The 55,367-nt window shown below is 59.4% G+C and carries 61 protein-coding genes and 3 tRNA genes (2 of these 64 only partly in view); 42 read left to right on the top strand and 22 right to left on the bottom strand.

Annotation, left to right across the window (positions count from 1 at the left end):
- Positions 1-228 carry the start of a hemin-degrading factor gene (locus tag V8G57_RS16730; RefSeq protein ID WP_342830321.1) on the bottom strand. The gene continues 879 nt to the left of window position 1, outside the view, so only the first 228 of its 1,107 coding nucleotides appear in the window; it begins with the start codon at positions 226-228; its stop codon lies beyond the left edge, outside the window.
- A 39-nt stretch (positions 229-267) separates the two neighbouring features.
- Positions 268-2,517 carry a TonB-dependent hemoglobin/transferrin/lactoferrin family receptor gene (locus tag V8G57_RS16725; protein ID WP_425458293.1) on the bottom strand — a complete coding sequence of 750 codons (2,250 nt, stop codon included), beginning with the start codon at positions 2,515-2,517 and terminating at the stop codon, positions 268-270.
- 364 nt (positions 2,518-2,881) lie between these two features.
- Here V8G57_RS16725 and V8G57_RS16720 point away from each other — a divergent pair, with 364 nt between their 5' ends.
- Positions 2,882-3,145, top strand: a complete 264-nt coding sequence (locus tag V8G57_RS16720) for a hypothetical protein (RefSeq protein WP_092392869.1) — start codon at positions 2,882-2,884, stop codon at positions 3,143-3,145.
- 99 nt (positions 3,146-3,244) lie between these two features.
- Here V8G57_RS16720 and V8G57_RS16715 read toward each other — a convergent pair whose 3' ends face one another.
- The gene (locus tag V8G57_RS16715) at positions 3,245-3,640 is read right to left on the bottom strand and encodes a VOC family protein (RefSeq protein ID WP_342830320.1); all 396 of its coding nucleotides are present in this window, start codon (positions 3,638-3,640) and stop codon (positions 3,245-3,247) included.
- Positions 3,641-3,666: 26 nt separating this feature from the next.
- Here V8G57_RS16715 and V8G57_RS16710 point away from each other — a divergent pair, with 26 nt between their 5' ends.
- On the top strand, positions 3,667-4,086 hold the full coding sequence (locus V8G57_RS16710; RefSeq protein ID WP_342830318.1) for a DUF1810 domain-containing protein: 420 nt from the start codon (positions 3,667-3,669) through the stop codon (positions 4,084-4,086).
- Here the strand turns inward: V8G57_RS16710 and V8G57_RS16705 are convergent.
- The 6 genes from V8G57_RS16705 to V8G57_RS16680 all read right to left on the bottom strand — a co-directional run bounded on the left by V8G57_RS16705 (position 4,062) and on the right by V8G57_RS16680 (position 11,488).
- Positions 4,062-4,643, bottom strand: a complete 582-nt coding sequence (locus V8G57_RS16705) for a nucleotidyltransferase family protein (protein WP_342830317.1) — start codon at positions 4,641-4,643, stop codon at positions 4,062-4,064. The two genes, V8G57_RS16710 and V8G57_RS16705, sit on opposite strands and share 25 nt — an antisense overlap.
- Positions 4,640-5,107, bottom strand: a complete 468-nt coding sequence (locus V8G57_RS16700) for a GNAT family N-acetyltransferase (protein ID WP_342830316.1) — start codon at positions 5,105-5,107, stop codon at positions 4,640-4,642. The genes V8G57_RS16705 and V8G57_RS16700 overlap by 4 nt, the downstream gene beginning before the upstream one ends.
- Positions 5,108-5,118: 11 nt before the next feature.
- Positions 5,119-6,426, bottom strand: a complete 1,308-nt coding sequence (moeA, locus tag V8G57_RS16695; RefSeq protein ID WP_342830314.1) for a molybdopterin molybdotransferase MoeA — start codon at positions 6,424-6,426, stop codon at positions 5,119-5,121.
- Positions 6,427-6,436: 10 nt separating this feature from the next.
- Positions 6,437-7,045, bottom strand: coding sequence for a molybdenum cofactor guanylyltransferase MobA (mobA, locus tag V8G57_RS16690; RefSeq protein WP_092392878.1), 609 nt, complete (start codon positions 7,043-7,045; stop codon positions 6,437-6,439).
- 12 nt (positions 7,046-7,057) lie between these two features.
- Complete coding sequence (gene moaA, locus V8G57_RS16685; protein WP_342830313.1) at positions 7,058-8,170, bottom strand: GTP 3',8-cyclase MoaA; 1,113 nt, start codon at positions 8,168-8,170, stop codon at positions 7,058-7,060.
- A gap of 228 nt (positions 8,171-8,398) precedes the next feature.
- Positions 8,399-11,488, bottom strand: a complete 3,090-nt coding sequence (locus tag V8G57_RS16680; protein WP_342830312.1) for an Rne/Rng family ribonuclease — start codon at positions 11,486-11,488, stop codon at positions 8,399-8,401.
- Positions 11,489-12,201: 713 nt separating this feature from the next.
- Here V8G57_RS16680 and rluC point away from each other — a divergent pair.
- The 4 genes from rluC to V8G57_RS16660 all read left to right on the top strand — a co-directional run bounded on the left by rluC (position 12,202) and on the right by V8G57_RS16660 (position 15,493).
- Positions 12,202-13,305, top strand: coding sequence for a 23S rRNA pseudouridine(955/2504/2580) synthase RluC (rluC, locus tag V8G57_RS16675; RefSeq protein ID WP_342830311.1), 1,104 nt, complete (start codon positions 12,202-12,204; stop codon positions 13,303-13,305).
- A 96-nt stretch (positions 13,306-13,401) separates the two neighbouring features.
- A complete protein-coding gene (locus V8G57_RS16670; RefSeq protein WP_092392884.1) occupies positions 13,402-14,061 on the top strand; it encodes an HAD-IIIA family hydrolase in 660 nt (219 codons plus the stop codon).
- Between the two features lie 25 nt (positions 14,062-14,086).
- A complete protein-coding gene (locus V8G57_RS16665) occupies positions 14,087-14,458 on the top strand; it encodes a Rieske (2Fe-2S) protein (RefSeq protein WP_342830310.1) in 372 nt (123 codons plus the stop codon).
- 51 nt (positions 14,459-14,509) lie between these two features.
- Complete coding sequence (locus V8G57_RS16660; RefSeq protein ID WP_342830309.1) at positions 14,510-15,493, top strand: S49 family peptidase; 984 nt, start codon at positions 14,510-14,512, stop codon at positions 15,491-15,493.
- A gap of 373 nt (positions 15,494-15,866) precedes the next feature.
- Here V8G57_RS16660 and V8G57_RS16655 read toward each other — a convergent pair whose 3' ends face one another.
- Complete coding sequence (locus tag V8G57_RS16655) at positions 15,867-16,622, bottom strand: SAM-dependent methyltransferase (protein WP_342830307.1); 756 nt, start codon at positions 16,620-16,622, stop codon at positions 15,867-15,869.
- Positions 16,623-16,640: 18 nt separating this feature from the next.
- Positions 16,641-17,276, bottom strand: coding sequence for a Maf-like protein (locus V8G57_RS16650; RefSeq protein WP_092392892.1), 636 nt, complete (start codon positions 17,274-17,276; stop codon positions 16,641-16,643).
- 137 nt (positions 17,277-17,413) lie between these two features.
- Here V8G57_RS16650 and V8G57_RS16645 point away from each other — a divergent pair, with 137 nt between their 5' ends.
- From V8G57_RS16645 to V8G57_RS16510, 28 genes are all read left to right on the top strand, one after another.
- On the top strand, positions 17,414-17,914 hold the full coding sequence (locus tag V8G57_RS16645; RefSeq protein WP_342830305.1) for a YceD family protein: 501 nt from the start codon (positions 17,414-17,416) through the stop codon (positions 17,912-17,914).
- Positions 17,915-18,106: 192 nt separating this feature from the next.
- On the top strand, positions 18,107-18,289 hold the full coding sequence (gene rpmF / locus V8G57_RS16640) for a 50S ribosomal protein L32 (RefSeq protein ID WP_014006864.1): 183 nt from the start codon (positions 18,107-18,109) through the stop codon (positions 18,287-18,289).
- Positions 18,290-18,450: 161 nt separating this feature from the next.
- Entirely contained in the window at positions 18,451-19,554 is a 1,104-nt protein-coding gene (gene plsX, locus V8G57_RS16635) for a phosphate acyltransferase PlsX (protein ID WP_342830303.1), read from the top strand.
- Complete coding sequence (locus V8G57_RS16630; protein ID WP_092392899.1) at positions 19,551-20,537, top strand: beta-ketoacyl-ACP synthase III; 987 nt, start codon at positions 19,551-19,553, stop codon at positions 20,535-20,537. The genes plsX and V8G57_RS16630 overlap by 4 nt, the downstream gene beginning before the upstream one ends.
- An 89-nt stretch (positions 20,538-20,626) precedes the next feature.
- Positions 20,627-21,559, top strand: coding sequence for an ACP S-malonyltransferase (fabD, locus tag V8G57_RS16625; RefSeq protein ID WP_342830302.1), 933 nt, complete (start codon positions 20,627-20,629; stop codon positions 21,557-21,559).
- Positions 21,556-22,326: a 3-oxoacyl-ACP reductase FabG gene (fabG, locus tag V8G57_RS16620; RefSeq protein WP_342830301.1), complete on the top strand. Its 771-nt coding sequence runs from the start codon at positions 21,556-21,558 to the stop codon at positions 22,324-22,326. The genes fabD and fabG overlap by 4 nt, the downstream gene beginning before the upstream one ends.
- Positions 22,327-22,494: 168 nt before the next feature.
- Positions 22,495-22,734, top strand: coding sequence for an acyl carrier protein (acpP, locus tag V8G57_RS16615; protein ID WP_342830300.1), 240 nt, complete (start codon positions 22,495-22,497; stop codon positions 22,732-22,734).
- 30 nt (positions 22,735-22,764) lie between these two features.
- Entirely contained in the window at positions 22,765-24,006 is a 1,242-nt protein-coding gene (gene fabF, locus V8G57_RS16610; RefSeq protein WP_342830299.1) for a beta-ketoacyl-ACP synthase II, read from the top strand.
- Positions 24,007-24,071: 65 nt separating this feature from the next.
- Positions 24,072-24,566 carry a protein YgfX gene (locus V8G57_RS16605; RefSeq protein WP_342830297.1) on the top strand — a complete coding sequence of 165 codons (495 nt, stop codon included), beginning with the start codon at positions 24,072-24,074 and terminating at the stop codon, positions 24,564-24,566.
- Between the two features lie 81 nt (positions 24,567-24,647).
- Positions 24,648-25,250, top strand: a complete 603-nt coding sequence (gene rpoE / locus V8G57_RS16600) for an RNA polymerase sigma factor RpoE (RefSeq protein WP_014006857.1) — start codon at positions 24,648-24,650, stop codon at positions 25,248-25,250.
- 54 nt (positions 25,251-25,304) lie between these two features.
- Entirely contained in the window at positions 25,305-25,919 is a 615-nt protein-coding gene (locus tag V8G57_RS16595) for a sigma-E factor negative regulatory protein (protein ID WP_342830295.1), read from the top strand.
- Between the two features lies 1 nt (position 25,920).
- The gene (locus V8G57_RS16590) at positions 25,921-26,937 is read left to right on the top strand and encodes a MucB/RseB C-terminal domain-containing protein (protein ID WP_342830366.1); all 1,017 of its coding nucleotides are present in this window, start codon (positions 25,921-25,923) and stop codon (positions 26,935-26,937) included.
- A gap of 18 nt (positions 26,938-26,955) precedes the next feature.
- On the top strand, positions 26,956-28,443 hold the full coding sequence (locus V8G57_RS16585) for a DegQ family serine endoprotease (protein ID WP_342830294.1): 1,488 nt from the start codon (positions 26,956-26,958) through the stop codon (positions 28,441-28,443).
- A 101-nt stretch (positions 28,444-28,544) separates the two neighbouring features.
- The gene (locus V8G57_RS16580; RefSeq protein ID WP_342830293.1) at positions 28,545-28,823 is read left to right on the top strand and encodes a glutaredoxin family protein; all 279 of its coding nucleotides are present in this window, start codon (positions 28,545-28,547) and stop codon (positions 28,821-28,823) included.
- Between the two features lie 361 nt (positions 28,824-29,184).
- Positions 29,185-30,978, top strand: coding sequence for a translation elongation factor 4 (lepA, locus tag V8G57_RS16575; protein ID WP_092392923.1), 1,794 nt, complete (start codon positions 29,185-29,187; stop codon positions 30,976-30,978).
- Entirely contained in the window at positions 30,975-31,892 is a 918-nt protein-coding gene (gene lepB, locus V8G57_RS16570) for a signal peptidase I (RefSeq protein ID WP_342830292.1), read from the top strand. Before lepA ends, lepB begins: the two co-directional genes overlap by 4 nt.
- Positions 31,893-31,919: 27 nt before the next feature.
- A complete protein-coding gene (locus V8G57_RS16565; protein ID WP_092392929.1) occupies positions 31,920-32,288 on the top strand; it encodes a DUF4845 domain-containing protein in 369 nt (122 codons plus the stop codon).
- Between the two features lie 63 nt (positions 32,289-32,351).
- A complete protein-coding gene (gene rnc / locus V8G57_RS16560) occupies positions 32,352-33,344 on the top strand; it encodes a ribonuclease III (RefSeq protein WP_342830290.1) in 993 nt (330 codons plus the stop codon).
- A complete protein-coding gene (gene era / locus V8G57_RS16555) occupies positions 33,341-34,270 on the top strand; it encodes a GTPase Era (protein WP_092392935.1) in 930 nt (309 codons plus the stop codon). The genes rnc and era overlap by 4 nt, the downstream gene beginning before the upstream one ends.
- 24 nt (positions 34,271-34,294) lie before the next feature.
- Positions 34,295-35,146, top strand: coding sequence for a DNA repair protein RecO (recO, locus tag V8G57_RS16550; protein ID WP_342830289.1), 852 nt, complete (start codon positions 34,295-34,297; stop codon positions 35,144-35,146).
- A gap of 51 nt (positions 35,147-35,197) precedes the next feature.
- Positions 35,198-35,956 (top strand): pyridoxine 5'-phosphate synthase, encoded by a 759-nt coding sequence (pdxJ, locus tag V8G57_RS16545; protein WP_092392941.1) that lies wholly within the window; start codon positions 35,198-35,200, stop codon positions 35,954-35,956.
- 11 nt (positions 35,957-35,967) lie between these two features.
- Positions 35,968-36,375, top strand: a complete 408-nt coding sequence (gene acpS, locus V8G57_RS16540; protein ID WP_092392944.1) for a holo-ACP synthase — start codon at positions 35,968-35,970, stop codon at positions 36,373-36,375.
- Complete coding sequence (nagZ, locus tag V8G57_RS16535) at positions 36,372-37,424, top strand: beta-N-acetylhexosaminidase (RefSeq protein ID WP_342830288.1); 1,053 nt, start codon at positions 36,372-36,374, stop codon at positions 37,422-37,424. The genes acpS and nagZ overlap by 4 nt, the downstream gene beginning before the upstream one ends.
- Positions 37,425-37,440: 16 nt before the next feature.
- Complete coding sequence (gene uvrC / locus V8G57_RS16530) at positions 37,441-39,309, top strand: excinuclease ABC subunit UvrC (RefSeq protein WP_092392950.1); 1,869 nt, start codon at positions 37,441-37,443, stop codon at positions 39,307-39,309.
- A 127-nt stretch (positions 39,310-39,436) separates the two neighbouring features.
- On the top strand, positions 39,437-40,030 hold the full coding sequence (gene pgsA / locus V8G57_RS16525) for a CDP-diacylglycerol--glycerol-3-phosphate 3-phosphatidyltransferase (protein ID WP_061540860.1): 594 nt from the start codon (positions 39,437-39,439) through the stop codon (positions 40,028-40,030).
- 114 nt (positions 40,031-40,144) lie between these two features.
- Positions 40,145-40,220: transfer RNA gene (locus V8G57_RS16520), tRNA-Gly, on the top strand.
- Positions 40,221-40,339: 119 nt separating this feature from the next.
- Positions 40,340-40,413, top strand: a tRNA-Cys gene (locus V8G57_RS16515).
- 10 nt (positions 40,414-40,423) lie between these two features.
- A tRNA-Gly gene (locus V8G57_RS16510) sits at positions 40,424-40,499 on the top strand.
- A 301-nt stretch (positions 40,500-40,800) separates the two neighbouring features.
- Here the strand turns inward: V8G57_RS16510 and V8G57_RS16505 are convergent.
- Positions 40,801-41,637, bottom strand: a complete 837-nt coding sequence (locus V8G57_RS16505; protein WP_342830287.1) for an IclR family transcriptional regulator — start codon at positions 41,635-41,637, stop codon at positions 40,801-40,803.
- Between the two features lie 185 nt (positions 41,638-41,822).
- Between V8G57_RS16505 and V8G57_RS16500 the strand changes: the two genes are divergently transcribed.
- From V8G57_RS16500 to V8G57_RS16470, 7 genes are all read left to right on the top strand, one after another.
- Complete coding sequence (locus tag V8G57_RS16500) at positions 41,823-42,899, top strand: ABC transporter ATP-binding protein (RefSeq protein ID WP_342830286.1); 1,077 nt, start codon at positions 41,823-41,825, stop codon at positions 42,897-42,899.
- Positions 42,892-43,758, top strand: coding sequence for an ABC transporter permease (locus tag V8G57_RS16495; RefSeq protein WP_342830285.1), 867 nt, complete (start codon positions 42,892-42,894; stop codon positions 43,756-43,758). Before V8G57_RS16500 ends, V8G57_RS16495 begins: the two co-directional genes overlap by 8 nt.
- Before the next feature lie 17 nt (positions 43,759-43,775).
- Positions 43,776-44,573, top strand: a complete 798-nt coding sequence (locus V8G57_RS16490) for an ABC transporter permease (protein WP_092392960.1) — start codon at positions 43,776-43,778, stop codon at positions 44,571-44,573.
- 28 nt (positions 44,574-44,601) lie between these two features.
- Positions 44,602-44,898 (top strand): (2Fe-2S)-binding protein, encoded by a 297-nt coding sequence (locus V8G57_RS16485; RefSeq protein ID WP_092392963.1) that lies wholly within the window; start codon positions 44,602-44,604, stop codon positions 44,896-44,898.
- Positions 44,891-46,276 (top strand): FAD/NAD(P)-dependent oxidoreductase, encoded by a 1,386-nt coding sequence (locus V8G57_RS16480; protein WP_342830283.1) that lies wholly within the window; start codon positions 44,891-44,893, stop codon positions 46,274-46,276. The genes V8G57_RS16485 and V8G57_RS16480 overlap by 8 nt, the downstream gene beginning before the upstream one ends.
- Positions 46,273-47,394 (top strand): NAD(P)/FAD-dependent oxidoreductase, encoded by a 1,122-nt coding sequence (locus V8G57_RS16475; protein ID WP_342830282.1) that lies wholly within the window; start codon positions 46,273-46,275, stop codon positions 47,392-47,394. The genes V8G57_RS16480 and V8G57_RS16475 overlap by 4 nt, the downstream gene beginning before the upstream one ends.
- Before the next feature lie 77 nt (positions 47,395-47,471).
- Entirely contained in the window at positions 47,472-48,518 is a 1,047-nt protein-coding gene (locus tag V8G57_RS16470) for an ABC transporter substrate-binding protein (RefSeq protein WP_342830281.1), read from the top strand.
- Between the two features lie 12 nt (positions 48,519-48,530).
- Here the strand turns inward: V8G57_RS16470 and V8G57_RS16465 are convergent, their stop codons facing one another.
- A complete protein-coding gene (locus V8G57_RS16465; RefSeq protein ID WP_092392975.1) occupies positions 48,531-48,974 on the bottom strand; it encodes an Lrp/AsnC family transcriptional regulator in 444 nt (147 codons plus the stop codon).
- A gap of 133 nt (positions 48,975-49,107) precedes the next feature.
- Between V8G57_RS16465 and V8G57_RS16460 the strand changes: the two genes are divergently transcribed.
- On the top strand, positions 49,108-49,995 hold the full coding sequence (locus V8G57_RS16460; protein ID WP_342830280.1) for a DMT family transporter: 888 nt from the start codon (positions 49,108-49,110) through the stop codon (positions 49,993-49,995).
- Positions 49,996-50,050: 55 nt separating this feature from the next.
- Here the strand turns inward: V8G57_RS16460 and V8G57_RS16455 are convergent, their stop codons facing one another.
- The 9 genes from V8G57_RS16455 to ureC form a co-directional block, all read right to left on the bottom strand.
- The gene (locus V8G57_RS16455; RefSeq protein ID WP_342830279.1) at positions 50,051-50,743 is read right to left on the bottom strand and encodes an alpha/beta fold hydrolase; all 693 of its coding nucleotides are present in this window, start codon (positions 50,741-50,743) and stop codon (positions 50,051-50,053) included.
- Between the two features lie 150 nt (positions 50,744-50,893).
- Positions 50,894-51,097, bottom strand: a complete 204-nt coding sequence (locus V8G57_RS16450; RefSeq protein WP_342830278.1) for a type 2 periplasmic-binding domain-containing protein — start codon at positions 51,095-51,097, stop codon at positions 50,894-50,896.
- The gene (locus tag V8G57_RS16445; RefSeq protein ID WP_342830277.1) at positions 51,084-51,239 is read right to left on the bottom strand and encodes a hypothetical protein; all 156 of its coding nucleotides are present in this window, start codon (positions 51,237-51,239) and stop codon (positions 51,084-51,086) included. The genes V8G57_RS16450 and V8G57_RS16445 overlap by 14 nt, the downstream gene beginning before the upstream one ends.
- Before the next feature lie 120 nt (positions 51,240-51,359).
- Complete coding sequence (locus V8G57_RS16440; RefSeq protein WP_342830276.1) at positions 51,360-52,232, bottom strand: pirin family protein; 873 nt, start codon at positions 52,230-52,232, stop codon at positions 51,360-51,362.
- A 182-nt stretch (positions 52,233-52,414) separates the two neighbouring features.
- A complete protein-coding gene (locus V8G57_RS16435) occupies positions 52,415-53,017 on the bottom strand; it encodes a HupE/UreJ family protein (protein ID WP_342830275.1) in 603 nt (200 codons plus the stop codon).
- Between the two features lie 51 nt (positions 53,018-53,068).
- Positions 53,069-53,698, bottom strand: a complete 630-nt coding sequence (gene ureG, locus V8G57_RS16430; protein ID WP_092392993.1) for an urease accessory protein UreG — start codon at positions 53,696-53,698, stop codon at positions 53,069-53,071.
- Between the two features lie 35 nt (positions 53,699-53,733).
- Positions 53,734-54,414: an urease accessory protein UreF gene (locus V8G57_RS16425; RefSeq protein WP_342830274.1), complete on the bottom strand. Its 681-nt coding sequence runs from the start codon at positions 54,412-54,414 to the stop codon at positions 53,734-53,736.
- Positions 54,415-54,430: 16 nt separating this feature from the next.
- Positions 54,431-54,949 (bottom strand): urease accessory protein UreE, encoded by a 519-nt coding sequence (gene ureE / locus V8G57_RS16420; RefSeq protein WP_342830273.1) that lies wholly within the window; start codon positions 54,947-54,949, stop codon positions 54,431-54,433.
- A 21-nt stretch (positions 54,950-54,970) separates the two neighbouring features.
- Positions 54,971-55,367, bottom strand: the 3' end of a protein-coding gene (ureC, locus tag V8G57_RS16415; protein WP_342830272.1) for an urease subunit alpha. The gene runs 1,307 nt beyond the window's last position; only the last 397 of its 1,704 coding nucleotides appear in the window; its start codon lies beyond the right edge, outside the window; the stop codon is at positions 54,971-54,973.

Below are 55,367 nucleotides of genomic sequence, written 5' to 3'. Positions count from 1 at the left end.
CGGCCCCAGCAGCGGCACTTCTTCAAGCAGCTCGATAAACTGAGGCCGCAGCCGGATGGCTTCGGCGCCGACGCAGGCGGCGATGGCTTCGCCTTCGGAGACGCCGATCGCTGCGGCTGCATCGCGATTACGCAGTTTTTTTTCGCGTTTGGCGTTCAAGAAATCCGTGCGCAATTGCTGCGGGTCGTGTTGCGGGTCATATTGCTGATGATGGCTGGTGGCAGACATGGTTTTCTCCTGGTCCGGGAAATGGAATGGATGGCGCAATCAATACTGGAATTTGAGGCCGACGTTGAAGTTGCGGCCTGGCGCGGTATAAGCGTCGGCGACGGTCGTGTTGCCCGCCAGTCCGCGCACGTCCGACCAGTTCCAGTACTGGCGGTTGAACAGGTTGTGGATGCCGGCGAACAGCGCGACGTTCTTGCTGATGTTGTAGCCGCTGCGCAGGTCGACCACGAACGCGGCAGGCGGCGCAAAATCGCTTTGCTTGCTCATGTCGCTGCGGCGTTTGGCGCTTTGATAGATGAAATCGGTCTGGCCATACCAGAGTTCGCTGGGTTCGTAGCGCAAGCCGAATACCGCCATGAAAGGATTGACGGTGTCTAGCGGTGTGCTGCTGCCGTCGGCGCCTTCGGTATGGCCTTTGGTATACGCCATGCCGGCCTTGATCCCCAGGCCGTTGGCCAGCTGCCAGTCGATCCTTGCTTCGGCGCCGCTGATGCGGGCGCGGGCGCGGTTGACGTACTGGTAGATGAAAGGATCGACGAACGGCCGGCCGCTGCCCTTCACGATTTCCTGTGAGATGAAGTTGCTGTAGCGGCCGGTGAACGCGGCCACGCTATAGCGCAGGGTGTCGTCGCCGCCGCCGAGCTTGCCGCGCAGGCCGATTTCAAAGGTGTTGCTGGTCTCTGGTTTCAGGTCCGGGTTGCCGATGGTGGCGTAACCGTAGATCGGGTTGCCGAAGCTGTTGTTGACCTGGTCCGGCGTCGGCGTGCGGAAGCCGCGTGCGTACTGGATGTAGGGCAGCAGCGCCGGGCTGATCTCGTACATCAGCGCCAGCCGCGGCGAGACCGCATTGCCGCTCGACTTGGTGGCTTGGCCGGTGTAGGACGGATCGTTCTCGTCCGGGGTCAGGCGATAGCCGTCGAAACGCAGCCCGGGCATGATGCTGAGCGGACTGGTTTGCGACAGGCGGATTTCATCCTGGATGAAGGCGCCGAACAGTGAGTAATCGGTATTCGGGAATGCCTTGTTGGGAAACGGCGATTCGCCGACGCCGGGAATGGTGCCGTCGCGCAGTCCGCTGATGCGCGCCGTGCTGAGGTCGAAGCCGTAGATCAGCTTGTGCTGCAGGCCGCCCGTGGCGAAGCCGCTTTCCGCCTGGACCGAACCGCCGTAGGTGTTTTCCCGGTAAGTATTGTCGCGGGTGCGGTCGACTGCCGGGAATCGGTCTTCATAGGAGAACTGGTGGTTCTTCGCATCCTGGTAGTAGATCTGCGCGTGGGCGTTCTGGAAGTAAGGATTGCCGCCATCCTTGAAATCGTAGGCCAGACTGTAGCGATTGCGCTCCAGCTTGTCGTTGGCGCGCAGCGCCAGGGTGCTGGCGGTGACCGCCGACAGCACGATGGAGTCGGTTTTCTGTTCCTGGTGATTGATGGCTGCAGTGAAAGTGTCCTGGGCGCTGGCCTTGAACACCAGTTTTCCGAGCAGAGCGTTGCCGTTGCCGTTTTGCGGATTGGCAGTGTCGCGGTTGGGGCCGCTGATGTCGCGCCTGCCTTTGGTGTCGACCTCATGGCCGGTACGTTTGTTGGCGATCAGCAAACCTTCGAAGCGTTCGCCGCCGAAAGCAGCGACGGCGGTGGTTGAGGTGCTGCCGTCGATGGAATCGTAAACCGGCTTGATCGAGAAATAGGTCTGCTTGTTGAAAATCTTCAGGAAATCGGAAGGATCCTTGGTGATGAAGTTGACCGCGCCGGTCAGGCCGTCGCTGCCGTACATCGCCGATGCCGGGCCGCGCAGGATTTCCACCCGTTTATACATGTCCATCTGCATGTAGTCGCCGCGCCCCGCCTCCAGCGGGCCGAAAGAAAACGAGCTGGGCAGGCGTATGCCGTCTTCCATCAGCAGGATGCGGTTGCCTTCCAGGCCCCGGATATTGATGCCTTCGTTGCCGCCGCGGCCGCCGGCGGTAGCCGCCGACGACGGCCGGTAAGGGCCGCGCCTGACGGTGACGCCGGGTTCATAGCGCAGCAGGTCCTTGACGTCCCTTGGCTGCTGTTCTTCGATAGTGTCGGCGTTGATCACCGAGATGCTGCTAGGCGTGCGCGCCACGGCGGTTTCGCTGCGGGTGGCGGTGACCGATATTTCATCGAGCGTGTGACCGGTGGCATAGCTGCCGGCCAGCAGTTGCGGCGCGCTCTGCGCAAAAACCGGCAGCGAAGTTGCGATCGTGGCGAACACGGCAAAATTGGCGGCCGCAGGCAATCCCGGCAGGCGGGTTGGGTATAAAGTGGGCAAAGCGTCGTACTCCAAAACAATCAAACTTGTTGAGTGGCTGGCGACGCTGGTGATGCGGCTGGCTGAAAAAGAGAGGTGGGGATGGGCAAGCTATAAAGCTTGTATAGATCTAATTATAAATGAGAATTATTATTATTTGTGAGATTCACTAAACAGCAGCAGATTTTTATCGCCGGGGACCAGCATAGTTACATCTGGTAGCAACTATGCATGATTGGAAATAGTGGAGCAATAAGCGCTGGCCTATACTGTGGGCATAGCAGATGCTGGAGGGATGGAATATCTCCACATTTGTCCGCAATAAATAGAAAAACCGGAGTTCACCGCAGTTTACTGAACAGAACCGAAAGAAAAGGAGTTCACCATGCGTACGCTCATAATTTTGGCCGCAGTCGCCATGCTGGCCGGTTGCGCCACGGATGCCGAACGCGCCGCCCAGGCGCAGCGCGATGTCGACCAGATGATGCGCGTTTATGGTCCGGCTTGCGAACGGCTTGGATATAAAGGCAATACCAACGAATGGCGCAGTTGTGTGCTGCGGCTCGACACAAAAGACAATACCGAACGTTATCCGACGACTACAACCTGTTTTGGCCACCCCGGTTTATTCCAGTGCAATACGTTCTGACGGCAGCAGTTTGATGTAAGTCAAGGCAGTGTTTTCAGCAGGCCATCAATCCCCCGATTGATGGCCTGCTTTGACGTGGCGGCCGCGCAATCCCGGCCCTTAAGCCACGGCATCGTGGCAGCACACGCAGAGCTTGTTGCCGTCGGCGTCGCGGAAGTAGGCGCCGTAATAGTCGGGATGGTATTCCAGGCGTAATCCGGGAGCGCCTTCGCACGATCCGCCGTTTTCCAGGGCCGCGGCATAAGCGCCGTCGACCGCGGCCCGGGTCGGCGCCAGCAGGGCGGTCATCTGGCCGTTGCCGGCAGAGGCAATGTTGCCGTCGTACGGCGCGCCTATGATGAACAGAGGCCGGGCCTTGCCGCTAGCCATCCAGGCCGCCCACGGCTTGCCGGCATCGCAGAATTTGAGCTGCAGATCCAGTTTTTCCATGACAGCAGAATAGAAACCGTATGCGTGCTGAAAATCGGTGACGCCGATAAAAACGTGAGAGATCATGGGCTTTCCTTTTGGTAGAAAATGACGTGGACGATCAATACAACCTGCAGCGTTTCGTGGCGGCCCAGCAGCCGGTCTTCGATATCGTACGCGAAGAACTGGGCCGGGGCAGCAAACGAAGCCATTGGATGTGGTTCATTTTTCCCCAAATTGAAGGACTGGGGCGCAGCCCCACGGCGCTCAGGTATGCGATCTCCTCGCTGGAGGAAGCCAGGGCGTACCTGGAACATCCGCTGCTGGGGCCGCGCCTGCGGGAGTGCTGCCAGTTGGTTGCGGCTGTGGACGGGCGCTCGATAGAAGATATTTTCGGTTTTCCCGACTATATGAAATTTCAATCCTCGATGACCTTGTTCGCCGAAGCTACGCTCGACAATCAGCTTTTCAACGAGTGTTTGCAAAAATATTTTGGCGGGGAGCGTGATCAGGCCACGCTTGCGCGGCTATGAACATCGGTTTCGATTCTTAGCAGAGGCCAGCGAGACAGCCATTTCTTGCGCTGCAGACGGTCATCGAACTGCGCGCGTTTTTCAGCGGCAAAGCGTGGCGTCGGACGGACGATGGCTGCGTACAGGTCTTCCAGGCCGAATGGCGCGGCGATTTCCAGGTCGCCGTTATCGGTGCATCTGACTGCCACCGCCGTGGCGGTTTCCGGCCAAAAGCGCATGGCGTCGAAGGCCGATTGATAAGGTGCATCGCCGTTGCGCACATGCATGCGTCCCTGATTTTTTACCGACCACTCGATAGATGCGTCTAACGCGTTCAGTCGACTTTCTATTCGCAGGTCGGCGTCTGCATTTTGTTGTGAGGGATCAAACCAGATCACGTCGATATCACCCGATGGAGATGACGGTGCTCGTCCGTGTAAGGAGTCCCAGAGGGCATTTCGAACAAAGCCCGCGGCGATCCAGCAATCGGGCAGGTGCAAGGAATGCACCAACGCGATGATGCGCAGACGCTCCGGATCCGCCCGCAGCAAGGCCATGAGATCGCCGGCGTGTTTCATTGCTCCGGTACCAGAGACAAACGCATCGGCACAAAGCATATGCCATGCATTTCAACTTGCGGGCCGGTTCTGACGAAGCCGAAGCGCTCGTAGACAGGCTGTGCGAAAGGCGAGGAATTGACTGTAAATGCGTCGATGGTTCCGAGCGCGGCGGTTGTTGTTTTCGCCGTCTGCCAAAGCTGCGTAGCTAAACCGCGGCGCTGGAATTCCTGGGCGACAAACAGATGGAACACATGGCTGCGATCGCGGACGGCAATAAAGCCGGCGAGTACGTCATCTTCGAAAGCGAGGCGGTATTGATAGCGTGGATTGGCAATATATTCGCTCTCGGCAGCGACTGAGACAGATTCGAAAAAAAGTTCAGCGCCCTGGCCATCAGGCGTGGCCAGGAATTCGTGGGTAAAACATTGGATCAACGCACAAATGGCGTCGGCGTCTTCGATTTTGGCGGCGCGGAATTCCATGCACGCGCTCTTTAGATCAAACCATCGAACAGGATCACTTCGACCGCATCGCCGCCGGCGACGTCGCCCTGTTCATGCGCCAGTACGATCATGCAATTGGCTTCAGCCATCGAACGCAATATGCCCGAACCCTGGGCGGCGGTAGGACGCACGCTCCACTGGCCGTCGCTCAAGCTGAGTATGCCGCGCTGGTATTCGGTGCGTCCCGGGCGCTTGCGGATGGCGACGGCCGCGGTGGCGCGCATCAGCGGCAACGGCGTCACTTGCGCACCCATCATCTGCAGCAAGGCTTCGCGCGCAAAAAAATAAAACGACACCATGACCGCCACCGGATTGCCCGGCAGGCCGAAGAACAAGGCTTGCCTGCCGCCTGACGTGATGCTGCCGAACGCCAGCGGGCGGCCTGGGCGCATGCCGATTTTCCAGAAGGCGACGTCGCCCAGCTGCGCCATCATCTGCTTGGTGTGGTCGGCGTCGCCGACCGAGACGCCGCCAGAGGTGATGATCGCGTCGGCGTTTTCGCAGGCACTGCGGAAAGCGCTTTCCAGCGCCTGCGGATCGTCGCCGACCACGCCCATGTCGATGATGTCGCAGCCTAGCCGCTGCAGCATGCCGTACAGGGTGTAGCGGTTGGAATCGTAGACGCAGCCGGGATCCAGCACTTCGCCCACCGAGCGCAACTCATCGCCGGTCGAAAAAAACGCCACGCGCAGGCGGCGCCTCACCGGTATTTCGGCGATCCCCAGCGAAGCCAGCAAGCCGAGGTCGGCGGGGCGCAGGATGCGGCCCTGGACGATGGCGGCGCTGCCCGCTTTCAGGTCCTCGCCGGCCAGGCGGCGATTGGCGCCTGGCTTGACGGCGCCTGCCGGGACGGTGACGAAACCGGCCGCACTGCCGGGGGCGACGAATTCTTGCGGAATGACTGCGTCGAGTCCATCCGGCATCAGGGCGCCGGTCATGATCCGTACCGCCTGGCCGCTGGCCAGCGTTCCCTGGTAGGCGCGGCCGGCGTGGGCGGTGCCGGCTATCGCCAGCACGGTATCGGCGTCGATGCGCAGGTCGGCCGAATTGAAGGCGTAGCCGTCCATGGCCGAGTTGTCATGCGCCGGGACGTCGATCGGCGAAATGATGTCGCTTGCCAGCACACGGTCGAGGGCGCTGCGCAGCGCTACCTTTTCAATGGCGGTGACCGGCGTGATGCAATCGCGGATGATGGCCTGCGCCTGCCTGACCGGCATGGCGTGCGGATCGTAGTCCGACATGCAGCTGGTCAGCTCGGACAAGGATGGCTTGGCAGGACGGGTATTCAGGTTCTTCATTGCGTTTGCATTATCGCTGTAGTAACTGTTCTCGGGTATTGATGTTACGGAAAGCGTCGGCGTCGGTAAACAGCGTTTCGCAATAGCTGAGGCGGCGGTACCATGTTTCCATCTTACGTCCGCCACCCTGCAGGTAGTCATTGAGGTCGGTCAATAAACCGGTTTTCAGCAGCATGAATACCGGCTGCGGCCAGATAGCCTGGTCACCGGCGTCCCGTGTGCAGGCTACCGCCAGGTCGGCGTCGGCGGCGGCCAGGGTTTGCGCCAGGCGTTGCACCAGGTCATGCGGCAAGTAGGGCGAGTCGCAGGGAGCGGTCGCCAGGTAGGGCGTGCCGCAGTGGCGCAGGCCAGCCTGCAGGCCCGCTAGCGGGCCTGCAAAGTCGGACTGCTCGTCGGGCCAGACCGGCGCGCCGAACGCCGCGTAGCTGTCCTGGTTGCGGTTGGCGTTGATGATCAGGCTGCCGACCTGGGGCGCCAGGCGCGCGATGACATACGCCACCATCGGTTTGCCGTCGAGCAGGGCCAGGCCCTTGTCGACGCCGCCCATGCGGGCGCCGCGGCCGCCTGCCAGTATCAGGCCGGTGATGTCGGGTGCAGAGGGCGGAGGACAGGTTTCCATGGCGGGGCCGGGTCAGCCGCCTATGTATGACATTTCCACTTTCTTTGGGGCCGGCGCCAAGCCCTCGGTGCGTTGCGTGCGCAATTCGGAATAGCGGTCATCGCGGGCGCGCCACAGCTGGCCGATCACGCTGGAGATTTCACTATCGCTGCATTCGCTGCGGAGCAAGGCGCGCAGGTCGTGGCCGGCGCTGGCGAACAGGCAGGTATACAGCTTGCCTTCGGTCGACAGGCGGGCGCGCGAACAGTCGTGGCAGAACGCCTGGGTGACGCTGGAAATCAGGCCGACTTCGCCGATGCCGTCGTCGTAGCGCCAGCGCTGCGCGGTTTCGCCGACATAGTTGGCCGCCAGCGGCTGCATCGGCAGTTCGCCCTGGATCAGCCGGGCGACTTCGGCCGACGGCACTACTTCATCCATCTTCCAGCCGTTGGAGGCGCCCACATCCATGTATTCGATGAAGCGCAGGATGTAAGGCGTGTTCTTGAAGTGGCGCGCCATCGGCAGGATTTCCTGGTCGTTGACGCCGCGCTTGACCACCATGTTGACCTTGATCGGGCCCAGCCCGACCTGGTGCGCCACGTCCAGGCCGTGCAATACGTCGGCTACCGGGAAATCGGCGTCGTTCATGCGCTGGAAGATGTTTTCATCGAGCGCATCGAGCGATACGGTGACGCGGTTCAGGCCGGCGTCTTTCAGCGCCTGGGCTTTTTTCGCCAGCAGCGAGCCGTTGGTGGTCAGGGTCAGGTCGAGCGGCGTGCCATCCGGCGTCTTCAGGGCGCTCAGCATGCCGATCAGTTTTTCGATGTGCTTGCGCAGCAAGGGCTCGCCGCCGGTCAGGCGGATCTTGTGCACGCCGTGGGCCACGAACAGGCTTGCCAGGTGGGTGATTTCTTCAAACGACAGCAAGGCGGTGTGCGGCAGGAATGCGTAGTCCTTGTCGAACACCGCGCGCGGCATGCAGTAGACACAGCGGAAATTGCAGCGGTCGGTGACCGAGATGCGCAAGTCATGCAGCGGCCGCCCCAGCTCATCCGCGATCAGGCCGGTCGGCGTTTCAAGGATGGAGGGAAGGGAAGGCGGCAAGAAACTGCGGCTATCGATCAGCGGGATGACTTTTCTAGTCATGGTGTCGTGTGTCTGGAAAAATGTGCAATGGCTTGCATCTATATATGGGGTGGCAACTTCTACAAGATACCATGGACGTCGTTTTTTAGCTTCAGCGCTTGCCAAACAGCGGCAGGCCCGGCAATTCTCGCAATTTCAAACATATCGCCTGCGCCAGACGCGACAAAGGGAGTCTGGGACTCCCTTTGTTGTCTTACTGTCCAGCTTGCCGCCTGGTGGCGGAGCAGCTTACTGCGGGCGCTGGGTTTCGACCTGCACCAGCGGTTCGCTGGATTGCGCCGGCAACGGCTTGCGTTCGCGCGGCACGCGTGGCGCCGCGACGATGTTTGCCGTGGCTTCCTGTGCTGCACGCAGCTTGTTTGGATCGGTCGCTGCCAGGGTCAGGCCGGCTGCAGCCAGTACGCTCTGCAAGTCTTCCACCTTAGGCGATCCGCTCGAAACGGCTGTCTTGATAACCGCCGGCGCTTCTGCTGCCGGCGCTGCCGTTTCAGCAACCGCAGGAGCAGCCACCGGTGCAGCTGGAGCCAGCGGTGCAGGGGTTTCGATCAACGGTTCTGCTGCCGGCTGGCTGGCGACGATTGCCGGAGCGACTTCAGGTACCGCAGGCTCCGGCACGATTGCTACTGGAACGGCGACTGGCTCCGGTTCGGTAAGCGCAACCACCGGTGCTGCGACGACTGGCGCGGCAACTACAGGGTCCGGTGCCGGTTCTGCCACCGGCGCGGCTTCAGCGACGGTTTCCTCTTGCCGGGCGATTTGCTGTGGCACCAGCGGCGCTGCGATTGCGTTCGACAGTACGGTCGGCGCCGGCGCCGCCTCAACTGCCGGGGCTTCCGTCTCTTGCGCCGTCGATTGCGTCATCGGAACCGAGGACGCCATCATCGGTACGCTGTCGCTGGCCGGAGCGGCTGCTTCGGCTTGCACCGGAACAATCGCCGCTGCAGGAGCAACTGCATCGTTGCCGGTTTCGGCCACGTCAGATGATGCCGTGGTTTCGCCTGCTTCGATGTCGTCGCTGCTGCCTTCGGTCGTGCCTTCAGCGCCGTCGCGGTCGCGACGATTGCGGTTACGGCCACCGCGGCGGCGGCGACGACGTGGTTCTTCGTCTTCACCGGCCTTGGCTTCAACGCGTCCGCTATCGGTTTGCGCCGGTTCCGTGGTTTCGGTAATGCTGCTGACGGCAACGCCGGCAGCGGCGACTACGCCACCCTTGAGTAAGGTTTCATCAACCTTGATTTCGCTCAGGTTTTCCTTGCGTTCTTCACGTGGCGCACGCGGTGGGCGTTCGCTGCGTTCACGCCGGCCTTCGTTGCGCGTTTCCGCTTTGCTTTCGCTGGCTTCGCGCGGTTCTCTTTGCTCTTTAGGTTCGCGCGGAGGGCGTGGCGGACGTGCCTGCTGGGTTTTGGCTTCCAGCGCTTCCACCAGCGGCTTCTTGGCGTTGTCGTCGCGTGTTTCCTGCGCGCTGCCGTCGCGGTTGCGGCCGCCACGGTTACGGCCGCGCTGGCCGCGGTTGTTGCGATCGCCGGCGCGGTCGCCGCGTTGTTGCGGGCCCTTGGCTTCTGCAGTAGCGGCAGGAGTTGCTACCGGCGCTGCCGGCTTGCTGAAGAAGAAGCCGAAGATCTTGCCGAGGAAACCTGTTTCCGCCGGGCTGGCAGCCGCGGCAACTGCCGTCGGACGTGCTTCGACCGGCTTGCGCTCGACGATAGGCGCCGGCTGGTCTGGCGTAATGCCCTTGACCACGGCTTCCTGGCGCGGTTTGCCTTCTTCTTTCTGGGTCTTGCTGTAGCCGATGTCGGTATCTGCCTGCTCCGCCATGGCATAGCTGGCCTGGGTTTCTTCCAGGCGCGGATCGTCGTGCTTCAGGCGTTCCAGCTTGTAATGCGGGGTTTCCAGGTGCTTGTTCGGAATCAGGATGATGCCGACCCGGTGACGGGTTTCGATCTTCAGGATCTCGCCGCGCTTTTCGTTCAGCAGGAAAGCCGCGACGTCGACCGGCGCCTGGACGTGGATCGCGGCCGAGTTTTCTTTCATCGCCTCTTCCTGGATGATGCGCAGGACTTGCAGGGCGGACGATTCGGTATCGCGGATATGGCCGGTGCCGTTGCAGCGCGGGCAAGTCACATGGCTGCCTTCCGACAGCGACGGACGCAGGCGCTGGCGCGACAGTTCCATCAGGCCGAAGCGCGAGATCTTGCCCATCTGGACGCGGGCGCGGTCGTAGCGCAAGGCGTCTTTCAGGCGGGTTTCGACTTCGCGCTGGTTCTTGGAGTTCTCCATGTCGATGAAGTCGATCACGATCAAACCGCCGAGGTCGCGCAGGCGCAATTGGCGCGCAACTTCTTCCGCTGCTTCGCAATTGGTGTTGAATGCGGTGGTTTCGATGTCGCCGCCGCGGGTGGCGCGGGCAGAGTTGACGTCGACCGACACCAGGGCTTCGGTATGGTCGATCACGATGGCGCCGCCGGATGGCAGCGGCACGGTGCGCGAGTACGCGGTTTCGATCTGGTGTTCGATCTGGAAGCGGGAGAACAGCGGCACGTCGTCGCGATAGCGTTTAACGCGGTGCACCATGTCGGGCATGACGTGGGCCATGAACTGCTGGGCCTGGTCGTGGATTTCGTCGGTGTCGATCAGGATTTCGCCGATGTCCGGCTGGAAATAATCGCGGATCGCGCGGATCACCAGCGACGATTCCTGGTAAATCAGGAAGGCGCCCTTGCCGGTCTGGCCGGCGCCTTCGATGGCGCGCCAGAGTTGCATCAGGTAATTCAAGTCCCATTGCAATTCGTCAACATTGCGGCCGATGCCGGCTGTGCGGGCAATCACCGACATGCCGCTTGGCAGGTCCAGCTGGTCCATGGTTTCGCGCAGTTCCTGGCGATCTTCACCTTCGACCCGGCGCGATACGCCGCCGCCGCGCGGGTTGTTCGGCATCAGGACCAGGTAACGGCCAGCCAGTGACACGAAGGAGGTCAGGGCGGCGCCTTTATTGCCGCGCTCTTCCTTTTCGACCTGCACCATGATTTCCTGGCCTTCGCGCAGGGCATCCTTGATCGATGCGGTGCGGACGTCTACACCTTCCTTGAAGTAAGTGCGGGCAACTTCCTTGAACGGCAAAAAGCCATGACGCTCTTCACCGTAGTTGACGAAACAGGCTTCCAGCGACGGCTCGATACGGGTAATCACACCTTTGTAGATGTTGGACTTGCGTTGTTCGCGTCCGGTGGTTTCGATATCGATGTCGATGAGCTTTTGCCCGTCAACAATAGCCACGCGCAGTTCTTCTTGCTGCGTGGCATTAAACAACATGCGTTTCATTTTTCGCTCCGTGACCCTTGGGTCAATGCAATGGCGCTTAAAGATTGCTGTTCTTCAGCATTTCTGTCAGCGACAAAAAGTACAAGGATGTACGCGAGAACGGAGTGTCAGGGGGGAGAGAATTGCCTTGGTGTGTATGCGCTATATGAGCGCAGTGCACAGGCGCGGATATAGTGCTGCCGGCAGAGGCATCTGCAAACCTGCTGCGCGTCTCGATCTCTGGCCTGCGATGCTCGCTGTGCTTTCGTACAGCTGCGCTTCTCTGCCAGACATCGAACCGCTCGCGACGGTTTTCAGGTGCCTCTTACTGAAAAACTACCAGCGCGGCCGGTACAGCATCTTGCGGTTCGCGGAACGCGAGCACGACGCTTGGCGGTGAGCAGCTTGATAGAGCCAAATAGAGCATTGGTTTCAGTAAGTATGCGACAAATTTAAAACACTACATCAACCGGCGAGCTCGTCGCGATCGTTTGGATCGCATCGGGCTCGCCGGACTTTATCCTAATCATCCAGACATTCTTGTTCAGCATCCGTGCGCGTTATCCGATGACAACAACGGTGCGACCTTGACTCGCGCAGGGGTGATGCGTACACATTTCCCATCAAATTTGCAAATTGGCGAGGCTGATGGGGACGCCCCTGTGTAGAATGGTCTTTTTATTCTTACACCAGCAACTGTTTTCTAACAATTGCGGAACAATTATATATTCAAAATGAAGGACTTAGCGAGATTTTCTGGAGGACGAGCTGAGACTCGTCCCAAGGCGCGGGCACAAGCCGCGCCCAAGCATAAGGCCGACCGCAATGTAGCCGTGGAGCAAGAGGTGCAGCCGTCGCCTGCGCCGCCGCCGCTTGCCGTGCAGCTGCTGACTATTGCGGAAGATGACGCAGGTCAGCGCATCGACAATTTTTTATTGCGTATTTGCAAAGGAGTGCCCAAGAGCCACATTTACCGCGTGCTGCGTTCCGGCGAGGTCAGGGTCAACAAGGGCCGCATCGACCAGACCTACCGCCTGGTCGAAGGGGACGTGATCCGGGTGCCGCCGATCCGGATTGCTGAAAAGCAAGCGCAGGCAGTGGCGCCGGGAGCGGAATTCAAGATATTGCTGGAAGACAATCATCTGCTGGTGATCGACAAGCCGGCAGGGGTTGCCGTGCACGGCGGCTCCGGCGTCAGCTACGGTGTCATCGAACAACTGCGTGCCGCCCGGCCGCAAGCCAAGTTCCTGGAGCTGGTGCATCGGCTGGATCGTGATACATCCGGTATCTTGTTGCTGGCAAAGAAACGTTCTGCCTTGACCAACCTGCACGAACAGATGCGCGACGGCGATACCGACAAGCGCTACCTGGTGCTGGTGCACGGCGACTGGCAAAACGAGCGGCAGCATGTCAAGCTGCCGTTGCACAAGTACACGGCGGCCGACGGCGAGCGCCGGGTGCGGGTGCAGGCCGACGGCCAGGCATCGCACACGATTTTCAACCTGATCCGGCGCTACGGAGATTATGCGTTGCTGGAGGCGGAGCTGAAGACCGGCCGCACCCATCAGATCCGGGTCCACCTGTCGTCCAGCGGCTTCGCCATCGCCGGCGACGACAAATACGGCGATTTTGCGTTGAACCGGACTTTGCAAAAGGCCGACGGCCAGCGTGTCGCGCTGAAACGGATGTTCTTGCACGCCTATCAGATTACCTTCGCCCATCCGGAAACGGGCAAGTCGGTCACCCTCAAGGCGCCGCTGCCGCCGGAATGCGAAAAATTCCTGAAAAGCCTGCCGAAAGATATTCCTGCCGCGATGCCGGCAGCAGAGGACGATTAGAATATCAATCAGTTAGTATTTTTATCGGTTTGCCGATTTTTTTTCCGATCGGCAGGCCAAACCTAATAACAGGAGCTGGCAAGGTTGCCAGGCAATATGGCGCGAAAGAAATTTGATTTAATAGTATTTGATTGGGATGGCACCTTGATGGACAGTACCGCCATCATCGTGAAATGCATCCAGGCTGCAGCCAGGGACCTGGGCCTGGCGGTTCCAGACAACAAGGCCGCCGCACACGTGATCGGGCTGGGCCTGGCGGAAGCCATGCAGGTAGCGATGCCGGGCCTCGAGCCAAGCCAGTATCCGCGGGTAGTGGAACGCTATCGTTATCACTACCTGGCGCAAGACCAGGACTTGACCTTGTTCGACGGCGTGCGCGAAATGCTGGCGGACCTGTCGCAGCAGGGATATTTCCTGGCGATCGCCACCGGCAAGAGCCGGGTCGGGCTGAACCGTGCCTTGCACGAGACCAAGCTGCTGTCGGCATTTGACGCTACCCGCTGCGCCGACGAGACCTTCTCCAAACCGCATCCGGCCATGCTGCAGGAACTGACGCGGGAACTGGGCCAGGATTTGAAGCGCACGGTGATGATCGGCGACACCACCCATGACCTGCAGATGGCGATCAATGCCGGCGCTGCGGGAATTGCGGTCCAGTATGGCGCGCATCCGGCGCATGAACTGGATGTACTGAAGCCTTTGTTCAACGCGACCTCGACGGTGCAGCTGCACGCCTGGCTTAAAGACAACGCCTGACCCTGAACCCGACGAGACACATGCCGTGAATGTTATCCGTATCCCCTTGTGTGCTTCTTCTGCGCTGGCCGAGCGCGGCAAGGGCGTGCGCTTTGCGGTTACCGCCTGGGGCGACGATGCGGTTGCGTTCGCCATACGCCACCATAATATCGTCCATGCCTACCTGAACCGGTGCGCGCACATTTCGCTGGAACTGGACTGGAACGAGGGTGAATTTTTTGAATCCAGCGGTTTGTACCTGATGTGCGCCACGCATGGCGCGGTGTATGAACCGGAAACCGGCAACTGCGCCGGCGGCCCGTGCCGCGGCGGACGTTTGCACAAGATTCTGGTTGAAGAAAGCAATGATCAGGTGTTCTGGATCCCTGATAAATATGTGCGGCCTGTGATTGCCTGACAGGCCGGCCTGTTCAATAACGATTTCGGATAAACGAAGTGAGTGAACACCATGAGCACTAACGAATTTGACAATGTGGGAACTGCCATGCCGGAAAAAAAAGAAGGTTGGGAGCGTGATGTGCTGGAGAAGCTGGCGTTCGCGTCGTTGCGTGAACAGCGCGCGCGCCGCCGCTGGGGGATCTTTTTCAAGCTGGCCGTGATCGGCCTGATCATCTCCGCGGTTTGGCTCGGCATGAATTACGAAGGTTCTGATACCCAGACCGTCGGCGCGCATACCGCGCTGGTCAAGATCAACGGCGCGATCGAATCGGAAGGCAACGGCTCGGCCGGCGTGGTGGTGCCGGCGCTTGACAACGCTTTCGCCGCCGACGATTCGGTCGGCGTGATCTTGCGCATCAACAGCCCGGGCGGCAGCCCGGTGCAAGCCGGCATCATCAACGATGAAATCACGCGCCTGCGCAAGGAATATCCGAACAAGCCGCTGTATGTGGTGGTTGACGAAATGTGTGCTTCGGGCGGTTATTACATTGCCGCCGCAGCCGATAAAATTTATGTCAACAAGGCCAGCATCGTCGGCTCCATCGGCGTGCTGATGGACGGCTTCGGTTTCACCGGCCTGATGGAAAAGGTCGGCGTTGAACGGCGCTTGCTGACTGCGGGCGAGAACAAAGGCTTCCTCGATCCGTTCAGCCCGATGAGCGCGACCCAGAAAGGCTATGCGCAAACCATGCTGGCGGAAATCCACCAGCAGTTCATCGACGTGGTGCGCAAAGGCCGCGGCGCGCGCCTGAAAGAAACGCCGGAAACTTTTTCAGGCCTGTTCTGGAGCGGCTCCAAGGCGGTCGAGATGGGCCTGGCCGATGGTTATGGAACGGTGGACAGCGTAGCGCGCGATGTCTTGAAGCAGGAGGATATTGTCGATTACACCAAGAGCGAAGGTTTGCCTGAGCGCGTGCTGAAAAAATTCGGCGTGGCGATGGGAGCGGGCGTGGTGCAATCGCTGATGAATAACGTCAAGCCAAGCTTGCGTTGAGTTTCATGCAAGGCCTGCTGGCAAGCGGGTCTTGCGGCAATGTCAAAGTAGAAACCGGCATATGGTAATACCTTAATTCGCCTTGTATCTTCGCGATCCTGTCGTATATTAAAGGTACTCGACGATAGCGAACGGAGGGGGCCATTATAGGAATACCACAATCCATTACCATACAGATTGTTCCGGTAGCAAAAAGTCATTCCATCGCAATACAACCCCTTGTTTTGGAGTAGTGCAGTTACTACCGGATAAACCATCGCATCACGGATGCGACACCGAGAAGTTTTCGACTTCTCAACATAAATGTCTTTCGAGACAGGCAAGTACGGCGACGGCGCAATACCGTCGCCGTTTTGCGTTATGCGCGACGAAATTATTGCGCGAGGAATAAGAACACAGTTGGCTTTTTATGGAAGTCGGGATGTTTGCCCGCAGCCAAGGCAGCTTTCCATTTCGCGGCAGTCTGGGTCTTGATGGTTTCTGAAGGCAGCGTCAGGTCGGTGGCTACGCAAATCAGCGTGCCGGGTTGGCAGGCGCTGGCTAACGCTTCCAGGAAGGCGCTGTTGCGATACGGCGTTTCTATGAACAATTGCGTTTGCTGTTCCTGGCGCGAGCGCAATTCCAGCGCCTTGATGCGTTTGCCGCGCTGCTCGGCGTCGGTCGGCAGGTAGCCGTTGAATGCGAAGCTCTGGCCGTTCAAGCCGCTGCTCATGACAGCCAGCAGCAATGACGACGGGCCTACCAGCGGCCGCACTTGAATGCCGTGCGCATGGGCAAGCCGCACCAGGTTGGCGCCGGGATCGGCGACTGCCGGCACGCCGGCTTCGGAGATCAGGCCGGCGTCCTGGCCGGCAAGGATCGGCGCCAGCAAGGCCGGCAATGCGGCGCTGGCGGTATTGACGTTCAGCTCGGCGATCTGGATTTCCTGCAGCGGCTTGGCCAGCGGCTGGACCGCATCTATCAGCTTCAGGAATGCGCGCGTGGTCTTTGCATTTTCTGCAATGAAGTAATCCAGCCTGGCGGTGAGCGCCTGTACTTCCTGCGGGATGACGGATGCCAGCGCCGCAGCCGGTGTTACGGCTTCGCTTTGGCCTAATGTGTTGGGGATTAAATACAGGGTGCCTGGCATGTCGGTCTATGTGATGAACTATGTTGCGAAAAATGGGAAGGCGGCGCGGCGCAGCATACCGGTCAGCGCGATTAATGGCAAACCGGTCAGGGCGGTCGGATCGGTGCTTTCGATTTTTTCCAGGATGGCGATGCCCAGTCCTTCATTTTTTGCGCTGCCGGCGCAATCGTAGGGTTGTTCGATGCGCAAGTAGGCATCCAGCTCTGCATCGGGCAGGTCGCGGAAAGTAACGAAGGTCTGGATGTTTTCGATCTGGGCTGCGTGTTCGGCCTGGCTCTGCCTGCTGTCCCACAGGCACAGCGCCGTGTGGAAAATGACACGGCGGCCGCGCATTTTCTGCAATTGTGCCAAGGCATTTTCGTGATTGCCGGGTTTGCCTATCTGCTCGCCATCCAGCGTCGCCACCTGGTCGGAACCGATTACCAGCGCATTTGGCGCCGCCAGCGCCACCGAGCGTGCTTTTTCCAGGGCCAGGCGCAAGGCTGTGGCTTGCGGGCTCTCGCCGGGGCGGGGTGTTTCGTCGATGTCCGGTACGATCACTTCAAACGGGATTTGCAGCCGGGAAAGCAATTCCTTGCGATATTTTGAGCTCGAACCGAGGATCAGGCGCGGCAGGGCGCTTGCGGAATAGATGGTTTGTTGTAAGGAAGCCATGGTTTTTGTTGTTTGAGCGATTGCGGAACCGGCAAATGACGGGCAAAGTGCGGAAAACGCGCTAACACTTTGACGGATAAGGGAAAAGGCTGTTATTATCGCAGGTTTTCCGGGTTCGGCTGGGTTTAGGCTTTATTATGAGTGCTTTTGTCATCGACGCCTTTGAGTATGCCCGCCATAAAGAGCGCCGTGAAGGCGACACGCCGGTGGCTGGCCTGGATCGCCTCTCTGCTGAGACTGCGGATCGCTCCGGAACCCTGCATTGGGTCCTGGTCGGCGGCGCCGATCAGTTGGGGCATCCGCAACTGACGCTGACGGTCAGCGGTTCGGCCAAGATCATGTGCCAGCGCTGCCTGACGCCGTTCGATTTCGATATCGATTCGGAATCCGTGCTGGTGTTGGCAAAAGACGAAGAAAGCGCCGACGCGATCGATGCGCTGCTTGATAATGACGAGATTGACGTCATCGTCGGCACTAAAACACTGAATATCATTGAGCTGGTTGAAGATGAGGCTCTGCTGGCCTTGCCCTTGTCGCCGAAACATCCGGTTTGCCCGGACCAGTCTGCGCTTGAAGGCTTGAAAAGCGCCAAGAAAGAATCGCCCTTTGCGATGCTGAAGAATCTGAAGCAGCAGTAAGACGGCAGTAAAGATACAAAGAATTGCGGTAAATTTGTCGCGCTGATTTTCACATGAATGTGATTCCGTGTGACTAAGGTGTGGCAATAGGTAGTAAAATCCGCGCACAAACGCGGCAGGAATATCCAGCCTTTCCCTGTTCTGAGGGTTGGATATGTTAAACTTTAAGATCTTAAGAAAGCAGGAGTTATCATGGCAGTTCAACAAAATAAGAAGACCCCATCCAAGCGCGGCATGCACCGTGCCCACGATTTTCTGGTTGCACCTCCGCTGGCTATCGAGCCAACGACTGGTGAAACACATCTGCGCCACCACATCAGCCCTAACGGCTTTTACCGTGGCCGTAAAGTGTTGAAGACCAAGAACGACGAGTAATATCTACTTGTTCTTGCGATGTAGGTTGAAGGCGGCGCGATGAGTTTCTCAGTGCGCCGTTTTTGTATGCAGAATAGGTCAACACGCCCTCTATCGCGTCATTTTGAATCGCGCCCAATCTGCCTCATAATACGGCTTAGAGTAGGCACTGAATCAAAACAATGACAATCAAAATTTCTATCGACTGCATGGGTGGCGATCACGGCCCGTCGGTTACCGTTCCTGCTGCTGTTGCATTTGCCAATCGCGAGCCTGAGGCCGAATTGGTGCTGGTTGGCCTCGAAGAGGAAATCCGGGCGCAGCTGAAAAAGCACAAGGCAAGCTCCCATCCGCGCTTATCGGTGCACCATGCATCCGAAGTGGTGACGATGGACGATTCCATCGAAACTGCATTACGCCGCAAAAAAGATTCCTCAATGCGTGTCGCCCTGCGCCTGGTCAAAGACCAGCAGGTGCAGGCATGCGTATCGGCGGGCAATACCGGCGCCCTGATGGCCGTTTCCCGCTATCTGCTGAAGACCTTGCACGGCGTTGACCGCCCGGCGATCTGCACCATTCTCCCCAACCAGAAAGACGGTCCGACCTACATGCTCGACCTGGGCGCCAACGTCGATTGCGAACCCTTGCACCTGCACCAGTTCGCCTTGATGGGGTCGGCCCTGGTGTCGGCCATGGAAGGCAAGCCGCGGCCGACGATCGGTTTGCTGAACGTCGGCGAAGAAGCGATCAAGGGCAATGAAGTGGTCAAGCAGACGGCGGAGCTGCTGCGCGCCGATCACGAAAAAGGTATCCTGAATTTCTATGGCAATGTCGAAGGCAACGATATCTTCGAAGGCACTACGGATATCGTCGTCTGCGACGGTTTTGTCGGCAATGTCACGCTCAAGGCTTCCGAAGGCCTGGGCCGTTTCGTCAAGACCGTATTGACGACCGAATTCAAGAGCGGCATCTTGAACATGCTGGGCGCGGTGATCGCCCGCGGCGCCATCAAGGCCATCTCGCGCCGCCTGAATCCTTCGCGCTATAACGGCGCCAGCCTGCTGGGCTTGCGCGGGCTGGTTTTCAAGAGCCATGGCGGCGCTGACGCCTATGGCTACGAGTGGGCCATACAGCGTGCATTCGATGCAGCCAAATATGATGTATTGTCTCGTATTGCGACCACGATTGCGGAGCTGATGCCGCAAGCCGACAACGCTGCCGCAGCTGCGGACGGCGCGTCCGGCGAAATCGTTAATACTGAATCAACCCAACAAAAGACAGCATGACTACATATAGCAAAATTGTCGGTACCGGCAGCTATTTGCCGCCGAAGCGGGTAAGCAATCAAGAACTCACTGCGCAGCTTGCCGAAAAGGGCATAGAGACATCGCATGAATGGATTTTTTCCCGCAGCGGCATTGCCGCGCGCCATTACGCTGAAGCCGATGTGCAATCCAGCGATCTCGCGGTAGCCGCGGCCAGGCAGGCGCTGGACATGGCGCGCATGCAGCCTGACGATATCGACCTGGTGATCGTCGCCACTTCGACCCCGGATCATTTCGGCGGCTTCCCCAGCACAGCCTGCGTAGTGCAGCAAAAACTCGGCATCGCCAATGGCGGCGCAGCGTTTGATGTGCAGGCGGTGTGCAGCGGGTTTGTGTATGCAGTGTCGATCGCGGACAGCTTCATCAAGTCCGGTGCGCACAAGAACGTGCTGGTGATCGGCACCGAGGTTTTTTCCCGGATCCTGAATTTTGAAGACCGCACCACTTGCGTGCTGTTTGGCGACGGCGCCGGCGCGGTGGTCATGACCGCCTCCGCCGAGCCGGGCATCCTCGCCACCAAGCTGCACGCCGATGGCCGCCATAAAGATATCCTGTGCGTTCCGGGCAAGGTAAGCTCCGGCGCGGTCGAGGGCAGCGCTTTCTTGTACATGGACGGCCAGGCGGTATTCAAGCTGGCGGTCTCGGTGCTGGAAAAAGTCGCCAACGAGACCTTGCAGATAGCCGGCATGTCGGCTTCCGAGATCGATTGGCTGATTCCCCACCAGGCCAATATCCGCATCATGCAAAGCACCGCCCGCAAGCTGGGCCTGGACAACGATCGCATGGTGGTGACGGTGGACCAGCATGGCAATACTTCGGCGGCATCGATTCCGCTGGCCTTGGACCAGGCCGTGCGCGACGGCCGCGTCAAGCCTGGCCATAATGTCATGATGGAAGGTGTCGGCGGCGGCTTTACCTGGGGCGCCATCCTGGCGCGGATGTAAGCGCTTCGAGTCCGGGCGGCAGGTTGCCGCCAGAGCGCTGCTATATGCCAGCGTGTGTTTGATAAATTTGATACCCAATTAGGTAAGGCATGAATAAATTCGCTTTTGTTTTTCCAGGCCAAGGTTCGCAAGCCGTTGGCATGCTGAACGGTTTTTCCGGCAATCCGGTAGTAAAAGACACTGTCGCAGAAGCTTCCGAGGCGCTGCAATTCGATCTCGGCAAGCTGATTGCCGAAGGACCGAAAGAAGAGCTGGACCTGACCACCAATACGCAGCCGGTCATGCTGACTGCCGCAGTGGCCTGCTATCGGGCCTGGCTGGCCGCCGGCGGCAAGGCGCCGGCGCTGGTGGCCGGCCACAGCCTGGGCGAGTATTCGGCCCTGGTTGCCGCCGGCGTGATCGCATTCAAGGATGCCGTGCCGCTGGTGCGCTTTCGTGCGCAGGCGATGCAGCAAGCGGTGCCGGTCGGGCAGGGCGGCATGGCCGTTATCCTCGGTTTGTCAGATGAAGACGTGCGTGCGGTCTGCGCGGCTGCGGCCCAGGGCGAGATCGTCGAAGCGGTGAATTTCAATGCGCCGGCGCAGGTAGTCATCGCCGGCCATAAAGGTGCAATCGAGCGCGCTTGTATCGCGGCCAAAGAAAAAGGTGCGAAACGCGCCTTGCCATTGCCGGTATCGGCCCCATTTCATTCCTCGTTGCTGAAGCCGGCGTCGGATCGTTTGCGTGAATACATGCAAGGCCTGGTTTTCACCGCGCCGCAGATTGCGCTGATCAATAACGTCGATGTCGCCATCGTCAATGATCCGGAAGCCATCAAGGATGCGCTGGTGCGGCAAGCGGCCAGTCCGGTGCGCTGGGTGGAAACGGTGCAGAAAATTGCTGCCGAAGGCGTCACCCATGTGGTTGAATGCGGTCCGGGCAAGGTTCTTGCTGGCTTGACCAAGCGTATTAATGACAGCCTGATCAGCGACATGATTATCGACCAGGCGTCGCTGGATAAAATGTTGGAGACATTCAAGTGACTTTACCAATTACAGTTTCACAGGATTTGATCGGCCAGGTGGCTTTGGTCACAGGCGCATCCCGTGGCATCGGCCGGGCGATTGCATTGCAACTGCTCCAGCGCGGCGCCAAGGTGATCGGTACGGCAACCTCCGAGGCGGGCGCTGCGGCGATCACCGAATACCTGGAGGCTAGCCAGCCGGGCAACGGCCGCGGTATCGTGCTGAATGTGAATGACGCCGCCGGCTGCGCCGCAGCGGTCGAGCTGACGCAGAAAGAGTTTGGCAGTTTGTCGATTCTTGTCAATAATGCAGGCATTACCCAGGATCAGCTGGCGATGCGCATGAAGGACGAGGAATGGGATGCGGTCATTTCCACCAACCTGACCGCCGTGGCGCGTTTGTCGCGCGCCGTCTTGCGTGGCATGATGAAGGCCAAGCATGGCCGCATCATCAATATCACTTCGGTAGTCGGTTCGGCCGGCAATCCGGGGCAAATGAACTATGCGGCCGCCAAGGCCGGCGTATCCGGCATGAGCCGGGCGCTGGCGCGTGAGATCGGCAGCCGCAACATCACGGTCAATTGCGTCGCGCCGGGTTTTATCGACACCGACATGACCAAGGGCCTGGGCGAGCAGCAGCACGCCTCATTGCTGCAGCAGATCCCGCTGGGACGGCTAGGCGCGGCCGACGATGTGGCGGCAGCCGTGGTTTTCCTGGCATCCCCGCAAGCCGGCTACATTACGGGCACCACTTTGCACGTGAACGGCGGCATGTACATGAGCTGAAGCAAACCTGCAGTTCCGGGCTTATTTCAGAGTTAAATGTAAGTAACACCTATTTAGAAGCTTTTGGCATGGTTTTGTTAAATCTTAAAGACTAATGTCGAAAGTAAATTTTCAATGCGCAAACCTGCTAAAATGCGCGCACTTTCTGTAACCTAATGGAGGCATCACATGTCCGATATCGAACAACGCGTTAAAAAAATCGTCGCTGAGCAACTGGGCGTCGCAGAAGCAGAGATCAAGAATGAGTCGTCGTTTGTCAACGACCTGGGTGCTGATTCGCTCGATACAGTTGAACTGGTGATGGCGCTGGAAGATGAGTTCGAAATGGAAATTCCTGACGAACAAGCTGAAAAGATCACTACAGTACAAGAAGCAATTACTTACGCTACGGCTCACGTTAAGGCCTAAGCAAGCTTTGAATGTATCCAGGAGAACCGCTTGAGCCGCACACGTGAACGTCGCGTTGTGATCACTGGCCTGGGTTGCATTTCACCGGTCGGCAATACGATTGCCGATGCGTGGAGTGCGATTATCTCAGGCAAATCAGGGATCGCAGCCATCACTAAGTTTGATGCCACCGCTTTTTCCACGCGTTTTGCGGGAGAAGTGAAGGGCTTCAATATCGAAGATTACATTCCTGCCAAAGAAGCACGCCATATGGATACTTTTATCCACTATGGCATGGCGGCGGGGATGCAGGCGATGCAAGACAGTGGCCTGGAAGTAACTGAAACTAATGCTGAGCGGATAGGCGTCATCATCGGCTCCGGCATTGGCGGTCTGCCTTTGATCGAAGAAACGCATGCCGAACTGACCAGTCGCGGCCCGCGCCGGATCAGTCCGTTCTTCATCCCGGCATCGATCATCAACATGATTTCCGGCAACCTGTCGATCAAATACGGTCTGAAAGGACCGAATCTGGCGATCGTGACTGCCTGCACCACAGGCTTGCATTGCATCGGTGCAGCCGGCCGCATGATCCAGTACGGCGATGCCGACGTGATGATCGCCGGCGGTGCGGAATCAAGCGTGTCCCCGCTGGGAGTCGGCGGTTTTGCCTCGGCGCGCGCCTTGTCGGCGCGCAACGACGATCCGGCTACCGCCTCGCGTCCATGGGACAAGGATCGCGACGGTTTCGTATTGGGCGAGGGCGCCGGCGTGCTGGTGCTCGAAGAATACGAACACGCCAAGGCGCGCGGCGCCAAGATTTACGCGGAACTGCTTGGCTTCGGCATGAGCGGCGATGCTTACCACATGACTGCGCCTAGCCTGGATGGTCCGCGCCGTTGCGTGGGCAATGCCTTGCGCGATGCCGGCATCAATCCCGACCAGGTGCAATACCTGAATGCGCACGGTACTTCGACCCCGCTGGGCGACAAGAACGAAACCGAAGCAATCAAGGCGGCTTTCGGCGATCACGCTTACAAACTGGTGGTCAATTCGACCAAGTCGATGACCGGCCATTTGCTGGGTGGCGCAGGCGGCCTGGAGTCGGTGTTTACCGTGCTGGCTTTGCACAATCAGATATCGCCGCCGACTACCAATATTTTCAACCAGGATCCTGAGTGCGATCTTGATTACTGCGCCAATACCGCGCGGGATATGAAAATAGACATCGCAGTCAAAAACTCATTCGGCTTTGGCGGCACGAATGGCACCTTGGTTTTTGGCAAAATCTAAACTTTTGCAGCAGGCTTCGAACCGGTCTCCGCGGATACCGGTTCGAAATTCGTTTTAAGCTTGCCATGATGTCGATCGCCCAGTCAGTCGTGATCCAGCCCTCCAGGGTGCTGTCAGCGCTGGTTGGCCTGCAATGTCTGCTGGCCGCATCGACAGGCGCATTGATTGCCGCCGGTGCTGTCGGCGATTTAGCGTTACCCGAGCGCCTTGCTCTGGCCTTGCTGTGTTTAGCAGCGGCTATTTACGGAATAACGCGCTACTATCGTAGCAGGCAAGCTGTTCACATCGATATTTCCGGAAGCGGTCGCATCAGGATTGCCGATGTGGTAACCCCGTCTACCAAAAAACAGATGCCATCTCCAGCGAGATTGCTTGGTGGCACTACTCTCTGGTCACATTTACTGCTGCTGCGCCTTCGATTGGATAGCGGCTCGGTCCGAACAATCGCTATACTGCCTGACTGTGTCTCTGACGATGCTTTCAGAAATTTATCCGTGGCATGCCGCTGGATTGCGTCGCGGACGAATAGAACGGGACTCGCTGGATTGGATAATGCATAAGCATGGTATTGAACTTTTGTCATTGCTTACTATCTATTTCCGCGCCCGTATGCAAGTCGCAACAAAACAAGGGAATGGGGATTGACGACAGAACGCGAAATTGATCAACTGCTTGTCGAGCGCGTACAGCGTGGCGATAAGAAGGCGTTCGAGCTCTTGGTAATTAAATACCAACGCAAGCTGATGCGTCTTGTTTCGCGGCTGGTGCGCGACCAGGCAGAAGCCGAGGATGTTGTGCAGGAAGCCTTTATCAAGGCGTACCGGGCGCTGCCTCAGTTTAGGGGCGACTCGGCCTTTTACACCTGGCTGTATCGGATTGGCATCAACACTGCGAAGAACTACCTGGTGACGCAAGGGCGCAGGGCGCCCACCTCAACCGAGGCAAATTCTGAGGAAGCAGAAACTTTTGACGATGGCGAGCAACTAAGGGATATAAACACTCCGGAATCCTTGCTGGCCACCAAGCAGATAGCACAAACCGTGAATACTGCGATGGAGGCGCTGCCGGCAGAACTGCGTACGGCGATTACCTTGCGCGAGATTGAGGGATTGAGTTATGACGAAATTGCTGAAGCAATGGGATGTCCGATAGGAACGGTACGCAGTCGGATATTTAGAGCACGGGAAGCTATCGCAGATAAGTTGAGGCCATTGCTGGATACGGCCATCGACAAACGTTGGTAAAAAAGATAGCGGTTTTTCGGGAACGAAGGGGTTGGCCAGGTTTTAAGGTGACTTATGAATACCAAAGATATAACCCAAGAGCAGATCTCTGCCTTGGCTGACGGGGAATTGTCCGACGCCTATGTGGATATGGCGCTGGCGGCTTTGCGCCAAGCGGATGGCCGCGACGCGTGGGACGTCTATCACCAGATAGGCGACATCATGCGTTCGGACGATATGGCGTTGACCATGAGCGCGGATTTTTCCGCCCGCATGGCGGCGCGGCTGGATGCCGAGCCGGCTATCATTGCCGCGCCCTTGGCCGTCACTTCGCAGCCGTCCGAACAGATTGCTGTCGGTGGCGGCCAGCCTGTACGCGTCGGCGTGATAGGCGTCAGGCGCACGATCAAGCGCTTCGCCTTGCCTGGCATGGCGGCTGCTGCCGTAGCCGTGGCGGCGTTCATCGTCACTCCGCAGACGGTGGTAGTCAGCGGTCCGGCGGCACAGCAGATGACGCTGGCGTCCGCATCCGCTGTCAGCGACGACCATGTCGTCACGCATGCCGGAGAAGTGCTGCGGGATTCGCGGATGGACGAATATCTGACAGCGCATCAACGTTTCTCTCCTTCTCTTTATAGCGCTGCGCAATACGCTCGGCCGGCTACATTTGCCCCTGATGCTAATAACTAATATGCGGCAGACGCGGGTCTTGCTGGGAGTCGTTCTGTCGCTGGTCATGGTGCTTTCCGCGCACGCGGAAAGCACCGATGCTGCAAACACGGCTGACAAGCAGGAGGCGCAGGCGCTGTTGAAAAAAATCCAGTCGGCGGCGCAAAGGCTGAATTATTCCGGCACTTTCATTTATCAGCAGGCGAACCAGATACGCACCTCGCGTATCACGCATGTGCTGGAAGGCCGGAATGAAATAGAGAAACTGGAGATTCTCGACGGACAGCCGCGCGAATATATCCGGCGTAACGAAGATGTTACCTGCTATATGCCGGAGACGCGGACCAAGATTGTCGAGAAGCGCGTCACGCAAGACGGTTTTCCTGCCATCCTGGCAGCGCTGCCGGCCGACCTGACGGATTACTACAATGTCAAAATGGGCGAAACCGGGCGGGTAGCCGGGTTCGATTGCCAGGCAGTGCTGCTGGAGCCCAAGGACAACATGCGTTACGGCTACAAGCTGTGGGCGGAAAAAAATTCCGGCCTGCTGTTGCGGGCGCAAACGCTGAACGGCAAGAACGAGATCGTCGAGCAGATTTCGTTTACCCAGATCGGCATCGGCAACATCGATCACAGCCACCTGAAGCCGAGCTTTGGCAACACCAGTTCCTGGCATACGGAAAGCAGCGTGATCAATCCGACCAATCTGAACGAATGGACGGTTACCGGCATGCCTCCCGGTTTCAAGAAAGTACGCGAACTTAAGCGCTTGGTGGCCGATGCGCCGTCTTCGAAGAGCGCTGCCGGCACAGCGGCAATGCGGCGCGAAGTATCGCAGCTGATTTTTTCCGACGGGCTGGTGGCGATTTCGATCTTTATCGAACCGGGCAGCCAGAGCCGTACCGAAGGATCCTTGCAGCAGGGAGCATTGAATATCGTCGGCAAGCGGCAAGGGGATTATTGGCTGACGATTGTGGGCGATGTGCCGCCTGCGGCAATGAGGCAGGTGGCGAATTCGATTGAACTCAAAAACAAATAAAACTTTATGACTACGAAAATGCCTGTTCCGGTTCGTTCCGTTTTATCTGCCATGGTTGTCGCTGCGACAGCCACTTTTTTTGTTCCCGCCATGCTTGGCGCCGGCCCTCAGGCGATTGCCGCGCCGGTATCCGGATTGCCGGATTTTACCGACATCGTCGAAAAAACCGGCCCTGCGGTGGTCAATATCCGTACTACTGAAAAAGTTAAAAGCGGTTCCGGCCAGGGCGATTCGGGCGACCCTAGCGACGACGAAATGCAGGATTTTTTCCGCCGCTTTTTCGGCGTCCCGATTCCCAACATGCCGCGCCCGCAGGTTCCCGGCCAGCGCGGCCGCAAGGCTGATCCCAAGCAGCAGGAAGAGGTGCCGCGCGGAGTCGGCTCCGGCTTCGTGATTTCGACCGATGGTTATGTCATGACCAACGCCCATGTGATCGACGGCGCCAGCGAAGTGTATGTGACACTGACCGACAAACGCGAATTCAAAGCCAAGGTGATCGGCGCGGACACTCGCAGCGATGTCGCCTTGTTGAAAATCGACGGCGCCAACCTGCCGCGCCTGACGATGGGCGATTCCGACAAGATCAAGGCTGGCGAATGGGTGCTGGCGATCGGCTCGCCGTTCGGCCTCGAGAACACCGTGACCGCCGGCATCATTTCGGCGAAAGCGCGCGACACCGGCGACTACCTGCCTCTGATCCAGACCGATGTTGCGGTCAATCCAGGCAATTCCGGCGGGCCATTGATCAACATGCGCGGCGAAGTGGTCGGCATCAACTCGCAGATCTACAGCCGTTCCGGCGGTTTCATGGGGATTTCGTTTGCGGTCCCGATCGACGAAGCCATGCGCGTGTCGGACCAGCTGAAAGCCTCGGGCAAGGTGACGCGCGGCCGGATCGGCGTGCAGATCGGCGAAGTGACCAAGGACGTGGCTGAATCGCTGGGCTTGCCCAAGGCTGAAGGCGCGCTGGTGGCGCGGGTCGAACCTGACGGACCGGCAGCCAAGGCTGGTTTGCAGGCCGGCGACATCATCCTGAAATTCAACGGCGTGGCAATCGACAAGGCGAACGACCTGCCGCGCCTGGTCGGCAATACCAAGCCGGGTGCGCGCGGCACCATCAGCGTCTGGCGCAAGGGCAGCAGCCGCGACTTCCCGATCACGATCACCGAACTGGCGGCCGACAAGGTCGCCGCGGACGATGACGTCAAGCCGAAGAAGAAGGAGCAGGTTGCCAACGCACTGGGCTTGACAGCCAGTGACCTGAGCGAAGCCAAGAAGAAAGAATTGGGCGTCGACGGCGGAGTGGTCATCGAGACGTCCGAGGGCAGTGCGGCGCGGGCCGGCTTGCGTGCCGGCGATGTGGTGCAGCGCTTGAACAATACCGATATCAAGGATGTCAAGCAGTTCAACGCCCTGGTTGCCAAACTGGAGCCGAAGAAAATGGCGGTGCTGCTGGTGCGCCGCGGCGAGTCGTCGCAATTCGTCCCGCTGCGCCCAGGCAACTGACGGCGCTGATTGTCGTTATCCGGAGCTGCAGGCTGTCGAGGTCTGCAGCTTTTTGTTTTTGCCGGTGCGGCTTGCCGCCCCATGTGTTCCAGGGTCCAGGGATGTCAAAATTTCACTTCACGCTATATAACCGGTCCTACTGCCATTTGTGCGACGACATGCGCCAGGCGCTGCTGGCTTTGCAGGCGCCGGACGAAAGCGCGGCCGGCTGGTTTACTGTCGAGCTGGTCGATGTCGATGCAGATCCTGAACTGGTGGCCAGATATGATGAGCTGGTCCCGGTGCTCGTCGGAAGCAGGGACGGCCAGCCGCCGGTACAGCTTTGTCATTATTTTCTTGATGCCGAGGCAGTAAAGGGATTTTTAGGCGACGACGGCTGAACAGCGGCCAATCAGGCATTTTAATTACTAAAAATATAATAAAATAATTTCTGTCCGGAAAATTATCTTTCGCATACTCCTGCCGGGAAACAAAAAAAGAGTCTCTTGCGGCCCTTGTTTTAAGGTGCTTTTAAGATACTTATAGGAGTATGTTGATAAAACGCTTTCCTTGTTATACTGGAAGGCAATATCTTCAGGCCTTTGATTTGTCGGTTTTCCCCTCTGAAATCCGGTAAAATGACGGCACTGAATAACCTGTCATAAAAGGCGCTCGCCTGGGACACATGTGCGGTGTTTCGTCAAATGCGAAACACTGTGCTGGGCCCGGCTCAGAGCGCTTTTTTTGTAATCGCGTCTGTCAATGAACAACATCCGTAATTTCTCCATCATCGCCCACATCGACCACGGTAAATCCACCCTGGCGGACCGTATCATCCAATCCTGCGGCGGCTTGTCTGATCGTGAAATGGAAGCTCAGGTGCTCGACTCGATGGATATCGAGCGCGAGCGCGGCATCACGATCAAGGCCCAGACCGCGGCGCTGTCCTACAAGGCGCTGGATGGGCAGGTCTACAACCTGAACCTGATCGATACCCCGGGCCACGTCGACTTCAGCTATGAAGTCAGCCGTTCGCTGTCCGCCTGCGAAGGCGCGCTGCTGGTGGTCGACGCCTCGCAAGGGGTGGAAGCCCAGACCGTGGCCAACTGCTATACCGCGCTTGACCTGGGTGTGGAAGTGGTGCCGGTATTGAACAAGATCGACTTGCCTTCCGCCGATCCCGACAATGCAATCGCCGAAATCGAAGACGTGATCGGGATCGATGCCCACGATGCCGTGCACTGCTCGGCGAAGACCGGGCTTGGCGTGCGCGAGGTGCTGGAGTCGCTGATTGTCAAGGTGCCGCCGCCGAAAGGCGATCCGGACGCCCCTTTGCAAGCCTTGATCGTCGATTCCTGGTTCGACAATTATGTCGGCGTCGTGATGCTGGTGCGTATCAAGAACGGTACGCTGCGTCCTAAAGACAAGATCCTGCTGATGGCTACCGGTTCCCAGCACCTGACGGAAAGCGTTGGCGTGTTTACGCCTAAATCGCAGGCCCGCGAATCGCTGTCCGCCGGCCAGGTGGGTTTCATCATCGCCGGCATCAAGGAGCTGAAGGCCGCCAAGGTAGGCGATACCGTCACCCTGGCCGGCAAGCCCGCAGCGGCGGCCTTGCCTGGTTTTAAGGAAGTGCAGCCGCAGGTGTTCGCCGGCTTGTTCCCGGTCGAGGCCAACCAGTACGATGCGCTGCGCGACTCGCTGGAAAAGCTCAAGCTGAACGACGCTGCCCTGCAGTATGAGCCGGAGGTATCGCAAGCGCTGGGATTCGGTTTCCGCTGCGGCTTCCTCGGTTTGCTGCACATGGAAATCGTCCAGGAGCGGCTGGAGCGCGAGTTCGACATGGACTTGATCACTACCGCGCCTACCGTGATCTACGAGGTGGTGAAGCGCGATGGCACCATCATGCTGGTGGACAATCCGTCGAAGATGCCCGATCCGTCGAATATCGAAGAAGTGCGCGAACCGATCGTCACCGTCAACCTGTACATGCCGCAGGAATATGTCGGTTCGGTCATTACGCTGTGCACCCAGAAGCGCGGGCAGCAGATCGACATGAGCTACCACGGCAAGCAGGTCAAGCTGACCTATGAAATCCCGATGGCGGAGGTGGTGCTCGATTTCTTCGATCGCCTGAAATCGACTTCGCGCGGTTACGCCTCGATGGACTACGAATTCAAGGAATACCGTTCGGCCGACGTGGTCAAGGTCGACATGCTGATCAACAGCGAAAAGGTCGATGCGCTGGCGATCATCGTGCACCGCGCCAACAGCCAGTACCGCGGCCGGGCAGTGGCGGCCAAGATGCGCGAGCTGATTCCGCGCCAGATGTTCGATGTTGCGATCCAGGCGGCGATCGGCGCCAATATCATTTCGCGCGAAAACGTCAAGGCCCTGCGCAAGAACGTGCTGGCGAAATGCTACGGCGGCGATATCAGCCGCAAGCGCAAATTGCTGGAAAAGCAGAAGGCCGGTAAAAAACGGATGAAGCAGGTGGGTTCCGTCGAGATCCCGCAAGAAGCATTCCTGGCAATCTTACAAGTGGATGAAAAATGACATTGCAATCAATCTTAGGAAATTTCGCATTAATCCTGTTTGTCTTGACCGTTGTCACCGGCATCATCTGGTTTTTTGACCGCTTCTACCTCAGCAAGCAGCGGCGCGCCAAGGCCGACGCCGCGCTGGCCGAATTCGACGCCCGCAACGCCAAGCTGAGCGCCGACGGCATCAAGCTGGAGAACAGCGGCCGTGCCGCGCTGGAAGCGAACCTGCTGCGCCAGCCGACCTGGGTAGAATATTCCGGCAGCTTTTTCCCGGTGATCGCCATGGTGTTTTTCTTGCGCTCGTTCCTGTACGAGCCGTTCAAGATTCCATCGAGTTCGATGGTGCCGACCTTGCTGGTGGGCGACCTGATCCTGGTCAACAAGTTTACTTACGGTATCCGCTTGCCGATCCTGAATAAAAAAGTGATCGAAATGCATAACCCGCAGCGCGGCGACGTGATGGTGTTCAAATATCCCAAGGATATGTCGCTCGATTACATCAAGCGCGTGGTTGGGGTGCCCGGTGATAAAATAACTTACCAAAACAAGCGCTTAACGATTAACGGTCAAGCTCTTTCTTATGTGTCGCTGCCGGATTACCTGAATGAGGACAGCCTGGACTACTCCCAGCAATTCACGGAAAACCTGTCAAACGTGCAACATACGATCGCAGTGCGCAGCGGCCGGCCACCGATTTCGCTGGAAGGCGTGATGGATTTCCCTAACAAGGACGCTTGTTCCTATAACCCTGAAGGTTTTACCTGTACCGTTCCTGCTGGAAATTATTTCATGATGGGGGATAATCGGGATAACAGCGAAGACAGCCGTTACTGGGGATTTGTACCGGATGAAAATATTGTTGGAAAAGCATTTTTGGTCTGGATGAACTTAGGCAATTTCAAGCGTATTGGCACTTTCTTTAAATAAACCATTTAAACCATTGCGGAGTCAGGGATGACAAGAATTTCCGGATCTACACGGAAGCAGCAGGGCATTACATTATTCGGCCTGATCGTTGTGTTGGCGGTCCTCGGCTGTATCGGTGTGCTGGTGGCCAAGGTGACACCGACCACGATCGAATATTTTTCGATCAAGAAAGCGATTGCCGCAGCCCGGACGTCCGGCACCACGGTGCAGGAAATCCAGAATGCGTTCAACAAGCAGGCCGAGGTGGGCTACATCGATGCGATTTCAGGAAAAGACCTGGAAATCACCAAGAATGGCGACGATATCCAGATCAGCTTTGCGTACCAGAAAAAGATTCCGCTGGTCGGACCTGTCAGCTTGCTGATCGATTATGCAGGCAGCACCGCCAAGTCTTGACCGGTGTTGAACCAAATGTTGAAGAACTAGCGCGGACGACAACCGTAAACGTCGAAGAAAAAAATGGACCTCATGTTATTGCAGAATCGGCTAGGCCACACTTTTAAGGATGCTACGTTATTGCAGCAGGCCTTGACGCATCGCAGCCATAGCACCTTGCATAACGAACGGTTGGAATTCCTCGGCGATTCGATCCTGAACTGTGTTGTCGCTTCATTGCTGTTCGACCGCTATACCAAGATAGACGAAGGCGACCTGTCGCGGGTGCGCGCCAACCTGGTCAAGCAGCAATCGCTGTATGAAATTGCGCAAAGGCTGGAACTGTCGCAATTCCTGCGGCTGGGCGAGGGCGAACTGAAGTCCGGCGGCTTTCGCCGGCCTTCGATCCTGGCCGATACGCTGGAAGCGCTGTTCGGCGCGATTTTCCTGGACGCCGGCTTTGACGCCGCGCGCGACGTGATCCGCGCCTTGTATATCCCGATCCTCGATACCGTCGATCCCAAGACCCTGGGCAAGGATGCCAAGACCCTGCTGCAGGAATACCTGCAAGGGAAAAAGATCGCCTTGCCGCAATATAACGTCGTGGCTACCCACGGCGCCGCGCACAACCAGGAATTCGAAATCGAATGCCTGGTGCCGAAGCTGGATATCCAGGTCTTCGGCAACGGCGGCAGCCGCCGCGCCGGCGAGCAGGCCGCAGCCAAGCTGGCGCTGGAAGCGGTGCAAAAAGCCTTTGTGAAAGCGCCGGCCGCGCCGCGCAAAGCCAAGCCGCGCACCGCGCAGCTGAAACTGAGCGGGATTGCGACGATCCAGCCGGATGCGCCGGAAGCGGCGCCGGATGAAGCCGGCAAGCCTGCCGCGCCGGCCAAGGATAAAGCGCCGGTCGAGGTGGCCGCCAAAACACCGGCGAAAACCCATGCGCCGGCCGTCAACGGCAGCGCTGAGGCAGCCACCCCAGCCAAGGCGAGCCCTGTCGCGGAAACCATCGCCGCAGCCGGCGCCGCCGCTCCTTCTAATGCAACACCCCATACTACGAGTAAATCGAAAACCGCATGACAGACTCTACACCCCAGGCATCGACTGCTATGTCGTCGGCTGCAGCTGATTTCCGTTGCGGCTACATAGCTATTGTCGGTCGCCCTAACGTAGGCAAGTCGACCTTGATGAACGAGCTGATCGGCGCCAAGGTCAGCATTACGTCGCGCAAGGCGCAGACCACGCGCCATCGGATCACCGGGATCCAGACCGTGGCCGACACGCAGTTCGTGTATGTCGACACGCCAGGTTTCCAGACGCGCCATTCGAATGCGCTGAACAAGACGCTGAACCGCACCGTGACCACGACGCTGACAGCGGCCGACGTCATCCTGTACATCATCGAAGCAGGCACCTTTGGCCCCGCTGACCAGCAAGTGATGGCTTTGCTGCCGGCCAACGTGCCTTGCATCCTGGTGATCAACAAATCGGACCGGGTCAAGGACAAGGCGGTGCTGTTGCCGTTCGCCCAGAAAATCGCCGCCATGCGCGATTTCGCCGCGGTGGTGCCGGTATCGGCCAAGCTGCGCTTCCAGCTGGATAACCTGCAAGGCGAAATCCGCAAGCACCTGCCGGCCAATCCGCCGATGTTCGGCGAAGACGATATTACCGACCGCAGCGAGAAATTCCTCGCGGCCGAAATCGTGCGTGAAAAAGTATTCCGTTTTGTCGGCGATGAACTGCCTTATACCAGCACGGTCCTGATCGAAAAATTCGAACTTGAAGGCAACCTGCGCCGCGTGTTCGCGGCGATCCTGGTCGAGCGCGATACCCACAAGTCGATGGTGATCGGCCAGAAGGGCGCCCGCCTCAAGGATATTTCAACCCAGGCGCGGCTGGACATGGAACGCCTGTTCGGCGGTCCGGTATACCTGGAAATCTGGGTCAAGGTGAAATCCGGCTGGGCCGACAACGAAGCCGGATTGCGCGCCTACGGCTACGAATAAGCCCGACTCCATACCTCATTGAGCATGAGCGCCATCATCGCTGACGACACCGCCGGAGAAGTTGCCATGCAGCCGACCGTGGTTGAAGATGAATTGATCGCCGTCATCGGCGAGGCTGGCGGCGCTGCAGCTTCCAGCCAGCCCAAACGCCGGGCCCGGCCGCTGGATACCCGCGTCACAGGCCAGCCCGGCTTTGTCCTGCACAGCTACCCGCACCGCGAAACCAGCCTGATCATCGATGTCTTCAGCCGCGATTACGGCCGCATCGCGCTGGTTGCCAAGGGCGCCAAGCGTCCTTTGTCGAAGCTGCGCGGCGTGCTGCAAACCTTCCAGCCCTTGTCGCTGAGCTGGAGCGGCAAATCCGAAATCCGCACCCTGATCGCCGCCGAATGGGTAGGCGGCTTGCTGCCGCTGGAAAAATCAGCCTTGCTGTGCGGTTTTTACCTGAATGAACTGCTGGTCAAGCTGGTGGCGCGCGACGATCCGCACGCGGCGCTGTTCGATCACTACGTCACCACGCTGAATCAATTGGCGCACCAGGAACCGGCGCCGATCGTCCTGCGCCAGTTTGAAAGAGCGCTGCTCAAGCAGACCGGCGTCGCCGGCGATTTCACCCGCTGCACCAGCAGCCGGCAAGCGGTAGATCCTGCCGAAAATTACGTGGTCGATCCCGAACGCGGCCCGCGTCTTGCGCGCGCAGCCGATTCCTGGCCGCGCGTCAGCGGCAAGACCTTGCTCGACATGGAGCGGGAAGACTATAGCGACGTCGTCACCCAGGCCCAGAGCAAGGTCCTGATGCGCTTCCTGCTGGCCCACCACCTGGGCGGCGCGCCATTGAACACGCGGCAGATCCTGATCGACCTGATGCAGCTGTAAAGATGCAGATGACTGCCGCCGACAAATCCCATCCCATTACCTGAGCATACGATGAGCTATCTCAACCCTACCTCCGCCGTGATCGACCTTGGCGTCAATATCGATCACGTCGCCACCTTGCGCAATGCGCGCGGCACCACTTACCCCGATCCGCTGCAAGCGGCATTGCAGGCGGAAGAGGCGGGCGCCGATGTGATCACTTTGCATTTGCGCGAAGACCGGCGCCACATCAAGGATGCCGACGTCGAAATCATCCGGCCGCAATTGCGCACGCGGATGAACCTGGAAGCGGCAGTGACCCAGGAAATGATCGATTTTTCCTGCAAGATCAAGCCGGAGGATTCTTGCCTGGTGCCTGAGCGCCGGCATGAACTGACCACCGAGGGCGGCCTCGACGTCGTCAAGTATTTTACCCAGGTGCAGGCGGCGGTGCGGCAGTTGCAGGCGGAAGGCATCCGGGTCAGCCTGTTCATCGATCCTGAAGCCGACCAGATCCAGGCTGCGGCGGAAATCGGCGCGCCGGTGATCGAACTGCATACCGGACGTTATGCCGAAGCGCATGACGAAGCTGGGCAACGCAGCGAGCTGGAGCGGGTGCAGATCGCGGTGCAGGAGGGCGTCAAACGCGGCCTCAAGGTCAATGCCGGCCACGGCCTGCATTACAGCAATACCCAGGCCATTGCCGCCATTCCCGATATCGCCGAGCTGAACATCGGCCACGCCATCGTGGCGCACGCAGTGTTCGTCGGCTGGAAAAACGCCGTCAGCGAAATGAAAGCCCTGATGGTGAAAGCACGCCTGGGAAAATAGAAAGGCTTGTGATGATTTATGGCATCGGCACCGACATCATCCAGATTCCGCGCATAGCCGCGGCGCTGCAGCGCAACGGCGATCGTTTCGCCGAAAAAATCCTGGGCCCCCAGGAAATGGAAAAATACCTGCAGCGCAAAACCAAGGTAGAGGCGCGCGGCATCCGTTTCCTGGCCACCCGTTTTGCGGCCAAAGAGGCTTTTTCCAAGGCGCTCGGGCTGGGCATGAAGATGCCGATGACCTGGCGCGCCATGCAAACCTTGAATGCGCCCAGCGGCAAGCCTGTCGTCGTGGTCAACCCGGCGTTGGAAGAATACATGCAAAGCAGGGGCTTGACCGCCCAGGTATCGATTACCGATGAAGTGGAGTACGCGGTCGCCTTTGTCATTGTGGAACAGAATCGCGTGGAGAAAACATGAGTAGTGGTTTGAAACAGCGCGCAGCCGGCCAGGCTGCGCTTGGCCCGGTCATGCTGGACGTGGTCGGCGCCAGCCTGAGCGCAGACGATATCCGCCGCATCCGGCATCCGCTTAGCGGCGGCGTGATCCTGTTCACGCGCAACTACCAGGACCGCGCGCAGCTGACCGCGCTGACCGCTGCGATCCATGCCGCGCGTCCCGGCATATTGATCGCAGTCGACCATGAAGGCGGCCGGGTGCAGCGCTTCAGGACCGACGGTTTTACCCGCCTGCCGGCGATGCGCCTGCTCGGGCAGCAATGGGACCGCGATGTGCTGGCTGCAACCAAGACAGCGACCGCGGTAGGTTTCGTGCTGGCCAGCGAACTGCGCGCCTGCGGCGTCGACCTGTCGTTCACGCCGGTGCTGGATCTCGATTACGGCGATTCCAGCGTGATCGGCGAACGCGCTTTCCATCGCGATCCGCGCGTAGTCGCCTTGCTGGCAAAGAGCCTGAACCACGGACTGGCGCTGGCCGGCATGGCTAACTGCGGCAAGCATTTTCCCGGCCACGGTTATGTGCATGGCGACTCCCATTCGTCGCTGCCGGTCGACGACCGCAGCCTGGCGCAGATCATGGAAGAAGACGTCAAGCCCTACGACTGGCTCGGCATGAGCCTGGCGGCGGTGATGCCGGCGCATGTGATTTATTCCAAGGTGGACCGGCACTCGGCCGGATTCTCCCGGAAATGGCTGACCATCCTGCGCGAGGAGATCGGTTTCAACGGCGTGATTTTCAGCGACGACTTGAGCATGGAAGCCGCCGCTTCGGCCGGCGGCGTGCTGGATGGCGCCAAGGCGGCGCTGGCGGCCGGCTGCGACGTGGTCCTGATCTGCAATTCGCCGGACAAGGCTGACCAGCTGCTGGCCGGACTGGACGGCGGCGCCACGCCGGCATCGTGCGCGCGCCTGACCGCGCTGGTGCCGCAAACGGCGGCGCTGGATTGGGAAACATTGCAAGCCGATGCGCGCTACCTGGCCGCCAGGTCGCTGGTGCAAGCGCTGCTGTAAGGTATGATCTGGCATCATGACTGAAGCTGAAATTCCCGATCCGCGCGCGGTGGTGCTGGAGACCGTCGCCAAGCTGCCGAACCTGCCTGGCGTGTATCGCTATTTCGACGCAGCCGACAATATCCTGTATGTCGGCAAGGCGCGCGACCTGAAGAAGCGGGTGTCGAGCTATTTCCAGAAGAATCTCGCCAGTCCGCGCACCGCCATGATGGTCGAGCGCATCGCCCGGCTGGAGACCACGGTGACGCGCAGCGAGGCGGAAGCCCTGATCCTGGAAAGCAACCTGATCAAGAGCCTGCAGCCGCGCTACAACATTCTTTTCCGCGACGACAAATCCTATCCCTACCTGAAAATCAGCGGCCAGGAATATCCGCGCATGGCGTATTACCGTGGCGCGGTGGATAAAAAGAACCAGTATTTCGGCCCTTTCCCGAATGCCTGGGCGGTCAAGGAATCGATGCAGATCCTGCAGAAGGTATTCTTGCTGCGCACCTGCGAAGACAGCGTCTTCGCCAACCGTACGCGGCCTTGCCTGCTGCACCAGATCCAGCGCTGCAGCGCGCCGTGCGTGAAGCTGGTCAGCCATGAGGATTACCTGACCGATGTCGACAATGCCGCCAAGTTCCTGCGCGGACGGCAGACCGAAGTATTGACGACGCTGGACAAGAAGATGCATGCCTACGCCGCCGAACTGAAGTTCGAGCAGGCGGCCGCGGTGCGCAACCAGATTACCGCGCTGTCGCGCGTATTGCATCAGCAAAGCATGGAAACCGTGGGCGACAGCGATATCGATATCGTCGCCGTCATCGTCCAGGGCGGGCGCGCCTGCGTCAACCTGGCGATGGTGCGCGGCGGCCGCCACCTGGGCGACCGTGCGTATTTCCCGAGCCATGTCGACGGCGCGCTGTCGAACCCGGAAGAAGCGGCGGGCGAAACCATTGAAGTCGCTGTGCTCAAAGCCTTCATGGCGCAGCATTACATCGATACGTTCATTCCCGGCACCCTGATCCTGAATATCGAATTCGACGAACCGGCCCTGATGGTGGCGCTGATGGAACAATGCGGCCACCGTATCAACCTGCTGTTCCAGCCGCAGGGGCAGCGCCGCCAGTGGCTGGAGATGGCGCAGAAGGGCGCCGAGATTTCGCTCGCCAGGCTGCTGTCGGAGCAGGGGTCGCAGCAATCCAGGACGCGCGCGCTGGTGGAGGTGCTGGGCCTTGAAGTCGAAGATATCGACAGCTTGCGCGCCGAGTGCTTCGACATCAGCCATACCTCGGGCGAGGCCACGCAAGCATCCTGCGTGGTGTTCCATCATCACGCCATGCAAAACGGCGAATACCGGCGCTACAACATCAAGGACATCACGCCTGGCGACGACTACGCCGCGATGCGCCAGGTGCTGATGCGGCGCTACGAAAAAGTGGCCAACGGCGACGGCGTGATGCCCGACATCGTGCTGGTCGACGGCGGCAAGGGGCAGGTTGAAATGGCGCGCCAGGTGCTGGCCGAACTGGGGCTGGATATCAGCCTGATCGTCGGCGTCGCCAAAGGCGAGGGGCGCAAGGTCGGGCTGGAAACGCTCATCTTTGCCGACGGCCGCGCCGCACGCGAGCTCGGCAAGGAATCGGCAGCATTGATGCTGATCGCGCAGATCCGCGACGAGGCGCACCGCTTTGCCATCACCGGCATGCGCGCCAAGCGGGCCAAGGCGCGCCAGAGTTCGCGGCTGGAAGAGATTGAAGGGATCGGCGCCAAGCGCCGCCAGAAGCTGCTGGCGCGTTTTGGCGGACTGCGCGGTGTGGCCGACGCCAGCATCGAGGACATTGCCTCGGTGGAGGGGATATCAAGGCTGCTGGCGGAGGAGATCTACAAGCAGCTGCATTAGCACCCGCCGGCATTGTGTTGCAAGCCGGTTCTTTGCTTGTTGCTTTTGCAGGTTTTGTTTCCCAACTGCGGCATACTCCTAGATAATTAAAACATGAACAGTTGGCTCCTTACCCATAAAACCATTTATGCCATTTAATATTCCGATTTTACTGACCTGGTTGCGGGTTGCCTTGATCCCGTTGGTGGTCGGTGTCTTCTATCTTCCTGACCTCGGTTTTTCGACGCTGCAGCTGGGCCTGGCGTCCACCATCATTTTTATCGTCGCCGCAGTGACCGACTGGTTTGACGGTTTCCTGGCGCGGCGCTGGAACCAGACCTCGGCTTTCGGCGCTTTCCTGGATCCGGTCGCGGACAAGCTGATGGTCGCCGGCGCCTTGCTGGTGCTGGTGCACCTGGGGCGGGTCGATCCCATCATCGCGTTTGTGATCATCGGCCGCGAGATCGCCATCAGCGCCTTGCGTGAATGGATGGCGCAGATCGGCGCATCGAAATCGGTCGCCGTCAGCTCCATCGGTAAAATTAAAACCACGGCACAGATGGTCGCGATCCCGATGTTGTTGTATTATGGCGACCTGCTTGGCATCGATACCCGTTTCTGGGGACAGGTGCTGCTGGTGATAGCAGCGGTGTTGACGGTGTGGTCCATGTTTTATTATTTGCGTAAAGCGTGGCCGCTGATCAAGGAAACTACCGCAGCAAAAGAAAACAACAAGCAGTGAAGTAAAAAGTCGGTGTTTTGAAAAAATGTGATGAATATTTTTCGAAATTATTGACAAGCTCTGTAGATCAACTATAATGTCGTCTCTGTAGTTAATACAGAAAAAGAAACAAATGCGGGAGTAGCTCAGTTGGTAGAGCGCAACCTTGCCAAGGTTGAGGTCGAGAGTTCGAGACTCTTCTCCCGCTCCAGATTCAAAAAAGGAAGCTGGAAAAAGCTTCCTTTTTTTATGTAGAATCAATAGCTGATCGTATTGCCTGGCAGATGTCCATCCAGCCAATATGCTTTGATTTTGCAGCAGGACACCCCTGGCGGGGTAGCAAAGTGGTTATGCAGCGGCCTGCAAAGCCGTTTACGCCGGTTCGATCCCGACCCCCGCCTCCAGACTCCATATGCGGGAGTAGCTCAGTTGGTAGAGCGCAACCTTGCCAAGGTTGAGGTCGAGAGTTCGAGACTCTTCTCCCGCTCCATATTCCAGGCAAGGAAGATGAACATGTCTTCCTTGCCGTTTCAGTAAAAAATCCTCCTTTGGTTTTTCTCCTGATGTGCTCGCAGAGTATTCTGCATGCATGGTTTTCCAGAGTCTTGCGCCGTTCTCCGCAGAGTGCCGATACACGAGTAGATTCACCTTTCGCCGGGGCCACTTTCCAGATAGGACTGGGTTCCGGGAGTCTTCTCCTTTATCGGCTATCGCGACAGCCGCATCCTTTCCAATTTACGTTCTGCTATTCAGTTTGACGACCGGTCCGTACGCGCGAGCCGGTCGTTTTGTCATTTTGGCGGCTCAACCGGCAAGCCGCCGAGTATCTGCGCAGGCCTGCGCAGCACCGGGTCGAACGGGTTAAGCTGCGCGCCGACGCTCGCGGCTTCTTTCTTCAATATCTGCACCACGGTCGGCAAACGATCGGCATTCAGTCTTTCCGCCAGCGTGGCGACGCTCAGGGCGGCCACCGCACGGCCCTGGCGGTCCAGCACCGGCACCGCAATGCCCGCCATGCCGGGCAGCAGCCCGACGCCGTGGCTGGCGGCGTAGCCAAGATCGAGAGAACGCTTGATTTCGGTGCGCAGATACACTTCGTCGTACAAGCCCAGGTCCAGCAGGCGCGGCAGGTTGAAGCGGATGATTTCTTCCCGTTCCGCTTCCGGCAGGAACGCCAGGATCACCAATGCTCCCTGGCCGACCCCGAGCGCCACCCTGCCGCCTACGTCTCCCGTAAACGAACGGATCGGGAACGGCCCCTCGCTGCGGTCCAGGCACATCGCGTCGTAGCCGCTGCGCACCAGCAAGAACATGGTGTCGCCCAGCGCTGCCGACAGCCGCAGCAGGATGGGGCGGCAGATATCGCGCAAGTTGCCGCGCTGGCCGGCGCGCGCAGCGAGCGCAAAAAATTCCACGCTCAAGCGATAGGCCTTGCTGCGTTCATCCTGCTCGACCACGCCTTCGCCCGCCAGTGCGCGCAGGATGCGGTGCGCAGTGGGCTGGGCCAGGCCGGTGGCCTGGGCGATATGGGTCAGCTTGGCGCCATCTCCGCTGCTTGCGGCCAGGGCCCGGATAATCGCGAAACCGCGCTGCAGGCTGGTTCCGGTAGAACCATCTTGATCCTTCATCAATTTCTCCAGGTGGAATATATATATCTATATTTTTAATAATATATTCATTTAATGGAGTAAATCAAATAATTAGTCTGGTATATGGAATATTGAATTGACCCTGATTTTTCTTTTCACTATATTTCGGAAAAGGCTTTGGCAAGGTATTGGATGCAAAACCGACCGTCATGGGAGACAAGTCGATGTCGTTTCTACAGCTGGAAAACCTATCCAAGCACTACGGTGACTTCACCGCGGTGGAGAAACTCAACCTGACGGTAGAGAAGGGGGAGTTCGTTTCGCTGCTCGGACCTTCCGGCTGCGGCAAGACCACCACCCTGCAAATGATCGCCGGTTTTATCGAGGCGAGCGCGGGCCGGGTGCTGCTGGATGGGCGCGACATCACCCATGAAAAACCGAACCGCCGCGGCCTCGGCATCGTGTTCCAGAGTTATGCCTTGTTCCCGCACATGACGGTGAGCGGCAATATCGGCTTCGGCCTGGAAATGCGGCGGATTGCACCGGACGAATGCGCGGAGCGGGTACGCAAGGCGCTGGCGCTGGTGCACCTGGAAAAATTCAGCCATCGTTATCCGCGCGAGCTGTCCGGCGGCCAGCGCCAGCGGGTGGCCCTGGCGCGCGCCCTGGTGATTGAACCGCCGGTGCTGCTGCTGGATGAGCCGATGTCGAATCTCGACGCCAAGCTGCGCGAGGACATGCAGGTAGAGCTGCGCGAGATCCAGCGCAAGGTCGGCACCACTACCATCATGGTCACGCATGACCAGTCGGAAGCCTTGTCGATGAGCGACCGCGTGGTGGTGATGGATGCCGGCCGCGCGATCCAGATCGCCAAGCCGTTCGATGCCTATGAATCGCCGGTCAACCAGTTTGTCTCGCAGTTCGTCGGCAAGGCCAACCTGTTCGAAGGGCAGGTGGCCTCAGTCAGCCAGCATGGATCAGCGCTGAATGTTCACGGGCATCTGCTGAACACCAACGACGCCACCTTGCACATCGGCGAACAGGTCATGCTTTGCCTGCGCCCGGAAAAACTGGAACGCTGCAGCCCGCAGGATGAAATCATTCGCGGCCGGGTGCGTTCCGGCGTGTTCCTTGGCAACCAATGGCTGTATCACATCGACACCGGACTGGGTGATTTGCTGGCCACCTGGCAGAACTGCGGCAATGCCGCATGCAGCGACGGCCAGGAGGTTTCCTTGCGCTGGCCGGCGGATGCGCTGCACATCGTCAAGCGCGGACAGCCCGAGGTCCGGCATGGCTAAGTCGCCCGCGCTGTCGTCGCCATCGCTGCCGTACTTGCTGACCGCACCGGGCGTGATCCTTTTTTTCACGATGGTGCTGGTGCCGTTGCTGCTGACCTTGCTGCTGTCTTTCTACGGCTTCGATTCCGGCACCGGCATCGTCGCCAAATTCAGCCTGAACAACTACTGGCAGGTGTTCAGCGACGAATATTTCCATTCCATCTTCTTGCGCACATTCTGGATAGCGGGACTGACCACGCTCATCTGCATAGTGATCGGCGCGCCGGAAGCTTATGTGCTGAGCCGCATGGGGAAACCGTGGCGCTCGATTTTCCTGATCGTCATCCTCGGTCCCCTGCTGGTGTCGGTAGTGGTGCGCGCTTTCGGCTGGAGCATGCTGCTCAGCGCCAACGGCCTGGTTAATTCGGCTATCGCCTGGTTCGGTTTTGCGCCGCTCAAGCTGCTCTACACCACGGGCGCCGTTGTGATCGCCCTGGTGCACGTGATGCTGCCGTTCATGGTGATTCCAGTATGGACCTCCTTGCAAAGGCTGGATCCTACCGTCGCCCAGGCGGCCTTGTCCCTGAACGCCTCGCCGGCGACGGTGCTGCGGCGGATCGTGCTGCCGCAAGTCTTGCCCGGCATCCTGTCCGGCAGCCTGATCGTGTTCGGCCTCAGCGCCAGCGCCTTTGCGATTCCGGGCTTGCTGGGCGGACGCCGCCTGAAAGTGGTGGCGACCACTGTCTACGACGAATTCCTCGGCTCGCTCAACTGGCCGCTGGGAGCGTCGATAGCCATCATCCTGCTGCTGGCGAACCTGCTCATCATGCTGAGCTACAACCGGGTCCTGGAACGCAAGTATTCCAGGACGCTGGGCTAACCGGGGAAACCGATCGTATGCGCAACAATGGTCCGATTGCCTTGATATTCCACACGCTGGTGGTGGCGTTTGTGCTGGCGCCGCTGCTGGTGGTGTGCCTGGTCGCGTTTACGCCGGAAGACACGCTGTCCTTGCCGACCCACGGTGTTTCATTGCGCTGGTTCAAGGCCGTCTTCGAACATCCCGACTTCGTGCAATCGTTCTACAACAGTTTGCTGCTGGCCCTGCTGTCCGCCACGCTCTCGCTGTGCATCGCGCTGCCGGCAGGATTGGCGATAGGACGCCTGGGTTTTGCCGGCCGCGATTTCCTGAATGCCTTGTTCCTGTCGCCGCTGATCATTCCCTCCCTGGTGCTGGGGGTGGCGCTGATGCGCCTGTTCGCCAGCATGGGTGTCAGCGGTTCATTCAGCTGGCTGGTGGTGGCCCACGTGGTGGTGATCAGCCCCTATGTATTGCGGCTGGTGCTGGCAGCGGTAGTGGGCATGGACCGAAGCGCCGAACAGGCCGCGCAGTCGCTCGGCGCCGGACCCTGGACGGTATTCCGGCGCGTCACGCTGCCGATGATCCTGCCCGGCATTACCGGCGGCTGGCTGCTGGCGTTCATCAACAGTTTCGACGAGCTGACCATGTCGATTTTCGTGACCACGCCGGCTACCGTCACCCTGCCGGTGCGCATGTACATGTACGCCACCGAATCGATCGACCCGATGATGGCTTCGGTGTCGGCATTGATGATCCTGGTTACCGGCGCCGCGATGCTGGTGCTGGATCGCGTCTACGGGTTGGACAAGGTATTGATCGGCCAGCAGGGATGAATCCATGCCAGCAACAGGAAACCAGGCAATGACTTTATTTACCAGAATCGCAGAGACGCAGCGCGAACCGGTCAGCTTCTCGCTGGACGGCCGGAGCGTGACCGCGCTGGCGGGCGACACCGTATTGACCGCGGTCCTGACGCAGGCGGACAGCTTGCGTTTGTCTGAATTCAGCGGCAAGCCGCGCGCCGGATTTTGCCTGATCGGCGCTTGCCAGGATTGCTGGATGCGCACTGAAGACGGACAGCCGCTGCGCGCCTGCAGCACCGAAATCCAGGCCGGCATGCGGTTGCTGACTGCGGTCTCGGGAGTACGGCATGGATGAGCCGCGGATCGTGATTGTCGGCGCCGGACCGGCCGGGGTGCGTGCCGCCGAGGTCTTGGTGGCGGCGGGATTGCGGCCGGTGGTTGTCGATGAAAACCAGCGTGCCGGCGGCCAGGTATATCGCCAGCCGCCTGCGGGGTTTGTGCGCTCGAAAAAACAGCTGTACGGTTTCGAATCTGCAAAAGCGGATGCGCTGCACCGCACATTCAACAAACTGCGCAGCTATATCAATTATCTGCCCGAGACCCTGGTATGGAATTGCGATGGCCGCCAGCTGGATCTGCTGGGCCGCGGCCAGCACCAATCCTTGCCCTATACGCACCTGATGTTATGTACCGGCGCCATCGACCGGGTGTTGCCGTTCCCAGGCTGGCTCTTGCCTGGCGTGTATACCCTGGGCGCAGCCCAGGTCGCGCTGAAAGCGCAAGGCTGCGTGATCGGCAGCCGTATCGTCCTGGCTGGTTCCGGACCCTTGCTTTACCTGCTTGCCTATCAATATGCGAAAGCTGGCGCCGACATTGCCGCAGTGCTGGATACCGCTTCTTTTGCCGGCAAGCTGCAGGCGACATTTGATCTGCTTAAGCAGCCGCTTGCTTTGGCCAAGGGTTTGTATTTTCTGGCTTGGCTGCACTGCCATGGCGTCAAGGTGGTGGAGGGCGTGGAAAAAATTGCAGTCAAAGGCGAACAAAAGGTAGAAACCATTTCCTGGCATAAGGATGGCCGTGAACAAACGCTGGAGTGCGACGCTGTCGCCAGCGGTTTCGGCCTGCGTTCGGAAACCCAGCTGGCCGACCTGGCGGGCTGCGCGTTCGAGTTCAGCCAGCTCAATCAGCAATGGCTGCCGCAGCGCGACCAGGCCGGGCGCAGCAGCGTCAAGGGGGTATACCTTGCGGGCGATGGCGGCGGCATTGCCGGCGCCGACGCCGCCGAACTGGCGGGACGGCGCGCCGCCCTGGCTTTGCTTGAAGACTTGGGAAAGACAATCGACGTGGGAGAAAGCAGGCGCCTCGATCGCACATTGCAACGCATACAGGGATTTCGACGCGGACTCGAGCGCGCATTTCCAACGCCGGTCGAATGGGCGCGCGAGTGCGCCGATGAAGAAATCATTTGCCGCTGTGAAGAAATCACGGCAGGCGAACTGCGCCATGCCGTGAACCATGCCGGCACGGTCGAAATGAACCGGCTGAAAGCACTGACCCGGGTCGGCATGGGACGTTGCCAGGGACGGGTTTGCAGCGCTGCTGCTGCTGAAATCCTGGCTTGCAGCACCGGCAAATCGCTGGCGGAAATCGGACGCCTGCGCGGCCAGCCTCCGATCAAACCGATGCCGGTGGCGGCTGGCGCGGCGGCGAGCCCGGTACGGGAAACGTCATGAGCGAGCAGCTGACAGCGGATGTCGCCATTATCGGCGGCGGCCTGATGGGCTGTTCTGCCGCGCTGGCCTTGCGTCGCATGAACCTGTCAGTGGTGTTGCTGGAGCAGGGCTGGTGCGGTGCGCAAGCCAGCGGCGTCAATTATGGCGGAGTGCGGCGCCAGGGCCGGGCTGCGGTGCAGCTGCCGTTATCGCAGCGTGCCTATGCGATCTGGCAGCGTTTGCCGCAGCTGATAGGCAGCAACTGCGAATATACGGTTTCAGGCCATCTGAAACTGGCGCGCAGCGAGATTGAACTGGCGTCGCTCGAAGACTACCGCGCGCAAGCCGACGGCTTCGGCTTGCAGCTTGAGATCCTTGGACGCGCAGCACTGCGCCAGCGCTTTCCATGGCTGGGAGAGAAGGTCGCCGGCGGCTCCTTGTGCCCGGGCGACGGCCACGCCAATCCACGGCTGGTGGCAGTCGCTTTTGCGCTGGCGGCAAAGAATCACGGCGCCGACCTGCGCGAGGAGATGACGGTAGAAAGCGCCGTCTTAGATGGTGGGAAATTTACGGTTCGTGCTGCCGGCGGGCTGGAAGTCAAAGCGAAATTCCTGCTTAACTGCGCCGGTGCATGGGGCGCAAGATTTGCCGAACAATTTGGCGAGCGCGTGCCGGAATATCCAATTTTTCCGAACATGTGGGTGACCGAACCGATGCCCAAACTGGTTGAGCCCAATGTCGGCATCGTCGGCGGCGGTTTTTATGTGCGCCAGGTAGAAAGAGGAAATTTCGTGCTGGGCGGCGGACGCGGCACGGGGCAGTTGGCGATTGCATCGACGCGGCCGGCCAGCGCTTCCATGTTTGCCTCGATGAGGATGGCTTGCGAATTCATTCCTGCATTGCAAAACGCATTGGTGATCCGCAGCTGGACCGGCGTCGAGGGCGCATTGCCGGATCATCAGCCGGTACTCGGACCGAGTGCGACGACTCCTGGCCTGTTTCATGCTTTTGGTTTTTCCGGCGCCGGCTTCCAGCTGGCGCCGGCAGTAGGGGAAGTCCTGGCGGACCTGGTAGCCCATGGGGCGACGGCAACGCCTATCGAGGCTTTCAGCATCGGCAGATTCAGCGCAATAAGTTGAAAACAAGCGGAAGACGATGCATCAGGAAATGATGTGGCAGGCATATCTGGGCGTTTAATCTTTGAGGAGGCGGGACCATGAAATTCAAACAGATTCTCCTGGCGACAGGATTCATTTCTGCATTAGGCGTCGCGGCGGCAAGCAGCGCCGAGACGCGCACACTGTATGTCGGCATGAACGGCGGCAGCATGGAAAAAAATTACACCAGCTATATATTCCCGGAATTCGAAAAAGCCAATAACGTCAAGATTGTGGTGGTTCCCGGCACATCCGCCGACATCATGGCCAAGATCTCGGCGCAAAAAGACAAGCCGCAAATGCACCTGGTGTTTCTCGACGATGGCGTCATGTACCGCGCGGTCGGCATGGGGCTGTGCCAGAAACTGAAAGACGCCCCGGTATTCAAGGAAATTTATCCATTCGCGCGCATGGCGAACGATCAGGCGGTGGGGATAGAACTGGGTACGGTCGGCATCGGCTACAACAAGAAGATGTTCGATGAAAAAGGCTGGGCTGCGCCGACGTCCTGGATGGATTTCGCTGATCCGAAATACAAGGGAAAAGTGGTGTTCCAGTCGATCCAGAGCAGCACCTTCGGCCTGCACAGCTTCCTGATGTTCAACCGCCTGGTCGGCGGCACCGATAAAAATGTCGAGCCGGGTTTCCAGAAATGGGGCAGCACGGTCGGTCCTAACGTGCTTGAGTACCTGTCCAGCTCAGCGAAAATATCGGAAATGGTGCAAACCGGCGAAACCGCGATTTTTCCGCTGACGCCGACGGCGATTGCGAATCTGAAAGCCAAGGGCATCCCGGCCGAATTTGCTACGCCGAAAGAGGGGGCCGTCATGCTGATGGTCGGCGCTTGCGCCTTGAAGAATAATTCCGAGCCCGAACTCTCGCAGAAACTGGCGGAATACCTGTTGAGCGCCGGCGCGCAAGCCAAGGCGGTGGAGTATGCCAACGTTATTCCGATCAACAAGAATGTCAAGATACCGGAATCCGTGCAAGCCAAGATAGGCAATGTCGACAAGCTGATGAAAAACATCAACACGGTCGACTGGGACGCCATCAACAAGGACCGCGCCGCCTGGAACGATCGCTGGAGCCGCATGATCGAGCGTTAACCTGGCGCCGTCCTATGCGGCGGCAAACGGCGGCGGCCGGCGCTTGATCGGCTGCGCCTTGACGATCGCGGTATTGGTCTCGGCCTTGTCGGCGATGCGGTCGATGACCTGGTCCAGTTCTGCGATCGAGCGCACGAACAGGCGCGCGATATAACAATCTTCTCCCGTCACCTTGTCGCATTCGCAGAATTCGGGCGTGTCTTCGATCAGCTTCTGGACCATCTGCAGCTTGCCGGGCAGGGGCCGGATGCGCACGATGGCTTGCAGCTGGTAGCCCAGCGCCTGCGGATCGATATCCACCGTGAACCCGCGGATGACGCCGCGCTCCTCAAGCCGGTGCAGCCGCTCCGACACGCTGGGCGAGGACAGGCCAACCTGCTGGCCCAGTTCTTTGAGTGAAATGCGCGCATCCTTGAGCAGGACTTCAAGGATGCGCTGGTCGACATTGTTCAGCATTTTGCATGTCTCCGAAAATTTGAAATATTGCCTTATATAATAAGGATAATGACGGATATTTCCTTGTATTAAGCATGGAAAACACGATGATAAAGTGAGATTATCAGGCTCTGACGGCTTTCGGGAGCTTTGTATGAACAAGAAGGTAAGCGGCACGGTTGAAATGACCGCCGCCATGGTCATTTCGGGAACCATCGGCTGGTTTGTCGTGGTTTCGGGCCAGCCGGTGCTGGACGTAGTGTTCTGGCGCTGTGTGTTTGGCGCGGCTACCTTGCTGCTAGTCTGCGCTGGAATGGGGCTGCTGCGCGGCGCCATCACGCTGCGCCTGCTGGCCCTGGCGGCGCTGGGCGGCGTGGCGATCGTGGTCAACTGGCTGCTGCTGTTCGTCTCTTATTCGCATGCGTCGATCTCGATCTCTACCGCGGTCTACAACACTCAGCCGTTCATGCTGGTCTGCCTGGGCGCGGTTTTTTTCGCTGAGCGGCTGACGCTCAACAAGCTGACCTGGCTCGCGATAGCCTTTGCCGGCATGCTGCTGATCGTGCTGGCGCAACCGGGGGCGGCCGATAGCGGCAGCAATTACCTGGCGGGGATACTGATGGCGTTGGGCGCAGCCTTTTTCTATGCGGTGGCCGCCATCATTACCAAGAAACTGGCCGGTACGCCGCCGCACCTGATTGCCTTGGTCCAGGTTTGCGTCGGCATGCTGATGCTGGCCCCTTTCGCCCACTTGTCGGCGCTGCCTTCCGGCGTCGGCGCCTGGAGCATACTGGTGACGGTCGGCGTGGTGCACACCGGGCTGATGTATATCCTGCTGTATGGCGCGATCCAGAAATTGCCGACGCACCTGACGGGATCGCTGTCGTTCATCTATCCCATCGTGGCGATCGCAGTGGATTTCCTGGCCTTCGGCCACCGGCTGCAGCTGAGCCAGCTGATCGGCGCCGCCGCTATCCTGATCGCTGCCGCGGGCATGAACCTCGGCTGGACGCTGTGGAAGCCAAGGGTGCAAATGCAATGACGATAAGCGCCGCAGCCAGCCGGTAGCCGGCTGCCGCGGCGCTGTGACGGCCGCATCAGGCCAGGGCGCGCGCCGCCTCTTCAATCAGGGCGACGATTTCATCGGGATGCGAGGCCATGGAAGCATGGCTGGCAGCCAGTTCGATGGTCTTCCTGGGTTGCATGCGTTCGGCGAACCAGCGCTCGGTTGCCGGCGGGATCATGCGGTCGCTGCTCGAGACCTGGTACCAGGAGGGTTTGGTTTTCCATGCCGGCGGCCCCGAGGCGTCGCCGAAGCAACGGGCAGCGATCGGCTTCTGCGTCAGCGCCATCACCAGCGCTTCCGTTGCATCCACGTCCTGGCAGAAATTGTCGCGGAACTGGTCGCGGGCGATCCACAGGAAACCGTTGTCGTCCGGCGCGATGCTGGCGGCGCCGGGCGGCGGCTCGCGCATGCCGAAAATGCCTCCCGGGGTTTCGCCTTCATCGGGAGCAAAGGCGGCAACGTACACCAGGCCAAGCACATTCGGCGCATGGCCCGCGCCGGTGATCACCATGCCGCCGTAGGAGTGGCCGACCAGCAGCGTCGGGCCGTCCTGCGCCGCGGCGAACCTGGTGGTGCGATCGACATCGTCGGCCAGCGAGGTGAGCGGGTTTTGCACGGCGCTCACGCGGTATCCTCTTGCGTGCAGCGGCGGAATCACGTGGCGCCAGTGCGAGCCGTCGCCCCATGCGCCATGCACCAGGACTATATTAAGCTGGGTTGCCATATTGCGTTCTCCTGTTCTGTCGAGCGACCGTGGAAACTGCAGGATGGCGTCGCTCAAGCCATCCCGGACCATGCTAGCCGTTGACGCCGGTTTGCGCTTTCCCAGCCCAGTGTGCCGTTGATATTGGCCAGATGCGATGGCAGCCTGGCATCAAATCATCCTGGCGTCCGGAAAAGTTTCCAGCAACAGGTCGGAGAATACCCGCAGCCTGCTGCTGACATGGCGCCGGCTCGAATACAGCAGCCAGACTTCCACTTCGCTGTCAGCCAGGATGCCGATCTCATGCAGCAGGCCGCATTCCAGTTCCTGCCGGATCAGCGACGGCGTCGCGGACCACGATCTAAGGATTGCCACGGCATCCTTGCGCAACCTGGATTACGTGAAGAGCCTGGGCGCCGACAGGGTGCTTGATTGCGGTTCGCCGCAGCCGTTTGCCGATGTTGCCGGCATCGACCTGGTGCTGGACCTGGCCGACGGCGGTTGTAAGCTTTTTCATGCAATTCCTTTCAGCGAACGGCAGGGAAGGTCTGGCTCGTATTATTCTCGATATAAGTAAATAGATAAGATCAATTTTAATTAAATTATCAATAATTATTAACTGCTGATGGATATGAGCTTATGCATCCGGCAAGGGAATCCGTTCGTTGTCGCCCGGCACCGGATCGAAGCGCTGCTCGCGCCAGTTGTCTTTGGCGGTTTCAATCAGCTGCGGATCGCTGGCGACAAAATTCCACCAGATGGTGCGCGGCCCGTCGATAGGAGCGCCGCCCAGCAGCATGACCTGGGCTGCTTCGCCGGCGGCAATGCGCACCGCCTGGCCAGGTTCCAATACCGCCAGCACGCCCATTTCCAGCATTTCGCCATCGATGGTCACGCTGCCGCTGGCGACATACACCGCCTGCTGCGGATATTCCGCTTCCAGCGTGAACTGCGCGCCGGCCTGCATTTCGGCGGCGACATACAAGGTCGGCGCCAGGACCTTGACCGGCGCCTCCTTGCCGAAGGCGCGGCCGGCGATGATGCGTAACCGGTAACCGTCGCCTTCGACCAAGGGCAGGCTGGCAGCCGGATGGTGAACGAAGGCCGGCGGCCCCTGTTCGTCGGCCAGCGGCAGCGCCACCCAGGTCTGGATGCCGTGCAGGCGCCAGCCTTTGGCGCGTTGCGCCGCAGGCGTGCGTTCGGCATGGACGATGCCGCGTCCGGCAGTCATCCAGTTGACGTCGCCCGGAATGATTTCCTGGTCGTTGCCCAGGCTGTCATGGTGGCGGATGGCGCCTTCGAACAGATAGGTGACCGTCGCCAGGCCGATGTGCGGGTGCGGGCGGACATCGATGCCCTGGCCGCTGGCGAAGTCGACCGGTCCCATGTGGTCGAAAAACAGGAAAGGTCCTACGCTTTGGTGGTGGCCGGCCGGCAGCACGCGGCGTACTACAAGTTCGCCGAGGTCGCGGGCGCGCCCCGGTATCCGGTATGCAATAGAGGTAGTCATGTTATATCCAGTCCAGGCAGCAAAATAGGAAGTGCAATGACTCAGGCAAGCTGAAAGACATTAGCATATTTGGATGTACGAGGGGCTTGCGCAATAAAAAGCCAGGCTCTCCGCAGCGAACCGCGGAAGAGCCTGGTTTTTTTGAATGGCTGCAAGCAGCCGCCGCAGGGCTTGGCTGTTTCTTAGAATGCGCCGGACAGCAGGTAGCCGCCCACCGCCGCAATCGCCACGCCGCCCAGCCGCACTGCCTGCGCCGCCATTTTCTGGCCGGCAACCAGGCCGATCGCCAGGCCAAGCGCATGCAGCAGCGCTGTCGCAGCGACAAAACCGACGCCATACCAAAGCGCCGAGGCGCCATGCGGCAATTCGCTGCCATGCGCATAGCCGTGGAACAGCGCGAAGATGGAAACCACGCCGGCGCTGGCCCAGAGCGGCATGCGCACGGCGAAGGCGATCAGCAGGCCGAGCACGGCGACCGATGCCGCAATGCCGGTTTCAACCGCGGGCAGCTGCAGGCCGGAAAACGCCAGCAGCGCGCCGGCCACCATCGTCAGCGGAAACGCCAGCGGCAGCACCCACAGCGCGGAGCGCTTGTTTTGCGCCGCCCACAGGCCGACCGCCAGCATCGCCAGCAAATGGTCGATGCCGGAGAGCGGATGGGAAAATCCGTCGTTGAAGCCGAACGCGTCGGGATGGCCCGGATGGGCGAATGCCGAGCCGATGCCGAGGGCGGCGATGGCCAGCGCGCTGAGGCGGCCACAAGTGCGGGCGGAAAGATGGGACATGGCGGTGCTCCTTGAAAATGGCTGTTTATTTGAAGAATTCATTTAGGTTGCTTATTTAGATTGATCAAGCAACCCTTGCTCGCGGATGAAAGCGATCACTTGCTCAACGCCGTCGCCGCTGCGCAGGTTGGTGAAAATGAACGGCCGTTCGCCGCGCATCTTTTTGGCGTCGTGCGCCATCACATCCAGGTTGGCGCCGACGTAGGGGGCGAGGTCGGTCTTGTTGATGATCAGCAGGTCGGAACGGGTGATGCCGGGGCCGCCCTTGCGCGGGATTTTTTCGCCGCCGGCAACGTCGATCACGTAGATGGTGAGGTCGGACAGTTCCGGGCTGAAGGTCGCTGCCAGATTGTCGCCGCCGGATTCCAGCAGGATCAGGTCGAGGTCGGGAAAGTCGGCGCTCATGCGCGCAATCGCTTCCAGGTTGATCGAGGCGTCTTCACGTATCGCGGTGTGCGGACAGCCGCCGGTCTCCACGCCCATCAGGCGCTCCGCCGGCAAGGCGTCGGCGCGCAGCAGGATCTCCATGTCTTCCTTGGTGTAGATGTCGTTGGTGATGACCGCCATGTCGTAGCGGTCGCGCATGCCTTTGCACAGCATTTCGCACAGCGCGGTCTTGCCGGAGCCGACCGGGCCGCCGATGCCGACGCGGAGTGGATTGGATGTTGAGGAAGTGGTCATGTTGAGATTCGCTTAAAAATATTGAATGCTTGGTTTCAGGAGCGGTAGAGGCGGCTGTATTGTTCTTCATGCTGCATCGACAGCAGCGACAGGCCAGGCGCCCAGTTCGACAATTCATGGTCGGCCAGTCCTTGCGCTTGCTGTGCAGCCAGCTGCAGTTCTGTCTGCAAGGACAACAGCAAACGCTGGCCGGCGACCTGGCCCAGCGGTATCGATTTGACGCACACCAGCACCTGGTTTTCCGCCCAGGAAAACAGCATGCCCAGCAGCGCCGCCTCATGCGGCACCTGCAGCGCTACCGCGGCGTAGGCGTAGGCGGTCGGCAGCGGCAGTTCCGGCTGGGCCTGCAAGATCGCCAGCAAGGCGGCATCGCCTACCTGCAGTTCGATCGCCAGCTTGCCCAGCGAATATCCCATCTGTATGGTTTCGGCGCGGAATTCGGCGGTGTCGCGGGCTGCGATGAAACGTTCAGTCCACAGCGCAACCGCGGCGCCGTCGCGGCCTTCGAACGCTTGCAGCAGGCGCCACAAGACGGGCGCCTCAAACAGCGCCACTACTTGCTGCAGGTTGTTGCAGATCCAGCCGCGCGCGGATTCCGGATCCTTGACCCAGCCCTTGTCGATGGCCGTTTCCAGCCCCTGCGAATAGCTGTAGGCGCCGATCGGCAGCGACGGACTGGCCAGTTGCAGCAGATGGAGCAGTGCGGTCGCGTTCATCTTGTGTGTGCGGAACTCAGGTGCCGGATTCGTCGCCAGGGCGATGGATTTTCTGGCGCAGCGGCACCGGCGCCAGCAAGCCGTCGTGCTGGTGGTGATGGCCGCCGCCATAGGCTCCCGATTCGGGCTCGAACGCCGCCAGTTCTTCAGTGACCGTGGCTTGCAGGCCCTGCAGCATTTCCTTCAGCACTGCATCCTTGCGTATGCGCAGGAAACCGTCGCCGACATGCGCCTGGGTGTGCCGGTTGCCCAGGTGGAAAGCACAGCGCAGCAAGGCGTGCGGACTGGCGCATTCGATGCGGTAGGTTGCTTCGGCAGCCGCCATGATCTTGACCACGCGCTCCTGGCCGCTGTCGTCGCTGCCTTTGAGCAGGTCGCCATGGCGCAGCACGGTGCCGCGCACCGTGAATACGCCGACTTCTTCGCCGCTGGACAGCGCTGCCCGCAGGCGACTCTTCTCGCGCAATTCATAGGGCAAGACCAGTTCGCCATGGATCAGGTCGGCGCGTTCTACTTTTGTGTTGAGGATTAACATCTTGCTTTCATCGAAATTGAATCAGAACAGGAAATAACGCTGCGCCAGCGGCAATATGCTGGCCGGTTCGCACACCAGCAATTCGCCGTCGGCCCGCACTTCATAGGTTTCCGGATTGACTTCCATGTGCGGCGTGGCGCTGTTATGGATCATGTGGTGCTTGCGCAGGTGGCGCACGTCTTTGATCGCGACTACCGGCTTGTTCAGCTTCAGGCGTTCGCCTATGCCGTCGTCAAACGCCGCTTGCGAAACAAAGGTGAGCGAGGTCTTGAGGCCGCCGCCGTAGGCGCCGAACATCATCCGGTAGTGCACCGGCTGCGGCGTCGGGATAGAGGCGTTCGGATCACCCATCTGGGCGGCCGCGATCATGCCGCTTTTCAGGATGGTGGATGGCTTGACGCCGAAGAAAGCCGGCTTC

The sequence above is a fragment of the Collimonas rhizosphaerae genome (assembly GCF_038896935.1).
GTDB classification, from domain to species: Bacteria; Pseudomonadota; Gammaproteobacteria; order Burkholderiales; family Burkholderiaceae_D; genus Collimonas; species Collimonas rhizosphaerae.
This window is presented reverse-complemented; position numbering and strand designations above follow the sequence as displayed.

Coding starts and splice junctions, on each gene's coding strand:
- V8G57_RS16720 (WP_092392869.1), top strand. CDS start 2,882: ATGCGTACGCTCATAATTTTGGCCGCAGTCGCCATGCTGGCCGGTTGC.
- V8G57_RS16715 (WP_342830320.1), bottom strand. CDS start 3,640: ATGATCTCTCACGTTTTTATCGGCGTCACCGATTTTCAGCACGCATAC.
- V8G57_RS16705 (WP_342830317.1), bottom strand. CDS start 4,643: ATGAAACACGCCGGCGATCTCATGGCCTTGCTGCGGGCGGATCCGGAG.
- V8G57_RS16700 (WP_342830316.1), bottom strand. CDS start 5,107: ATGGAATTCCGCGCCGCCAAAATCGAAGACGCCGACGCCATTTGTGCG.
- moeA (WP_342830314.1), bottom strand. CDS start 6,426: ATGAAGAACCTGAATACCCGTCCTGCCAAGCCATCCTTGTCCGAGCTG.
- mobA (WP_092392878.1), bottom strand. CDS start 7,045: ATGGAAACCTGTCCTCCGCCCTCTGCACCCGACATCACCGGCCTGATA.
- moaA (WP_342830313.1), bottom strand. CDS start 8,170: ATGACTAGAAAAGTCATCCCGCTGATCGATAGCCGCAGTTTCTTGCCG.
- V8G57_RS16680 (WP_342830312.1), bottom strand. CDS start 11,488: ATGAAACGCATGTTGTTTAATGCCACGCAGCAAGAAGAACTGCGCGTG.
- rluC (WP_342830311.1), top strand. CDS start 12,202: ATGAAGGACTTAGCGAGATTTTCTGGAGGACGAGCTGAGACTCGTCCC.
- V8G57_RS16670 (WP_092392884.1), top strand. CDS start 13,402: ATGGCGCGAAAGAAATTTGATTTAATAGTATTTGATTGGGATGGCACC.
- V8G57_RS16660 (WP_342830309.1), top strand. CDS start 14,510: ATGAGCACTAACGAATTTGACAATGTGGGAACTGCCATGCCGGAAAAA.
- V8G57_RS16655 (WP_342830307.1), bottom strand. CDS start 16,622: ATGCCAGGCACCCTGTATTTAATCCCCAACACATTAGGCCAAAGCGAA.
- V8G57_RS16650 (WP_092392892.1), bottom strand. CDS start 17,276: ATGGCTTCCTTACAACAAACCATCTATTCCGCAAGCGCCCTGCCGCGC.
- V8G57_RS16645 (WP_342830305.1), top strand. CDS start 17,414: ATGAGTGCTTTTGTCATCGACGCCTTTGAGTATGCCCGCCATAAAGAG.
- rpmF (WP_014006864.1), top strand. CDS start 18,107: ATGGCAGTTCAACAAAATAAGAAGACCCCATCCAAGCGCGGCATGCAC.
- plsX (WP_342830303.1), top strand. CDS start 18,451: ATGACAATCAAAATTTCTATCGACTGCATGGGTGGCGATCACGGCCCG.
- V8G57_RS16630 (WP_092392899.1), top strand. CDS start 19,551: ATGACTACATATAGCAAAATTGTCGGTACCGGCAGCTATTTGCCGCCG.
- fabD (WP_342830302.1), top strand. CDS start 20,627: ATGAATAAATTCGCTTTTGTTTTTCCAGGCCAAGGTTCGCAAGCCGTT.
- acpP (WP_342830300.1), top strand. CDS start 22,495: ATGTCCGATATCGAACAACGCGTTAAAAAAATCGTCGCTGAGCAACTG.
- V8G57_RS16605 (WP_342830297.1), top strand. CDS start 24,072: ATGATGTCGATCGCCCAGTCAGTCGTGATCCAGCCCTCCAGGGTGCTG.
- V8G57_RS16595 (WP_342830295.1), top strand. CDS start 25,305: ATGAATACCAAAGATATAACCCAAGAGCAGATCTCTGCCTTGGCTGAC.
- V8G57_RS16590 (WP_342830366.1), top strand. CDS start 25,921: ATGCGGCAGACGCGGGTCTTGCTGGGAGTCGTTCTGTCGCTGGTCATG.
- V8G57_RS16585 (WP_342830294.1), top strand. CDS start 26,956: ATGCCTGTTCCGGTTCGTTCCGTTTTATCTGCCATGGTTGTCGCTGCG.
- V8G57_RS16580 (WP_342830293.1), top strand. CDS start 28,545: ATGTCAAAATTTCACTTCACGCTATATAACCGGTCCTACTGCCATTTG.
- lepA (WP_092392923.1), top strand. CDS start 29,185: ATGAACAACATCCGTAATTTCTCCATCATCGCCCACATCGACCACGGT.
- lepB (WP_342830292.1), top strand. CDS start 30,975: ATGACATTGCAATCAATCTTAGGAAATTTCGCATTAATCCTGTTTGTC.
- V8G57_RS16565 (WP_092392929.1), top strand. CDS start 31,920: ATGACAAGAATTTCCGGATCTACACGGAAGCAGCAGGGCATTACATTA.
- rnc (WP_342830290.1), top strand. CDS start 32,352: ATGGACCTCATGTTATTGCAGAATCGGCTAGGCCACACTTTTAAGGAT.
- era (WP_092392935.1), top strand. CDS start 33,341: ATGACAGACTCTACACCCCAGGCATCGACTGCTATGTCGTCGGCTGCA.
- recO (WP_342830289.1), top strand. CDS start 34,295: ATGAGCGCCATCATCGCTGACGACACCGCCGGAGAAGTTGCCATGCAG.
- pdxJ (WP_092392941.1), top strand. CDS start 35,198: ATGAGCTATCTCAACCCTACCTCCGCCGTGATCGACCTTGGCGTCAAT.
- acpS (WP_092392944.1), top strand. CDS start 35,968: ATGATTTATGGCATCGGCACCGACATCATCCAGATTCCGCGCATAGCC.
- nagZ (WP_342830288.1), top strand. CDS start 36,372: ATGAGTAGTGGTTTGAAACAGCGCGCAGCCGGCCAGGCTGCGCTTGGC.
- uvrC (WP_092392950.1), top strand. CDS start 37,441: ATGACTGAAGCTGAAATTCCCGATCCGCGCGCGGTGGTGCTGGAGACC.
- pgsA (WP_061540860.1), top strand. CDS start 39,437: ATGCCATTTAATATTCCGATTTTACTGACCTGGTTGCGGGTTGCCTTG.
- V8G57_RS16505 (WP_342830287.1), bottom strand. CDS start 41,637: ATGAAGGATCAAGATGGTTCTACCGGAACCAGCCTGCAGCGCGGTTTC.
- V8G57_RS16500 (WP_342830286.1), top strand. CDS start 41,823: ATGTCGTTTCTACAGCTGGAAAACCTATCCAAGCACTACGGTGACTTC.
- V8G57_RS16495 (WP_342830285.1), top strand. CDS start 42,892: ATGGCTAAGTCGCCCGCGCTGTCGTCGCCATCGCTGCCGTACTTGCTG.
- V8G57_RS16490 (WP_092392960.1), top strand. CDS start 43,776: ATGCGCAACAATGGTCCGATTGCCTTGATATTCCACACGCTGGTGGTG.
- V8G57_RS16485 (WP_092392963.1), top strand. CDS start 44,602: ATGACTTTATTTACCAGAATCGCAGAGACGCAGCGCGAACCGGTCAGC.
- V8G57_RS16480 (WP_342830283.1), top strand. CDS start 44,891: ATGGATGAGCCGCGGATCGTGATTGTCGGCGCCGGACCGGCCGGGGTG.
- V8G57_RS16475 (WP_342830282.1), top strand. CDS start 46,273: ATGAGCGAGCAGCTGACAGCGGATGTCGCCATTATCGGCGGCGGCCTG.
- V8G57_RS16470 (WP_342830281.1), top strand. CDS start 47,472: ATGAAATTCAAACAGATTCTCCTGGCGACAGGATTCATTTCTGCATTA.
- V8G57_RS16465 (WP_092392975.1), bottom strand. CDS start 48,974: ATGCTGAACAATGTCGACCAGCGCATCCTTGAAGTCCTGCTCAAGGAT.
- V8G57_RS16460 (WP_342830280.1), top strand. CDS start 49,108: ATGAACAAGAAGGTAAGCGGCACGGTTGAAATGACCGCCGCCATGGTC.
- V8G57_RS16455 (WP_342830279.1), bottom strand. CDS start 50,743: ATGGCAACCCAGCTTAATATAGTCCTGGTGCATGGCGCATGGGGCGAC.
- V8G57_RS16445 (WP_342830277.1), bottom strand. CDS start 51,239: ATGAAAAAGCTTACAACCGCCGTCGGCCAGGTCCAGCACCAGGTCGAT.
- V8G57_RS16440 (WP_342830276.1), bottom strand. CDS start 52,232: ATGACTACCTCTATTGCATACCGGATACCGGGGCGCGCCCGCGACCTC.
- V8G57_RS16435 (WP_342830275.1), bottom strand. CDS start 53,017: ATGTCCCATCTTTCCGCCCGCACTTGTGGCCGCCTCAGCGCGCTGGCC.
- ureG (WP_092392993.1), bottom strand. CDS start 53,698: ATGACCACTTCCTCAACATCCAATCCACTCCGCGTCGGCATCGGCGGC.
- V8G57_RS16425 (WP_342830274.1), bottom strand. CDS start 54,414: ATGAACGCGACCGCACTGCTCCATCTGCTGCAACTGGCCAGTCCGTCG.
- ureE (WP_342830273.1), bottom strand. CDS start 54,949: ATGTTAATCCTCAACACAAAAGTAGAACGCGCCGACCTGATCCATGGC.